Source organism: Advenella sp. S44, assembly GCF_002810445.1.
Taxonomy (GTDB): Bacteria; Pseudomonadota; Gammaproteobacteria; order Burkholderiales; family Burkholderiaceae_B; genus Advenella.
This window is the reverse complement of the sequence record NZ_NEXS01000010.1, coordinates 114537-172051: the sequence shown is the minus strand read 5'-3', so window position 1 is coordinate 172051 and position 57515 is coordinate 114537. Positions and strand designations below refer to the sequence as shown.

Here is a 57515-nt window from a genome sequence, read left to right as displayed (position 1 = left end):
CACGGACACGCTGCTGTTGTGGGGTCACAATCCAGCCCGGACCTGGCTGGCGCAGGCCTCGCGTATCGCCGAGGCGCGGCAGCGTGGTGCTAAAGTCGTAGTGGTTGATCCCCAATGCGAGGGGTCGGGTCAGCAGGCAGACCTGTGGTTGCGGATTCGTCCTGGTGCAGATGGGGCGCTTGCTCTGGGAGCCATTCGCCATCTGTTGTACACCGGTCGTTTCGATCGCCACTTTGTGGCCTGCTGGACCAATGCGCCGTGTCTGGTAGATTGCGACAGTGGCGGCCTGCTTATGGCTACGGATATCTGGCCCGACGCCGATCCCACAGCCCGCGTGGTGGTACAGGACGGAATCCTAGTGGCGAGCGGGCGCGGTTTGGATACGGCTCGGGCCGAACTATTCGGTTCTTGGTCTGTGCGCAGGCATGATGGCCGCATGTGCAAGTGCGTCACTGTCTTGCAAGATCTGCGAGAAACCGTGGACCAATACACACAGCGCGAAGTCGCTAGACTGACCTGGCTTGACGAGGCTAATCTGGAACAGTTCAACGCCATTTTCGAAGATTGCCCACGGTTGTGTTATCACGCATGGACTGGTGTTGGCCAGCATACTAACGCTACACAAACGGACCGCGCCATTGCCTCGCTGTACGCTTTGACAGGCGCGTGCGACAGGAAAGGGGGAAACTTATGGACCATCGCACCACCGTATCGAGCGGTCAACGAGTATCGAGACTTATTGCCTGCTTCGCAACGAGAGAAAGCACTCGGTCTACGTGAATTGCCTTTGGGGCCACCCAGCATGGGATGGATCACGACGCGCGATTTCTCGCAAGCAGTGCTGCGGCAAGATCCGTATCCAGTACGCACGCTGATGAGCTTCGGTACGAATCTGCTGGTCTCGCAAGCTGAAACCGCGCGCAATCGAGAGGCGCTGCAGGCCTTGGACTTTCACGTTCACGTTGATATGTATATGAACCCAACTGCCTTGAACGCGGATATTGTCCTGCCGGCCAATATGCCATGGGAGCGCGAAGCGCTGAAGCTGGGGTTCGAGATCAGTCAGGCGGCCGTGGAGCATGTGCAATTGCGACCCAAAATGGTGGAACCCGCAGGCCAGTCGCGCGCAGACTATGAGATAGTGCTGGATCTAGCACAAAGGTTGGGTCTGACCGAAGAATTCTTCGGGGCGGACATGGACGCTTGTTGGAATCACCAGCTAGCACCCTTGGGTATCTCAGTGCAGGCCTTGCGACTGCACCCCGAAGGAATACGCTTCCCGCAGGACTTCTCTTACAAAAAATATAAGACACTACGCGATGGGCGGACTACCGGGTTTCCCACGTTGAGCGGCAGGGTGCAGCTTTATTCCGAAGACTTGTACAACATAGGGCAGCCCGCGCTGCCCGTCCACGTGGAGCCAGCGGATTCGCCGATGCGGCAGGCGGGTGAGTACCCGATTGTTCTGACGACAGCTAAGAGCGGGTGGTTCGTTCATTCGTCGCATCGACATATTGCCTCGCTGCGGCGCAAGGCGCCCGATCCACAAATATATATGAGTACAGATGCAGCACGGGGACGAGAAATTGACGACGGCGATTGGGTGCTTGTGCACACACCATACGGCAACGTGAGTATGCGTGCCAAAGTAAATGGCGATTTACACGAGAACGTGGCGATCGCTGAATTCGGCTGGTGGCAGGGCTGCGACAGCCTCGGACGCACGGGTAGCGCTATCGTCGGGGCTGAATCTAGCAATATCAACGCCATCATGACGGATCGGCACCGAGATCCGGTCAGCGGTTCTGTGCCGCTGCGCGCCTCCGTATGCGATATCGTTCGTGACGACTCGCGCAATGTGGGCCGCTGGCATGGTGAACGAAAATTTTTGATAACGCAGAAGCGCACTATTGCACACGACGTGGCGGAGTTCCGGCTTGTTCCCTGTGATGGAAAGACGCTTGCCGATTTCTTGCCGGGGCAGCACGTCATCGTGTCGATACCTGGCAGTTCGATCCGACGCGCATACTCGCTCACTGGTCCCAATCGTACGCCTTCGTTTCTTTCCATCGCCGTCCGGCGCGTACGGGGCCGTCAAGGTCCCGACGGCATCATGTCCACAGCGTTGCATGAATTGGGAGAAGGCGCGCAAGTAATGCTTTCCCCGCCTGCTGGCGTGTTCACACTGCCGCTGCGTACGCGGCGTCCTGTGGTACTGATGGCCAGCGGAATTGGAATCACTCCTTTTCAAGGGTATCTGGAAGCCTTGAAGCAATGCGTCGATTCCACGCCAACCATACAACTGGTTCATGTCTGTCGCGATGGGACGTCGCATCCCTATGGGCCCGAACTTGCGCGCCTGGCCCACCTCATCGGTTCAGTGCGCCTGCTTACCGTGTACGCGAAGCCGGGTTGTGATGATGTGCAGGGCCGTGATTACCATCAAGGAGGCCATCTCGACTTCGAATGGCTCGACCCGGTGCTTGTGGCGGGTAATCCACTGATTTTTCTATGTGGCTCTCCCGCTTTTCTGACGCAATGCACGGAAGAACTGGTCAGGCGCGGGATACCACGTTTCGATATTTTCTCCGAAACGTTTAGCAGTGAAACTCGCGTGCCGCCAGCTCTTGCACCGCAATCAGTAGAGATCCAGGATGACGGTATTCACTACACCTGGGAACCAGCCGCTGGAACGCTGCTCAATGCCGCAGACCAGGCGGGCTTGTCCCTGCCGAGCGGCTGCCGGGTTGGTCAATGCGAGAGCTGCGCCATGCGTATCGTTTCCGGCAAGGTCGCTCATCTGATTGCTTTCGATGGCCCACCGGATACTTGTTTGACCTGCCAGGCAGTTCCGATTTCCCCTCTAATTCTGCGCAGATAACCCCCTCTTTCTCTGGAGTTCGTCATGCCCAATGATCATCACGTCGCCGCTGCACCAGAACAGGACCGCCAAGCTCGGGCCAGCCCCATCGAGCGGTTTTCCCTGGCTCTCGTCGCGTGGTCGGAAAAGTGGTTTCCCGACGCCTTCGTCTTCGTAGTAGTGGCATGTGTGGTAGTCGCTCTCGGTACTATCCTACATGGCGGCGACCCGCTTTCTGTCAGCCAGGCGTTCGGAGAAGGCTTCTGGAGCATTATCCCCTTCACAATGCAAATGGCCATGGTAGCTGTTACTGGCTACGTGCTGGCATTGTCGCCCCCTGTGGCGTGGCTACTCCACGCGCTGGCACGGGTACCTTCAACACCGCGCAGGGCGGTCGTGTTCATTGGTACTCTGAGCATTCTGCTGTCACTGGTCAACTGGGGGTTAAGTCTGATCTTCTCTGGATTGCTAGTGCGTGAAATGGCACGTAGAACAGATCTGCGGCTCGATTACCGGGCGGCCGGCGCCGCGGGGTACTTGGGGATGGGCTGTGGCTTCACGTTGGGAATGAGTTCGTCGGCCGCGCAGCTGCAGGCCACACCTGCCAGTATTCCGGCGACGCTCATGCCGATCACCGGCGTGATCGAGTTTTCGCAAACCATATTGACGTGGCAGAACCTAGTGGTAGTCGTCTTGGTGACCGTTGTTTCGGCTGTGGTGTGCTATTTCACGACCCCCAGCCCGGAAAGATCGATGACGGCGCAGGACTTGGGCGTGGACTTGACGCAAGACAGGGCGGAAAAGGCGCAACGCCAGCGTCCTGGAGATTACCTGGAGTTTAGCCCTTGGCTGACCGTGGCGGTTGTGATGCTCGCGGCTGGCTGGTTGTACCTGACGTTCAGTAATGGCAATCCGTTCATTACGATGTCGCAGCTGAATACCTACAATTTTGTGTTCTTGCTGCTGGGTCTGTTGCTGCACTGGCGCCCGCGCAGTTTTTTGGAAAGCTTCGGCCGTGCCATGCCCAGCATCAGCGGCGTGATGTTGCAGTTCCCGTTCTACGGCGGCATCGGATACGTGCTGACCAAGGTCGCGAATGCCCAAGGTAATACTCTGTCAGACGCGATTGCACACTGGTTCGTGAGCCTCGCACATGACAGCAGTATTTTCTCCTTACTGGTCAGCATCTACTCCGCGTTTCTAGGATTCTTCATTCCGTCAGCCGGGGGAAAGTGGGTGATCGAGGCACCGTACGTCATGGACGCGGCCAACCAGATCCAAGCACATCTCGGCTGGACAGTCATGGTCTATAACATCGCCGAAACGTTGCCCAATTTCATTAATCCCTTTTGGATGCTTCCGCTGTTGGGAATTCTACGGCTCAAGTCCAAGGATCTCGTTGGCTACACCGCCATGCAGTTTCTGGTCCATTTTCCCATCGTTATTGTTGCGGGGGCGATTCTCATGCACACATTCACTTACGTTGCGCCGGTGGTTCCTGCACACTAACCCTTCACTAAGGATCGCTCCATGAATATTTCAAATATCGCAAACGAACCTATCCTGGACTATCGTCGCTGATAGCGACGAACGCCATCAATTGGAAAAGGCGCTGGACGCGCTTCGCATTCGCGAGTCAAAAATCCCGCTCGTCATCGGCGGCCAGCGACTAAGCGGCACTGGCGCGCGCGCGTTGTACTGCCCGCATGATCACGCACGCACGCTAGGCATGGTTGAGCAGGCTGACGAAAGAATGGCTTTCACTGCGGTACAGGCAGCGGTGGGTGCACAGGCTGACTGGGCTGCCATGTCGCTCGATGAGCGAGCAGCGATCTTTCTGCGTGCGGCTGAGCTGTTGGCGGGACCGTGGCGGCAAATTCTCAATGCAGCGACGATGGTGGGCCAGAGCAAGACGGCGCATCAGGCAGAAATCGATTCGGCCTGCGAGTTGATCGATTTCTTACGTTTTAACGTGGCGTTTGCCGAACGGTTGCAACAAATGCAGCCTCTCTCTTCCAACGGCGTTCTCAACCGTCTGGACTATCGCCCGCTCGAAGGGTTTGTTTATGCTGTGACGCCATTCAATTTCACCGCGATCGGCGGCAACTTGCCCTGCGCTCCAGCGCTCATGGGCAACACAGTGGTTTGGAAACCCGCGTTCTCAGCCTCCTTGAGCAATTATCTGATCCTTGAATTGCTCGAAGCTGCGGGCTTGCCGCCGGGCGTCATCAATTTCGTGCCAGGGAACTCGGCATCTGTTTCCGCCGCAGTACTGAGCTCGCCTGACTTCGCCGGCCTGCATTTCACAGGATCCACTGCGGTGTTCGACGGATTGTGGCAGCAAGTGGCGCAGAATCTGCCAGGGTACCGTACGTACCCCCGGCTGATCGGAGAGACTGGCGGAAAGGACTTCGTGCTGGCGCATGCGTCTGCCGAACCTCAGGCCCTTAGCGTGGCGCTGTTGCGCGGCGCCTTCGAATATCAAGGCCAGAAGTGCAGCGCCGCCTCACGAGCCTATATTCCCGCTTCTCTCTGGCCGCGTGTTAAGGAAGCCTTACTGGACGATATTGCCACCGTGCGTATGGGTGATGTGGCGGATTTTCGCACATTCATGGGCGCCTTGATAGATCACAAAGCCTACGAACGCGTCATGCGCTATATCGATCACGCGCCGAACCAAGGTTCGACGGTTCTGGCCGGAGGCAGGGGGGACGACCGCATCGGGTATTTTGTCGAGCCGACGGTGATCGAGGCGTCCGACCCAAAAGCGGCCACTATGGAAGAAGAGATTTTCGGGCCAGTGCTATCCGTCTACGTGTATCCGGATGCCCGCTGGGATGAAATCCTTTCACTCGTGAATCAAACCAGTCCTTACTCCTTGACTGGAGCCGTGTTCGCGAACGATCGCCGGGCGATTAACGAGGCCGCAGCCGCGTTGAGATTCGCAGCTGGCAACTTTTACGTTAACGATAAACCTACCGGCGCCGTGGTCGGCCAGCAGCCGTTTGGCGGTGCACGCAGGAGCGGCACCAACGACAAGGCCGGCTCGATCCTGAATCTGCAACGCTGGGTCTCGCCGCGCACAGTCAAGGAAACCTGGGTGCCAGCGGGTCACTACGTCTATCCCTCCATGAGCGACGCACAATGAGGCGCCCGCGTTTGCCTCGGCAGAGGGGGGATGCCGTCGACTAACTGCGGCGCGTCACGCGCTATTATGTCGAATTTCTGTTAAAGTGAAGGGCACATTCCCTATGAATCACGATGGAGATGGACCCGTATGGCTAGATTGGTGCCGCCTACAAATTTGAGAGAATCGGTTATTGCCCAACTGCGTTCCCAGATCGTCTCTGGCGCTGCTGCGCCAGGAATGATTTACTCTGTCCCAAGCTTGGCGAACGAGCTGGGCGTGTCTACAACGCCCGTACGTGAAGCACTACTGGAATTGAGCCGATCAGGTCTTGTTGAACCCTTGCGCAATCGTGGCTTCCGGGTTCAAGCGATCACACTGCAAGACTTGGAGAATCATTTCGACGTACGTGTCATGTTGGAATCTGGAGCGCTGTCTACGCTGGCGCACAACGGTTTGACTGACACGGCACCGCTTATCGAGCTTGCCGATGTCGTCGCGCAGGCGGTAAAGGATGAAGATGTGGGTCTGTACATTGAATCGGATCGCTGTTTCCATGAAGCGCTGATCGCGCGCGCTGGCAACCCGTTACTAACGCGGATGATTATGAATCTTCGGGCCGACATGCGGCTCTATGGAATTCACTCTGCGGAAGGCAAAGAACGCCAACGAGCCTCGGTGAGTGAGCACTACGAGATGATCGAGCTGGCTGCCACGCATCAATGCGAGGCGATCACCGCTTTGATTACCCGTCATATCGAATCTTGGAAGCCGCTGTTCGCCGCCTCGCTGCAGGCAGCTTCTAGCGCCGAGTAATACGCAGCCAAGCATAGTGAGAGCGGTACATCAGCTTTGTACATAATGGCTTTGCTACATCGAAGTTGAATCTAACCGGAGACCACGAATGAACTCAATAAAAGCCCGTGTTATGTCAGTCTTGGTAGTGATTGCTGCAGCGGTTATGGTTCCCAATCCGGTTGCGGCAAAGGCGAGCCACATCGTTCTCGTCCACGGCATGAACATGGATGGCGGTGCCTGGCGCGCGGTCTACGACCAACTGACACACGACAACTATCGCGTCTCAGTCGTTCAACTGCCAATGACCTCCATGGAGGACGACATTGCCGCCGCGCGCCGTGCTATCGATGCACACGGTGATAGTGTTGTGCTTGTCGGTCATTCCTATGGTGGGATGGTTATTAGCCAGGTTGGTACTGAGTCCGATGTAAAGGCTCTGGTATACATTGCTGCCTTTCAGCCCGAGGTTGGCGAAAGCCTTGCCGACCTAAATGCCTCGATGCCAGCGAAAATGCCTCAAGAAGCAATTCAATTGATGGACGATGGCTACTACGTGGTCGAGCCCGACGCCTGGATCTCTAATGTGGCGAACGGATTATCCGAAGCCGACGCACGATATACGGCGATGTTCCAGACGCCTGCCAATACCTCGATTTTCAATGATAAAGCTAACGCTGCAGCTTGGCACGATAAACCGGTGTGGGCGGCCGTCGCCACCGCGGATCGCACCCTGGCACCAGAGCTGCAACGGAAAATGTCAAAACGTTCTGGCGCAAAGGTAATAGAAATTGCAGGCGGCCACTTACTGCTGATCTCACATCCTGGCGAGGTCGCCGCTCTCATCAAGCAAGCTGCTACATCCGTCGACTGAATTCCAGAACACAGGTACCTCGGTGTCTTTGTGGTGGTCCTTGCAGAAGAGCGAAGACCTATTGATTTTCTGAAAGCCGTGTAGCCATTTCGGCGACAAGCGATCTTAGCCACCGATGTGCCGGGTCATTGCGATAGCGGACATGCCACGCCATCTCTAGTGGAAAGGTCCCAAGATCAACCGGGGCGGGGATGACTTTAAGTCGCGGATCGCGCTCGAGTTTGCGGCAAATCAGACTGGGCAATGTTGCGCAGTAATCAGTGACTGCAATCATCTCAGGCACGGTGAGAAAATGAGTAACTGAAATGGCAACATCGCGCTTCAAATTATGTTTGTCCAGAGCCTGGAAAAGGCCCACCCGCAGGCGGCCAGGCGGTAGCACATTCACGTGTTTGAGACTTTCGTATTGCTCTCGGGAAATACTGGAGCCAATGTCTGGATGATCTTTGCGCACCACGCAGGCAAGACTTTCATCCATGAGATGCTGGACGATGAGATTGTCGGGCGGATCGACAATTCGCCCGAGAACCATTGCTGTGGTGCCGGAGATGACGCCAGTTTCAGACAGATCATTGCCGAAGGCCGTAAAGCGAAGTTTGATATCAGGTGCTAGGTCACGGAGCCTGGCGACAAGATCCGGCATCAGTGTCAGCTCCGCATAGCTATTGGGTGCGAGAGTGAATAACCGGTCGGCATCTTCCGGCTGAAATTTCTGCTGATTGACAATCAGCTCGTCCAACTGGGCGAGCGCCGCTTCGATGCGTGGGGCGATGTTTTCTGCAAGCTGCGTGGGCTTTATGCCGTAACGTTCCCGAATGAACAGCGGATCACGAAGGGTATCACGCAGACGGGTCAGAGAATTGGAGAGGGCCGGTTGTGTCATGCCTAATCGTGCGGCAGCTCTGGTTACGCTTCGCTCTTCCATAAGTGCAAGGAATACGGGCATCAGGTTCAAATCGTATTTCATACAGTTATTATCTCAAATCAATATCTAAAATAAAAGAAATAAATTTCTCCAATATGTGCAGAGATGTCATCATTTAACCATGGAGTCACAACCGTGGCTTTATCGAACAATGTATTTCGGAAGTAGCGGCTTATCCGCATATATCTCAGAAGGATTAAAGCAAATGAAAGTTCTCCTAGTACTCACCTCACACGACACTCTCGGCGATACCGGCAAGAAAACGGGCTTCTGGCTCGAGGAATTGGCCGCACCTTACTACGCATTCAAAGAGGCCGGTGCTGATATCACTCTTGCTTCTCCCAAGGGCGGTCAGCCGCCGCTTGACCCGAAAAGTGACGAGCCGGCGAACCAGACTGAAATGACGCGTCGTTTCAGCGCTGACGAGGCTGCCAAGGCTCAGCTGGCTCAAACTGTTCGCCTGGACACCGTCGACCAGAAGGACTTCGACACAGTCTTCTACCCTGGCGGCCACGGGCCAATGTGGGATCTTGCTGAGGACCCACACTCGATCAAGCTGATCGAATCCTTTATTGCCGCCGGCAAGACCATCGGCCTTGTTTGCCATGCGCCGGGTGTATTGCACCGCGTAAAAAACGCCGATGGCTCACCATTTGTACAAGGGCGGCAAGTCACCGGCTTCACCAACCGAGAGGAAGAAGCCGTGGGTCTAGCAAAGGTCGTCCCGTTCCTTGTTGAGGATGAGCTTATTGCCCTCGGTGCAATTTTTTCCAGAGTTAAGGACTGGGGTGTTCACACTGTACGCGACGGTCAGCTTCTTACCGGCCAAAATCCGGGATCATCGGCCGAAACGGCGCGGACTTTGGTCGCCATCCTAGCCGAAAGTAAAGCCGATTGAGTAAACTGAAGGTATTCACGACGCTCGCTGATTGCAAAAATCGTGTTTTCAGGCGCTCAGCTGATAATCGAAACATCCACTGCGTGTGCCTGAAACGTGCCTTGTTCGATTACAGTCATTGGCCGGGCACACCTAATGCGCTTCGTTCGTCAGCGCGCTGAACATGGCGGGTTTGGCAGCGCCTGCCTTCAATGGACCCTTCACCTCTGACTAATTCAACGCGGTTTATCCCGCACTCACTGCAAAAGGAAATCTCATCATGAGCACGATAAAGACGAAGGACGACACTAACATTTTTTTTAAGGACTGGGGACCGCGCGATGGTCAAGCCATTGTTTTCGCTCACGGCTGGCCTCTGTCATCGGATGCCTGGGACGCTCAGCTTCTCTATTTCGGTCAGGCGGGGTTTCGGGTCATCGCCCATGACCGCCGTGGCCATGGGCGATCCGACCAGCCCTGGGACGGCAATAATATGGACCAGTATGCGGATGATCTGGCCGAAGTGCTTGAAAAGCTGGACTTGAAGAACGCAGTGTTGATTGGTCATTCGACCGGTGGTGGCGAAATCGCTCATTACATCGGTCGCCATGGCACCAAGCGTGTGTCGAAGGTGGTGCTGGTCGGCGCGGTGCCTCCTCTGATGTTGAAAACGGATGATAATCCGGAAGGCACGCCGGGCGAAGCTTTCGATGACATCCGCGCCGGCGTGGCGAGCAATCGATCGCAATTCTACTACGACCTGACGCTACCTTTTTACGGCTTTAATCGTGACGGAGCTAAAATCGATGATGGCTTCCGACAAAGCTTTCGTCTGCAGGGTCTCGCCGGCGGTATCAAGGGCCAGTACGATTGTATCGGCGAATTTTCCGAGGTTGATTACACGGCGGATCTGAGGGCGATCGATAAGCCGACGCTCATTATCCATGGTTCCGACGATCAAATCGTTCCAATTGCTGCCTCTGCTCTCAAAGCAGCCAAGATCGTTAAGAACTCAGAGTTGAAGATTTACGAAGGCGGAAGCCACGGACTAGCACAGGTGCAGGCCGAACGCTTCAACGCCGATGTTCACGCCTTCATCACTGCTTGAGGGCAACTGGCAGGGCACTATGTCACATAGTGCCCTGCCGTCATATCGTTCGCAGCTGTGTATACGCACGTAATTTCAGTTGATTGCCATATTGACGGGTAAGCACGCATCAATGTTTATTGACGCATAGTATGTATACATCAATAATGCTTTGCATTCGATCTGCTGTTTTCTGCCCTGGCCATTAGCACCTGGTTCCAGCTCGTACTTATAAGAGGGCTTCACGGAACGAAAAATTTTGGCATTCTTGGCGCTCAATGGCATCGTTGTGAACCAATCCACTTTGCACCAGTTCGTAAGAGAATATGCAGATAACGAGCTACAGAAAAAGCGAACAAATTTAGGCACACGGCAGCGGCCAACAGTCCCAGCTGCTGATTCTCACAGCAACCCCCGAAAACAGTAAGGGATGGAAATGAACGAGGACTTAAACAGTATCTTAGCCAGCTTTGGAGATCCGGAATCACCAAATGTCGGCAAACTAAAGCGGAATGTTGTCCTTGGCTGGATGCGGTCGCAGGATATTAATACAATGGGGGCGATATATTCTCTGCTGTTGAAACGTGTGTACACGAATCGTATTGAGCCGCCGTTGGCGTTCGAAGATTACAAAGACCTATTCCTGAGGTTCTATGAACGATGTATTACAGAGGATTTGGCGCTGGCGTATGACCTAGATTCTTTTGTTTTGTCTCGGTACACAGCGGCGCACGATTTTACCCGTTGGTTTATTTCTGTCTTTCAGGACAATCAAATACCGCGGGATCACATTGATGAGATAAAAAACTGGTTAAGGCAGCTATATATAGACGGCTCATCGGCAGTAAAATTAAGCATAGAAACGGGGATACTTGAACATCTTTTTACTGTTGAACAAATCAAGCGAGACTTCTCTGATTGGAAATCTGACCCGTTGCTTAAGTCTGCATATCAATCAGCGCCAGTGTCTCATTAATCGATAATAACGGTTTACTTGGCCCTTATATATCTCTTGAAAAGCAGCTATTGCGGTAGCATTGAGGGAGTAGATCCCATCTGTATCGGACATAGAAATAACAGGAAAAAATCTATCTATGTCCATTACGACATGTTATTTCGATGACTCCTTCAGTGTTTATATCGTTCTATCAGTAGCAACAATATGAAGACATGGGTCCTTATTGTTGCCAAAGAGCGGCGCTTCGCTTAGCTCGGCGTGTCTTTCGGGGTTTCCAGCGTCGATAGCAACTCAGCGAGCCGTTCATCCAGAGCGGCCAGCGCATCAGGCTGAATCAGCGTCAGGATTTCCCGTTCGTTCTCAACGTGCGCCTTGACGGCACGATCAATCAGTTCAAGCCCCGCCGGGGTCAGTTGGACCAGCATACTGCGTGCATCGTTGCGGTTCGGTATGCGCTGCACCCAGCCGGCAGCCTCCAGCCGCTGAATCCTGTGGGTCATCGTACCGGATGTGATCATTAATGCTGCAAATAGCGCTGTTGGCGTTAGGCAATAGGGATCACCAGAGCGTCTTAGCGTGGCCAGTACATCGAACTCCCAATTACTCAAGCCGAATTCCGAGTATATCTTGTCCAGTTTGAGCTGTAGTAACGCAGCGCAGCGCTTGAGCCGCCCGATCGGCCCCATCGGACTGACTTCCAGGTCAGGGCGTTCCCGACGCCACTGTTCAAGGATGGTATCCACCGCGTCCGGCTGTCGCTGACTTCTCATCGCATTCTCCATTTGTCTTGACATCAAGATAAAATATCGTCAAACTTCAATTTTATCTTGAATTGAAGATTGTTTTATGTCCAGTTTATCACGCTACTCAGCTTGGGGTGACATTACCCTGACCGCCCTGGCGCCTGCCATCTGGGGTTCGACTTATATCGTTACTTCGGAGTTGCTCCCGCCAGACCGACCGTTTACCGCCGCTTTAATCAGGGCACTACCCGCTGGTTTGTTGCTCGTGTTGTTCATGCGGCATCTACCTGCCGGGCGCGAGTGGGGCCGCTTAATCTTATTGTCCGCGTTGAATATCGGGTTTTTTCAGGGGTTGTTGTTTGTGGCGGCGTATCGCCTTCCTGGAGGACTGGCAGCGGTCGTAGGCGCGATCCAGCCACTATTGGTCATGGCCTTGATATGGGCCGTAGATCATCGCAAGCCGATCAAGTTGGCAATGTGGGCCAGCATGCTGGGTGTGGTGGGCATGGCGATTCTGCTGCTGTCGCCGAGCTCCACTTGGGAGCCAATCGGCGTTGCCGCTGCGTTGGCCGGCGCCGCATGCATGGCTGCCGGGACCTATTTGACTCGTCGCTGGAGAACCGACATGCCAGTGCTTGCCCTGACCGGCTGGCAACTGCTACTGGGTGGTTTGATGTTGGCGCCCGTCGCCTTGGTGGCGGATGCGCCACTGCCTACTTTGAGCCTGACGCAAGTGCTGGCGTATGCCTACCTCTGCATTGCCGGCGCTCTGTTTGCCTATGCGCTGTGGTTTCGTGGTATCGCACGACTGTCACCGGTGGCAGTGTTATCGCTGGGGTTGTTGAGCCCATTGACGGCAGTGATTCTGGGCTGGGCCTTGCTGGGGCAATCCGTTACGGGCGTGTCTCTGGTCGGGCTCCTGATGGTGCTTGGCAGCATTTTGACGGTGCAATGGGCAACAACTGCCCGATCTGACTAAACCATCGTCATCATTTTCTTAAAACCGTTCAATCAAATCTAATGGAGAATTCTATGAGCAACCCGATTAAGCAAGCTATCGAGTCACGTGTGTCGACCAATTACTACGACCCTGGCCGACACCTGTCCGACGATGACATCATGGAGCTGGTTGGGCAAGCCACGCGTGCGCCCTCAGCGTACAACCTCCAGAACTGGAAGTTCATTGCGGTCCGTTCACCCGAGGCCAAAGCGCGTTTGAAGGCTGTTTCCTATGGGCAGCAGAAGGTCGCTGATGCCTCGGTGAGCTTCATCATCTGTGGCACACTGGCTGCTCACGAGCAATTGGGTCAGGCCCTCGCGCCGTCCGCGAAAGCAGGAATCATGGATCAATCGGTCATCGATGGATGGGTTGCCCAAGCCACCCGGACACATACCGATAACCCGGAATTACAGCGCGATGAGGCCATTCGCTCTGCATCGTTGGCGGCAATGACATTGATGCTTGCGGCAGAGGGGATGGGGTTAGCCACAGGCGCAATGATTGGTTTTGACTCTGAGGGCTTATCGCGCGAATTCAATCTGACGACGACAGAGGTACCTGCCATTATTGTCACGGTTGGTTATCCGAAGCCGGGGAACTGGCCGCAGAAGCCTCGCAAACCGTTGCATGAAGTTATCGAGTTTGCTTGAAGATAAGCGTAACAGCGGCAACATTCGTTCCGTGCAAATTTCGGCTGGACGAACCGGACAGGGTGCGACAAGCTATTTGATTCAATCATCAGAAGATCGCGCGATAATAACAGCCGAAGGTGGATTAATCCTAAAATGTGGCCAATCCCATATGGCATGCGACTGGGGGTATCAAGATGGCTGGTGCCAATATTAAGATCAACGGTACAAAAATATGTTTAAACTAAGTCCCGCAACTATCGCTTTTGTTAGTTCTCTGATTACGGTTTCCGTGAGCCAGCAAGCGCGCGCTTCCGAGGCCGTCGAAACGGTTTGCAGCGGAGGAGAAATTGATACTGGTGTGCTGCAATCACTATATAAACTTGGGGAAGAGTTAAAACAAAAGAAAAGTTCTTTGACACTTCCCAAAGATTGCTTGAGCGTATTGAAATCTTCAAGTCGGCAGTTACCTAATCCGTACGTCGGCGCATTAGAACTCGCTGCAGGCAAACTGAGCACGTCTCAGTTTGCCCACTTACTGAACGATATCCAGGAAAATTTATCTAAGCGTGACACAACGGAAAGAGCATTAACAGACAGTTCTTTGGTGTCCTACTTGCGCATAGGATGCGGGACGGACCATCTATGTGTAAAGGAAATTGTTAACTTAATAGAAAATTTTCACGCCGAACAAAGTCCAGTATTTTGCGACTTTGCACCAAAACCTGATCCTGCTGTAAACAACTATTTTAATTCTTTTAGTTATGCGCCGATGCCTGTTAACTGTCAATATAAAAGTACGCTCGGCGGGAATAAGTCTGTCACAGCATTAGACGACTGGTTTGGCGCTTTTGAAAAATTGCGAAAATAACATGAAAGACGGTTATAAAGTACCATATCGTAAAGTGTCGCTACCGGCTGGCACAGGTGATGATAATAGCGCGGGCGCTCGATGGTTGGGCTCACAGCCGACTTTATAGATTAATATTTACGCAAGGCGTCAAGCCGTTGCTTCGTACATGCTTATTGGAATGTAGTCCGTGGTTTTCTGTTTTTTGCCTTGGAGTCGGTTCAGGATCATAAGCGCAGCTTTATTGCCCAGCGCTTGGCTATTTATTCCAACGACGGACAGCGACGGCTCGGTCTTGGACATATAAGCCAGGTCACCGAAACCAATCATATGCGGACGCCTGCCCCGCAGGGTTGCGTCGCCTTTCATGTCGGCATGCAGCCCCAAAGCAAGGATGTCATTGGCGCAGAAAATGCCTTCGTCGTCGGACAGCTTTTTTTTCAATCGGATATAGATATTCTTGCTGTCGTAGAGACTTTGCACATCGTCCTGCAAGAAAATGTCCTTGACTGTCAGCCCCAGTTGCTTGGCGCCCGCTTCAAATCCCTTCAGACGCAATGCCCCACGGCCACCCTTGCGGCCGATGAAGTAGACTTGGCGACAGCCGCGCGCGTGCAGATACGTCGCCGCCATCCGGCCGCAATCGTAGTTGGAGAAACCAACCAGCATATCGATTGGATCCTTCGGATACGCCCAGGATTCCAGTATGGGAACATCAAGTTCGCGCAGGGCTTGGCGATTGCTTTCCAGTTCGATGACGCCGGTAAATAGAACCGCAGCCGGCTTTACTGCCCGCAGCATGGAAATCCCCGACACTTCTTTCAGATACGAATAGGACGTCAGACCGATAAGCAATTGGTATCCGTGCTCAGCGAGCACGTCGGAACACTTTTGCATAGCGATTGAGTATTGCGGACTAATCATCGACGAGATGAATGCGACGACGAGGCTGGAGTGGCCGGTGCGCAGGGCACGGGCGTGTGGGTGCGACACATACCCGGTTTGCCGAACAATCTCCAGGATTCGGTTGCGTGTATTTTCTGAAACGATTTCGGGATTACGCAGCGTGCGCGACACCGTGATTGCCGATACATTTGCCATCTTTGCAATGTCTACGACACCGACATTGCTTTTATGCAAAGGCTCGGACGACAGTTCTGATCGATCATGATCGTCGATCCTCAGCACGTCGTCGTGCGAGGGAGATCCGGTTTTTGCCTTGGTTCTAGACGTCATAATCGATCTTCTTTGCGTGTCAATTAATCAGGAACACCAACCTGCATGAGGCAATCGCCGAGTTCGCAATCCACATTCAGGCGCTTGGAAATGACTACGCCTGCCTGCTTGAATCGCAGCGCTTTCGGTTCAGTTTCCAGATCCGAAAAGTCATGCAGCCAGCCAGCGGTCTGGCCGGCCTGGACCTGATCGCCAATATCGACTGCAGGCTCGAACCAGCCGCGGTGGTGAGAGAAAATGGACTGATCGTGAGATGATAACCTGAGCAGTTTTAGCGGACCATGGTAACAATGATTGGACTCAGTAAATAATTTCCGGTCGGTCAGTTGCAATGCCAGCAATAGGTTGTCGATGGCAGCCTCCAGCGTGCGCAGCGTCGTCGGGGTCACAGCACCCCCGCCGCCGAATTCGCCGCTCAGGCCTAGCGCGCCTGCGCGCGCCGCGGCGCCCATCGAAGTGGGTGCGTCAATGCCGTTTTTGGCAATGAACCCGTACTCCAGGCCCATGGCGCGAAGCAATGTGTTGATTTTCTCGGTTTTTTCCACGCATTGCTGTTCTTCGGCGAGTACCGTTGGCAGGTGTCCCATTGTTGTGCCGCCCGAATGAATATCGAAAATGACGTCATGCTGGGGAAATAGCGCATGTTCCAGGAAATGGGCCAGGCGTTTGCTTGGTGAGCCAGACGCATCGCCCGGAAAACAGCGGTTCAGATTCTCGTTGTCCAGCGGAGAGCAACGCTTGGCGGCCATGACGGCGGGCATGTTCAGAAAGGGGATGATCGTGACTTCACCCTGGATGTCTGAAGCTTGCAGAAGACGGACGAGCTTATTAAGGCACAGTTCTCCTTCGTATTCGTCGCCGTGATTTCCTGCCATCAACAGCAGGCGGCTGCCCTTGCCGTTCTTGATCCGGCACACCGGGATTTTTATCTGGTAGTAAGGGGAACGATCGATGGAAAAAGGAATGCTGATGAATCCCTTGTGTTTTCCATCTTCGTTCAGTGGGACATCGAATAAAACGCCAGTATGCATTTATGAGGCCTGCTTTTTTTATTTTCCGGATTATATCAGCGCGATCGCCGCGATCTCGACCTTGATTCGGGCGTCCGCCAGGCGCGCTTCCGAGCAAACGCGCGCTGGCGGATTGGCCGGATCGATCCATTGGTCGTAGACTTCGTTGAAGGAATCGAAATCGATAATGGCCGCGAGGTAGACGTCGACCTTGAGTAATTTGCTTTTGCTGGTGCCGGCCTGTGCGAGGTAGCGGTCGATATTGGCCAGTATCGAACGAGTCTGCTCCTGCAGCGTGCCGTTGCGATCGTCGGCAACCTGGCCCGAAATGAATGCCATGCCGTTTGCCACAACCATCTGGCTCATGCGGCTGCCCGCGTCTATATGTTGAATGTCCATCTTGTTTGTCCTTGTATTAATCAGAGTGTTGGCAGGTTCTGGGCCTGTCCGAACCATTTTTTCTGCAGTTCAGCAAGATTGCCGCTCATTCGGTTGGCGAACAGGAAAGTGTTGATCCAGTTCAGCAGGTTTTGTTCGCTCTGCGCCACCATAATGTGCGCCGGTGATTGACGGATCAGGTACTTGAGTTCCGTTTTCTTACCGGGGTTGTCATCACTGACTTTCTTGGAGATCGCGCTATTTTCCGCGAACGACTGGGCCTGACCACTCAGGTAAGCCTTGATCGCCGATGGCGTATCTTCAAAACGCATGATTTTTGCGTCCTTGGCATTATTGCTGAGCCAGATGTCCAGCGTGGTGCCCTTGGAGACCGCAATGCTTTTGCCGCTCAGGTCGGCCAGGTTTTCGGTCTTGGCAAAAGCGTCCCCGCCATACACGCCCAGATCCACGGCGGCATAGGGTTGCGAGAACATGACCTGCACTGCACGTTCCGGTGTGGCACCAGCCGCGGCAATCAGAATATCGACTTTATTGGAAAGCAGGGCAGGAATACGACTGGGGCCGGTTACCTGGACCAGATTCAGCTTGACGCCGAGCTCCTTCGCAAGCAAGGTCGCCAAATCGATATCCAGGCCTTGCAATTTGCCATCCGATCCCTTAAACCCCCATGGCGCTGCGTCAGACAGGACGCCAATTTTAATTTCATTGTCGGACAGAATATCCTGTAACTTGTCATCTGCCAAGGCGGCATTGCTGGCGGCAAAAGCCAGACTGACGGCAGCGACTACTTTGAGTAATTTAATCATGGTCGTTCTCCTGATTGACACCTAGAAAATTTTTTAATTCGGCTGTTTGCGGTCTTTCGAAGATGTCTTCGGGCGTTCCCGTTTCCCAAATGCAACCGTCGTGCATAAATACGATTTTGGTCGCTACATTCCTGGCAAATTTCATTTCGTGCGTCACTAGTACCATCGTCATGCCTTGTTTGGCCATGTTGGACATGACTTTGAGAACTTCGCCGACCAGCTCCGGGTCCAGCGCCGACGTCACTTCGTCGAACAGCATGATCTCCGGGCCCATGGCCAGACACCGGGCAATGGCAACACGCTGTTGTTGTCCGCCGGACAGATTGATCGGGTAAGCGTGGACTTTTTCCTGCAGTCCGACCTGTTTCAGTACATCCTGCGCCAGCGCACCGGCGTCAGCTTTTTTGATCTTCTTGGTCAGAATCGGCGCCAGGGTAATATTGCGCTCCACAGTAAGATGCGGAAACAGGTTGTACTGCTGGAATACGATACCCATGCGTTGCCGGAATTCACGCAGTTGGGGCATATTCTGGTGCACGAGAGTGCCGTCCACCTTGATGGACCCGGCCTCTATGCTTTCCAGGGCATTGATACAGCGCAGAAGCGTAGATTTTCCCGAACCCGATTTGCCCAGGATGGCGACGATTTCACCCTTTTCGATGTCAAGTGATACCCCCTTGAGCACCTCGTTGTCGTGAAATTTCTTATGAACGTTATTGATTTCAATTTGTGCCATTTAATTTCCTTTCCAGTTTTCTTGACCAGAGCGTCAGCGGAAAGCAGAGCGCAAAGTACAGAATTGCGACGATCACATAGACTAAGGTGGCCTGGAAAGTCGCAGCGCTGAGCTGCTGGGCAGCGCGGGTAAGTTCAATGAAGCCAACCACCGAGGCCAGTGAAGTGCCTTTGATCAACTGAACCAAGAAGCTGACTGACGACGGAATGGACAGTTTGAAGGCTTGTGGGGCGATAATGTAGGCAAACTGGTGCCATTTGCTCAAGCCAAGGCAGGCACCCGCCTCCCATTGCTCCTGCTTGATGGCAGCGATGCTACCTGCCCATATCTGACCGAAGTAGACGCCTGTATAAATGACATATGCAATGCTGACTGCGGCGATAGGCGGAATGTCTATACCCAGGAACACAGGTACGCCGAAATAGAAAAACATCAGCAACGCGAGCAGAGGAATGCCCTGAATTAGCTGCAGGATAATCTCGGCGATAATATTTGCTATCACATGCCTTGAGGATTTCATCAAGGCGAGCAGCAAACCCACGGGGCCGCCTGCAATCAGGGCGATCAGAGTCAGGCCAATGGTCCATCGCAAGGCCACCAGCAGCGTCAGTATGTCTGTGAATTCAACGAATCTCATGTTTATCTTCCCGTTGGCCAGCGAAAAGCGATTTTGCCTACAAGGTACATTATGAGTTTGCATGCCAGAACCAGAGAGAAATAGATCAGGCAGAGCACGGCATAAACTTCGAAACTCAAATAGCTGCGGCTTTCGACAAACGTTGCGGCATGAAAGAGCTCATCGGCGGAGACCTGCGAGGCTAGGGATGTGCCAAGCAATAAGATGATGATTTGTGCCGTCAGGGACTGATAAACATTACGCAAGGCGGGCAGGATCACGATATTGCGATAGATCTGAAATTTGGTCAGGCCCAGGCATTCGCCGGCCTCCACCTGCGCTTTCGGGATGGAATCCAGACCAGAGCGGAATATTTCAGTCGTATAGGCGCCGAAGTACAGACTCAGCGCGATCGTGGCGGCAACGAAAGGCGAGAACGATATGCCCAGGTCCGGTAAGAGGAAGAAAACGACGAAAAGCTGAATCAGGGAAGGCGTGTTCCTGAAAAACTCGACATACGCATAGATCAGTTTTTGCACCAAGGGATGTTTGCTTCTGTACAGAAACGACAGCAACAATCCAATCAACATGCCGGCTGTCACGCACAGTGCGGTCAGCTCAAGCGTACCAATAAGACCATCGATAAATTGACTTTGATACCGTTCCAATTGGCCAAAGCGAAGGTTCATGACATTTTCCTTCTAGCCGAAGTAGGTTTGATAGGCATTGACAACGCTACCGTTCTTGATGCCGTAGATGAAACTCCATTTATCCAGACAGGTGCAAGGGTGCGAAATACCGAATTCAAGAATATCGCCTATCTGCATGGGTTCGTCTGACTGTATAAAGGCATGTTGGTCGTTCAACTGCGTTACCTGAAAGCGGTCCGCGCGAGTTGAAACGGTTCGGCCTTCGCGATACAGGCCGCAAACCCTGGGAAGGTCCAGGTCGTGCGAGACGTCCCGTTTCCCCATGGAGCAGATGTACAAACCTGGCTCTGGATTCGCTAATACTTCTGCCCATACCCGCAGAACAGGCTGAAAGCCCGTTTGTTGCTGCGCGGCCATGCTGGCCAGTGTTTCGTTGCGCTTGCAGGCGCCTATCAGCGCTTTTTCATAGACGCCATGGTCGAAAAAGAAAATGGCACCGCTGCGCAGTATGGTAGTCAGGCGGCTATCGCCATGTTGGTGGACGGCATCGCAAACCAGATCGAAATAAGAAGAGCCACCAGCGGTGAAAAAGACTTGTTCAAGATTTAACCGGTCTTTTATCGCACTAGCACTTGCCAGTCCAAAGGACAGCAGTTTCTTGATCTTCTCCACTTTTTCGCTTTCGCTATCGGCTTCGGCAGAACCCTCGTATACCGCAATGCCCTTGACGTGGATGAACGGTTCGGACTGCTGTGCGAAGGCTAACAAATCGTCCAGCTGGGCCTGATCGCGCAGGCCTGCGCGGCCAGCGCCCAATTCCAGTAGGACCGCTATTGGGCGGTCACAGACCTTGCCCGCCTCAATGAGCGAGGCCAGGCAAGCCCGGGAGTCGGCAAATACCAGGCACTCTGCCTCTGGATATTTGGCTAGCAACGTTCCCAGTCTTTGCCCGGACTTGGTGCCGCCCACCTCATTGGCGAAAATGAGTTTTCGAATACCATGCTGCAACATGACCGCAGCCTGTTGAATATTGGCGACAGACGCCCCCCAGGCTCCGGCATCGATGAGCTTTTGGGCTAGCGCTGGCGACATGGGTGTCTTTGCATGAGGCGCAATTTGCACGTGTTGCTCACGGCAATATCGCATCATCAGCTCGATATTGGTTTCGAAACCTGGTTCGTCCATCGTCAGGACAGGCAAAGGCATGTTGCCCGATTGGGGCGCAAGGCCATGAGTGGCAATTGCAGCCGGGCTGGTTTCCAGGCCTGTCGGTATGCCGCGCACGAGATCCGTTAATACTTCAGACATTTGCAATATTTCCGTTGACATAAACTCCGGAGCCCTCAAACGCGCAGGCTTCGGATAATTGTTTGAATCGAATGTTAACGTTAACATTCGATTTGGACAAATTAGGGCTTACCCTAAAAGAACGCTGTTCAGGTCGATGACTATGGTGTTTTCCCCTTGGAGAAAAGTCTTGGTTCGATCTAGCTGGGGCCAAAGAGCAACAGTTATGGCCTATTCCGGTCTCTGTAGTGTCAGCGCGTGGCAAGTAATAAACTTGTCAGTAACGAAATTTCCTTTTTACTGAGTGCATGCGATGCAGCCGCTATATTCTGTCGAACTTGCGATACACGGGATGCTCCGACAATAACAGTTGAAACACCTGAGCGAGATAATAGCCACGCTAAAGCTAAGTCAGGCACGCCACGGGCCGTCTTCTGAGCCATGCTAAATAGTGCGGCTAGCAATTTCTGATTGCTTTGGGTCCAAAATCGGTTGCGAATGACTGGATCTTTAGCTAATCTGCTTTGCGACGGCAATGGACGGCCAGGAACGATGGTTCCCGACAGCATTCCCGTAGCAAGTGGAAAATAGGGAATAATGCCCACTCCCAGTTGTTGGGCAGTTGGAATGAGAGTTTCTTCACATTCTCTTGAAAAAAAATTGTATTCCGTTTGACATGCTACAAAAGGAGATGATTTTTGGCTCCTGGCTGTCTGCATGGCTTCTATCAGCTGAGTACTGCTAAAGTTGCTGCAACCTATATAACGAACTTTACCTTGTTGGACCAAATCTTCCATGGCACGCAAGGTTTCCTCAATTGGCGTTTTTGTATCGGGATAGTGGAGCTGGTACAAATCGATCCAGCTGGTTCCTAGCCGCCGTAAGCTGCCCTCTACTTCGCGTATGATTTCTTTACGGGAGTTGTTTGGATAAGGTTTATCAGGGTACATAGGCATGCCAACTTTGGTGGCTAGTATGGCTTCACTTCGACGCCTACTCACTGTTTTACCAAGCAATATTTCTGACTGTCCGTCTGAACCGTAAATATTGGCTGTATCAAAGAAATTAATACCTGAATCTAGTGCGAAATGGACGACATCGCAAACTGAGGCTTGATCTAATTTTGTGCCGAAGCTATTACATCCCAATCCGATAGTTGATACTTCCAGATCAGATGCTCCCAAGTATCTTTTGCCCATACTCATACGCTGTTCCTGTATAAACGTGCCGCCCAGGGGTCGATTACACTAAAGTGCCGTTATTCTTTTTAACCAGCACTGAGTTGCTTCAGCAAGCTCTGCTGGTGCCTCTAAAGGTATCATGTGACCGACTCCCTGCAATTCTATCCATCTAGAATCACTAATGCCTGAGGCCAATTCCTCTTGTCGGTCCTTTGGGTTGAGCTTGTCTTCGGAACCACTTACGATTAGGGTCGGAACATCGATGTTGCTAAGTCGAGGACGGCTGTCGATTCGGTTAAGCGCTATTTCAGCCTGGTCGGCATAGACACTTGTGCCGACACGTTCAGCCATGTTGCAAACTTGCCGACGCAACGCGTGATCACTCAAACGTGATTCAGCAACGTATGATGGCCATAGATCGCGCGTCACATGAACAGTCAATCCTTCACGTATCGCAGTAGCCACACCATTGCGCCTGCTAGCAGTGTTCTCTGGAGGATCAGGCCTGGCGTTGGCGGCGATCAATGCAAGACCTAAAATTCGTTCTGGTGCTTGTGCCATGATTTCCAATGCGACTAGTCCACCCAATGAGAAACCCATAACTATAAAACGTGACGGTGCGTTTTGAAGCAACGATCTTGCCATTTCGGCAGTGCTTCTCTCTCCACTTAAAGATACAGCATGGGTATTGATGGATGGAAGATGGCTTCTGAATGGAGCCCAGACTTCAGCGTCGCATAACGTTCCGGGTAGAAGTAAAAGGGGCAGGTTATTCACTATATTCCCTTAAGCCTCTACCATCCAGCGCGCTGCACTGACGTCCAATGCCGTTTTTGGAAGCATATCCTCTCTCACAATATACCCATTCGGATCTCTTACATACCCGGATGCTTGAGCCGTTTGTATGATCTCTTGCGGCCAGATAATATGCTTTCTGTGATCCCCTGCAATAACGAGGGTGACTTCGGCCTTCTCGTTTCCATGGCTATTTATCTGTCTCCAAACGTTTGGAGGCACTGAAAATAAATCTTGTTCGTTTAACGTGAATCTTTGTTCTGAGTCAGACTCGTTTAGCACTAATTCGATAGTACCTTTCATGACGAATATCACCAATTTCTCCCGCAATTTGAAGCGTCCTGTGCTCGCATGGCTATTAAGACGCAGCCACTCCACGGAGAAACCGTGCGGATTGGAGATTTTAGGAATATGGCTGCCGTCCTCGGTCATACCGTAACCGAGCACAGGTGCTAATTCACACCTCCCATTGGAGACGCACCCAAGTAATGCCTGGTGTGACCAATTACGTTGATCGGCATGTACCACACGTTCGTTCATTTCTTCAGGTGAATAATTTCGCAAACTATTCATCTGCTCGGTGTTGAGGGGCTTAAGAAGATCATCGGAGGAGGGCATTGGGTCGCCTGCTTGCGTATCAACAAGCATGTTATCTTGTGTGAGATACATTCCATGTTCGGCAGCGGCTTCCAGTATAGAAGGATGCCATATAATGCCACCAGTGTCATCACCGCCCAATAACGTGAAAATCCATCCATTTCCATTGCCGATATTGGAGAATCCACGAAATATCCATGTCGGAATACTAAGTACATCGCCAGGGCCGGCATCGATCTCGGTGATGTTCGACCCGGTCCCCAATCGGAATCTCCAGTTGCCCTCATAAATCATGAAGACTTCTGCTGTGAAGTGGACGTGAAGATTATTTACAGTGCCTGCGGGCATGGCTGCCACCCCAACACTAAAGCCATGTTTTTCAGTTAAATTTACAACTTGGTCTTTCGACTGTGTAACACCGGGCCCGATTAAAGAATAGTTTTCTTTTAGTTCTGAGCCTGGTAGTTTGCAATCTATGAACGCGATTTTGCAGGCAACCATGTCCGATCGCCGGATTAACCGACTCACAGCTTCCTCCCTACTAAGCACTTTTTCTTGCATGACCGTATCCTTCCTTGTAAGTTGAACATACCAATTCGATAAACAATGCATTCGAATGCATAATACCGCAATATTGTTCCGTTGAGCAAGGTGTATAGGGGAACAAAAGCTTTTAAATTATCACAATGTAATGTTTGTCGAATGGTGTTCTTCATGTAAAGTATCGTATTGTCCAATACTCTTGATAAATATATGTCTAGCAAAGTTCTTCCACTGAATCGACGCGCTACATCTTACGATGTAGCCTTGGCCGCTGGCGTTTCTCAGTCGACAGTATCGCGCTGTTTTCAACCGGATAGCAATATTTCTAAGGAAACGCGAGCTCGGGTAATATCAGTAGCGAAAACACTTGGCTATACCCCCAATGCCATCGCCCGTTCGCTTATAACCCGACGTTCGCAAACGGTGGGTGTCGTTATTACCGATTACACTTTGCGTAATACTCCGAATGTCCTTTACTTGTTAAGCGAAGCGTTAGGAAATGTGCAGCAACGCCTGATATTATTTGCTATCGAAAGCGATGAATCGGAAAACGCAATCCTGGATTCAGCTGTGGAGTATCCGTTGGATGGTTTGATCAGTTGCGCCAACATGAGACCGAAACATGTCAATCGATTTCTCGAGCATCATATTCCTGTTCTTTTCTTCAATCGTCGTACTACCATGAAAAACGTTGACAGCATATTGACTGATCAAGTGCGCGGATCTGGGGAAATGGCCACTGCGTTGATAAAGGGTGGTTACCAAAAATTTCTTTGTTTGAGTGGCCCTACGAATGCAACTGTTAGCCGTGAGCGCATTCGAGGCTTCAACCAAAAGTTGCGACTTGCGGGCCTCCCTACGGCAGAAGTTATCGTGACCGATTTTTCTTATAGCCAGGGGCGTTCTATGTTCACGCAAGCTCTGCGCCAGGGGCTTCGTCCTGAATGCGTATTTTGCGCCAACGACCAATTGGCATTTGGTGTGATCGACGCATGTCGATATGACTTAGGTCTCAATGTTCCGGAAGATATTGCAGTAGCTGGCTTTGATGACATTCCTGAGTCAGACAGACCTAGTTATAGTTTGACTACTGTGCGCCAAATGACCGACGAAATGGTGCGACAAACCGTTAATCGGTTTGTTCAACGCTTAGCCAATCCGTCAAGTGCAGCACAGCATATTGTCATTCCGAGTAAACTCGTGGCTCGCTCTTCTGCACCTATCGAGGGCTAATTAGAGATAATACGATTGCCTGTTGCCGAGTCGAACATGTGTACATGATTGCTTTTGAAATCAAGACCCACAGTGGTATTTATGTCATGGCGCAGATTACGGTCGCCGCGTACGCACAACTTTTGGCCATCGATTTCCACAGTGATTAGGACGGATTCTCCCGTCAGTTCGAACATATATACTCGGCCCTTCAGAAGACCAGTTTCCGGAGCGGTCAAAGTAATATCCTCGGGTCGTATCCCAATAACAATATCTTCGTGAGCGCCGTTTGCAAATCCCGTCAGCTTTTGACCTGCGACTTCTAAAACGTTGCTCGCCAATCGTGCGGGTAATAGGTTCATGGGAGGTGAGCCCATGAAACCTGCTACAAATAGGTTTGCCGGACGATTGTAGACCTCCTCCGGTGTACCAAGCTGTTGAATCACTCCTTTATTCATGACCGCTACCCTGTGCGCCAGTGTCATCGCTTCAATTTGATCGTGTGTGACATAAATCGTAGTAATATTCAATTCCTTTTGCAATCGCCATATCTCGGCGCGCATTGTGCTTCGAAGCTTTGCATCAAGGTTGGAAAGCGGCTCATCCATTAAAAATATCTGTGGCCTTCTGACAATTGAACGCGCAAGGGCAACCCGTTGGCGTTGACCGCCGGACAATTCACGTGGATAACGTTCAAGGAGTTGGCCCAACTCTACTTTATCTGCTACATCGTTAATCTGCGTTTGGCGCTTAGCACGGGGCACACCGCGGACTTTCAAAGGGTAGCCAATATTGTCTCTGACCGTCATATGAGGATACAGACCATAATTTTGAAATACCATCGCAATGTCACGATCTTTTGGCAATGCATGTGTAACGTTCTTCTCACCGATCCAAATTTCCCCTGAAGACGGCGTTTCAAGACCCGCCACCATGCGCATGGTAGTTGTTTTGCCACAGCCTGATGGACCAAGCAGTACCATAAACTCCCCATCCTTTATCTCGAGCGACTGGCGTGCTACACCTACCACATCTCCCCATTGTTTTTCCACATCTACAATTCGTACGACTGCCATAGTTAATCCTTTTCCTCAGCGCACAGCGCCAGAAATTAAGCCCTTCACAAAGTATCTTTGCACAAAGCGAGAGATCAGCAGCATGGGAGCAATAATGAATAAACCCATGCTGGCCATAATATCCCATGCGTCTCCTTGCTCGGTCCGTGCACTCATTAAAGCTACCGGTAAGGTGACAGCATGATCACGAGTCAGCACAAGAGCATAGAAAAATTCGTTCCACGAAACCACAAAAGAAAATATTGCGGCGGCTGCGATGCCTGGTAAAGCGACCGGCACAACTACTTCCCAGATAGCGCGTAATCTAGACGCCCCATCTACCTGAGCCGCTTCTTCCATATCTGGGGGTAAAGCGTCGAAGAAACCTTTAATCATCCAGGTCGCGTACGGCACAATAAAGGACAGATTAATTATCATCAACGCGAATCTTGTATCAAGCAACTGAAGATTCTTAAAGGCGACAAATAAAGGGATGACGATAATAACCGGCGGAAGGAACTGAGTAGCCAATAATACTAACGGCCATATCTTGCCGCCAGGAAACCGGTAACGTGAAAATGAATACGCGGCTGCAGTAGAGACGGGTAGCGCGATAATCAGTGTTCCCAGGGTCACAATTATGCTATTGCACAGTCGCTCTCCCACCAAGTATGGGGGTGAAAAGGCAGCGAATAAATTTTCTAGAGTTGGTTTAAAGAAAACCGTCAGAGAAAACACATCAACACGGGGTTTGAATGCCGTTGCCACAATCCAAACCACAGGCGCGAACCAGATGATCGCTACAAACCATATCAAAAACGTATGCCAGCCTGACCGCGCCCTGGGCTTAGTTGCTTTGCTATTGATTGCTGCTGGGGCTGGTTTCATTTGCTACGCTCCAAGGCAAAACGGGAGTAAATTAAAGCGAGCACTATCATTACAATCGCAAGTAGCCAGGCCATGGCTGATGCATAGCCGATGTCATAATAGCGAAACGCCGTGTTATAAACCAAGAACGGAAGTGTTTCTGTTGATGTGCCGGGCCCCCCTGCTGTCATGGTTACCACTTGATCAAGCATTTTTAAAGAGAAAATCGTTTTGAGCAAAACTGCGATAGCCAGAACAGGTCTAATCTGAGGCAAAACAATTTCAAAGAAAATGCGACCATTACTAGCACCATCTACCTGTGCTGCATCTAGCGTTTCTTGCGGAAGCGAAGCGAGTGCACCGATAAATGTCAACATAAAATAAGGTGTCCAGTGCCAGACATCCACCAGTATCAGTGCGATCATAGCTAGCGCAGGGTTCGACAGAATTGGTTCGTTACCAAGGCCAGGCAGGACACTATTGAGAATAGCGTCGACTACTCCAAATTCAGGGTTCAGCATGAATCGCCAAGAAATTCCAATCAACGCCGGAGACATTGCAAAGGGGATCACCAATAGCATACGAGTATTGACCTCGAGTGTTCCAGACCCGGCGAGTAAGACAGCCAAACTTAATCCCACGATAATCGTCAACATTACCGACGGGACGGTAAAGACCAACGTTACCCACACGCTTCCCAGAAAATCCGGATCGTGAAGAACCAGATCCACGTAATTTGATAAACCGACAAAAGCTCCTAGCACCGTTGATCGATTCATTTGCCAGTCGTGTACTGAGTAAATCAGCGATTGCACGAGAGGATAGAAAAGCGTAACTGCACAAATCAGCAGTGCAGGGGCTAGTAGCCCATATTTAAGATAGCGTTCATTCATTGCATTAACTCAAGTTCGCCCACGACGGCGGTTCGCTCTACGTACAACCCGTTCCACTTGCGTAGCTGCGTCATCCAACGTGGATTTAACCGGCTTGCCGACGGATACAATTTCGGAAATTGAAGTTTCCAATATACTGGCAACCTCTGGCCACGTTGTTGTTTTCGGAAGTGTACGGGCGCCTCTCAGGCTTTCCAGCGCTACCTTGTGTAAACCATGATTGGCAGCATTTACCTTTTCATTTAAATAGGTTGCGGTTTGAGTGGCAACAATGTCCGCCGTTTCAGGATCTGACTTATCGCTGACAATATCTACTTCCAAGTCTGGGTTGGATACCCATTTTAGGAACTCCCATGCGGCAGCTTTGTTACGCGAATGTTGATTAATACCAAAGGGCATCAACGTTGTAAGGGTCGGAGATTTTCCATCATTGAACCGTACCATTGGAGCAAACCCAACTTGGTCAGCGTTAAGTTGAGATCGGTCTCCCGTAAGCACTGAATATGTCCACCACCAGACCATGATCATGGCTGATTTTTTTTGAGTCATGGAGTTAACCATATCATATTCGTTGAATTGGCTGGACCCCGGATTAGCAACTTTGTCTTTAAGTAGTACATCGACATATGCCTGAGTTCCGGCTACGCCGGCCGCATCATTGAAGCGCGGTTGCCCGGCGGAATCAAATATGTCTGATCCATGCCCCCAAAGACAATTAAACCAAAGCCACAGATTCTGAAAGCCACTACCCTTAACATAGTCAAGTGCTACCCCGGAAATCCCCGAATGTTGTTGTATTGCACCGGCTGTTTGCACCATATCGTCCCACGTTTCTGGGACTTCTCTGCCAGTCTGCTTGAGCAAATCCTTGCGATAGAACAACATCTGCGGATGTGCTCTGATTGGCAAACCGTATATTTTGTCCTCCATGACACAAGCATTTTTGAAAACGGTAGGATAGCGATCCAGATTCAGTTTATCGGATGCTATCGACGAATCCAGCGGAGTCAGGTGGTGAGCAAGAGATGCGATCCAGCTGTCTTGAAAACATAGCAGATCGTATTCATTACTGCCGCCTGTGGTCTCCGCCGTGATTTTGTCTAGTAGCTGTCCATACGGGACATAACTGTATGTGATCTTGATACCCGTCAAAGTTTCAAATTGATCCAACCGTTTTTGCTGCGCCCGAAATTGTGAAGATGGAGGCAATAATATTTTCAGATGTGCACCGGCGTTTGGTTTTCCAGGTGCCAATCCATAAGGCAGTTGCATTGCCGCTCGCGCTATACCTTCAAATCCACCTGCCGCAAGAATTCCTGCTGTTCCAAGAAACTGTCGTCTTTTCATTCTGTCTCCTTCGTGCATTTCCATTTTTAATGCATTCGAATGCATAATACAGATAAATAGGACAGAAAGTCTATGAGTAGCAGTTAATTTTCGATAGGTACTTTCCCTAGTGTATGGAGATTCATAAATATGTTTATAGAGGTGCTTGCCACGAAATATCACGGTTAATTTTTCAATGGCACAATAAAGAAGCAGGTTAAGAAAGTGAGTCGTAGGGTGATGCGCGTGGTGCCAATACATTCTTTACTTGTGCGTTTATCTCCAGTGTCGATGGTTTCATTCGTATTTAATATCAAATACTAATTAATAATATATTAGACGGATAAATTGGCGAGCCCTATACTTGGTTCGATATGTTTAATGGGCAACGTTCGTTGAGCCAAGAGCAAAAAACCGGAGATAGAGCAATGATATTTGCTAAGAGTGCGTCAGCCAAATATATGAAACCCGCATGCAGTATTTTAGCGATGCTGGTAATCGTTTTAGGTCCTTCGGGAAAGGTAGCGATGGCTGCAGAAGCATGGCCAACGAAACCCATCCGATATATTGTGCCGTTCTCAGCAGGTGGGTTGGCTGACTCCGTTGCGCGCTTAATCGCTCAACCCTTAAGTGAAAAGTTAGGCCAACCTGTAGTTGTAGAGAATCGACCCGGCGTTTCAGGCATTGTCGGGACACAGATGGTAGCCAACTCAGCCTCCGATGGTTATACGGTGGTAGGAGGAACAATTACCACACATGCTGTCATACCATATTTTAATAAGTCGATTGGATATGACGTAGTAAATGATTTTGAACCTGTGCGATTGGTGGGAATGGTTACCAACGTACTGATAGTAAATCCTAATAGTCCTTATCAAACACTGTCCGATTTATTATCTGCCTTGCGTTCGCGGCCTGACGAGTTGACTTTTGGTACAGCAGGGCCTGGTTCAACTCAACATTTAGCCGGAGAACTCTTTAAAAGTCTTACCAAGACTCAAATGCGTCAGATCCCGTACAAAGGTGGTACACAAGCAATGACGGATTTGGTTGGCGGCCAGATCGATATGATCTTCGAAACATCGACTGTAGCGAAAGCACTTGTCGATAGTAAACGCGTGCGGGCACTGGGCACGACTGGGCCAAAAGCAGTAAAGGGCATAGGCGTAGAGCCCATTGCAGATCAGGGTGTTAAGGGTTTTGATGTACGATCTTGGCAAGGCGTATTTGTTCCTGCTGGTACGCCAGACGTGGTTGTTAACAGGCTCTCGGATGCGATTGAGTCAGTATTAAATATGCCGGATATTCGCGCTCGCATGGACACTCTCGGTATAGAGCCCAGTGATATGGGACCTTCACAATTTGCGCAATTTCAGTCGCAGGAGATCGATCGCTGGGGAAAAGTGCTTAAATCTGCGGGAATTAAAGCTGAATAGGCTGGCGATTAACAGTACTGCTTTGAAATTGATTGGCATTTTGAGGGTTGAAAAAGTTGAAATGAGAACAGATAAATATTTTGGGCGCAAGCATCAAGAGGCGTTTAGCTCGTCTACAAAAGGCCTGGCGTTATGACAGTGATGCTCGGTTGTATAGCAGACGATTTTACCGGCGCAACAGATTTGGCCGGGATGCTGGTAGAAGCAGGGATGCGTACTGTTCAGATGATTGGCGTTCCTACGACTCCCTTGCCTGATGACGTTGATGCTATCGTTATTGCTTTGAAGTCTCGTACAAGTCCAGTTGAAACAGCAGTGGCTGATTCTGTGGCCGCGTTGAACTATCTGCGTGAAGCTGGATGCTCTCAGTTTTACTTTAAATATTGTTCTACATTCGATTCTACTGATAAGGGAAATATCGGGCCCGTTACCGACATGCTGATGGAGGAACTGGGTACAAAATTTACTATTGCTTGTCCGGCTTTTCCTGAGAATAAACGTACCATCTACAAAGGGCATTTGTTCGTTGAGGATGTTTTACTTTCCGAAAGTGGGATGCGCTATCATCCACTTACACCGATGTCGGATTCGAACCTGGTTCAAGTATTACAACGTCAGTCTAAGCATACAGTAGGCCTTATTGATTGGAATATAGTCAATGCGGGCGGACAAGCGATACGTGATCGTATGCAGCGACTGCAAGCTGATGGTATTAATATTGCCGTTGTTGACGCTATCTCAAATAAAGATCTTTTAGAAATTAGTGAGGCTTGTGTCGATCTTCCATTGATTACCGCGGGATCTGGTCTTGCGACGGGAATAACGAAAAATCTTCGGGGAGTTGGAGTACTTCCGCATCAAAGTGCCAAGCAGGACCTGCCGTTGACGACCGGAAAACGTGCAATCATTTGCGGCAGTTGCTCACAAGCAACTCAGGCTCAGTTGAACGATGCATTGGCGCGGGGTACACCTGGATATTTTATCGATCCGGTGCTTTTGGCAGATGGAAGCGCTGTCGTTGAGGATGCGCTGGCATGGGCTGCTCCCCGTTTGCTTGATGGCCCAGTGGTGATTTATGCTACTGCACCGTCAAACCGCGTCAAACGCTTTCAAGATCAATTAGGAAGAGAACGGGCTGGAGCATTGGTTGAGCAAGCCTTAGCCAGAATCGCCCAAGGGTTAGTAAAACTGGGAGTGACTCAATTAGTTGTTGCTGGGGGGGAAACATCTGGGGCTGTGGTTTCCGCTCTGGCAATCAAAGGCTTGCGCATTGGGCCTCAGATTGATCCCGGCGTGCCGTGGACGGTTAGTTTGGGAGATAACCCGATTTCGCTGGCTTTGAAATCTGGAAATTTTGGCAGTGTGGATTTTTTTTATAAGGCATGGAGTCTTCTGAATGAATGAAAATCGGCTTCGCGAAGAAATATGTCAGCTCGGTGCGTCACTGTATCAACGCGGTCTAACAGCAGGAAGCAGCGGAAACATTAGCGTTCGGACGGACAACGGTTGGCTATTGACCCCTACCAATAGCTCTTTGGGTGAGTTGGATCCAGCGCGTTTATCCAAGTTGGATTGGAACGGGACGTTATTGTCTGGTGACCGCCCTTCAAAAGAAGCTTTTTTACATCGTGCCATGTACGATGAGAGCCGCAGTGCGGGTGCTATTGTGCATTTACACGCGACACATTCTGCTGCGGTCTCATGCATGTCTGATCTTGATCCTAACAGCTGTATCCCGCCCCTTACTCCGTATTTCGTGATGAAAATTGGGCGCCTTCCCTTAATCCCATACCATCGCCCTGGTGATCCAGACTTGGCCTCTGCTATTAGAGGACTGGCCAAAAAACATAGTGCAGTCCTATTGGCTAATCATGGTCCCGTTGTGTCGGGTAAATCGTTGAAATCAGCTGCATATGCCATCGAGGAGCTAGAAGAAACGGCAAAAATTTTTCTCCTCTTGCGTGGACATAACCCGCGCGTGCTCACAGAGGAACAAATCGCTGAGCTTAAAGCCGAATTTAAGTTGTAAATTTTACCAGGATAATGATGCCGAAATTTGCTGCGAATATCAGTTTGCTATTTACGGAAGTACCATTTCTAGCGCGTATTGGCCAAGCCGCCCGTGCAGGTTTCAAGGGGATCGAGTTTTTATTTCCCTATGAGTATCAACCTGAGGAGATTGCCAGGTTATTGCAAGAACATAAAATGAAGAGCGTCTTGTTCAATATCCCTCCCGGCGATTGGGCTGCTGGGGATCGTGGAATAGCAGCTTTACCAGGAAGGGAGGAAGAATTTCGCAAAGGTGTACATATCGCTATCAAGTATGCTCTTGCACTGGGCACACCACGCATTCACGCGATGGCTGGACTTGTTCCTTCTGATGCTGATAAAACAACGTGTCTAGATACGTTTATAGAGAACCTGAAATATGCAACTCGATGCTGTGCAAAACATGATATCGAGGTGCTCATCGAGCCTATAAATACGCGGGATATGCCTTCCTACTTTCTTACCAGTCAGGATCAAGCGCATTGCATACGAGAAAGGGTAGATGCAACAAATCTGAAAATTCAAATGGATTTCTACCATAGCCAGATTATGGAAGGTGACATCTCTATGACATTCAAGAAATTTCAAACGCATATAGGTCATGTGCAAATTGCTGGGGTACCTGATCGACATGAGCCGGATAAAGGAGAGGTAAATTATCCATACCTCTTCGAATTGTTGGATCAATTGGATTATCAAGGGTGGGTCGGGTGTGAATATCGTCCAGCTCAAGGAACGCTAGAAGGACTAAGCTGGCTAACAAAATTCAATGGAAATTCCGCTTGACTCTGAACGCATCCAATACGGCTGCCGTCAATTTTTCCAAGTGTCACTAAGCAGCGTGCTATGCGTTACGAAAAGCCTATCAAATTAAATTGAAATTACAGGAAATACATCTGAATGTCTAAGAAAATCGATCCGAAATTGCTTACTCCTGAATTAATTGAAACGCTGACTGCGGTGGATACACCAACCATTTGTAATGCTCTAGAGGTGGCGACTGGGGTGCGCACAAATCAGGGATTTACGCGCGGGGCATTTCACGCCGCTCATCCCAATATGAGATCAGTCATGGGTTTTGCTCGTACAGCTACGTTACGCACAGCTCGCCCATACACTGAAGATCCTGACACAATACAGGCAAGGCGGCTCGCATGGTACGAACACGTCGAAGGTAAAGGCATTCCTACATTTTGCGTTATTCAGGATATTGATGACGAACCGGGATTAGGTGCTTTTTGGGGGGAAGTACATAGCAATGTTTTAAAAGGTCTTGGAGCGACCGGGGTTTTGACAAATGGGGCCATGCGCGACCTCGGCATGCTGGCCGAAGGGTTCCAGATTTTAGCTTCCACTATATCTCCGAGTCATGGTTTCGCACAGATTATGACGATAGGGGAACCTGTGCAGATACACGGACTGGTTATCGAGGATGGAGATCTGATTCACGCGGACCGCCATGGCGCCGTCATTATTCCACCGGACGGATTGGCCACATTAGCACATGGCATAGAGGTGGTTACGGCCAAGGAACGTCCATTGATAGAGGCAGCGCAGCGGCCGGGATTTTCTATAGAACATCTCAAAAATGCCATGGCACAAGCTGAGGACATTCATTAAGCCGATATTTCATATGGTTCACGCCAGGCAGACTGATGGATCAAATCCGTAGCCGACTTGCTTGCAGTTCGTAATCTTGATTAGTCTTGCAAATATGAGATGCTCCGATTGCTACGTATGGTGATATTCGTCGTTTTCGAGTTCGCTATTTTGTGATGGGCAGCATTTCTTCTGACACTTCTAAGGCGGTATTTATAAAGTTTGTCAGAACAGGCTGAACTCTTTCGCGACGCCAACCAAGAGCAAGTTCAGCATATATTGGCGTTGCGAAAGCAATTTCCCTAAAGATGACACCCGGAAATGACAAAGCTTTTGCGGACTCCGGTACAAAAGTCAGCCCCATGCCTGCGGCCACCGTGGCCAATACCGTGTACATTTGACTTGCAGTCTGGACTATTTTTGGTGAGGACCCAATTTGACCGAATATGCGGGTAGTAATTACATCGAAATAATTCGCTTCTTTTCTGTCAAAAGACACAAATGGCTCTTGCGCTAATTCTTCAAGCTCGATCGCTTGGCGTTGCGCATAACGATGATTGGCGGGCAGGGCCACTAACATGCGCTCTTTGAGCAAAATTCGAGTTTCGAAATTTGGTTCGTCTTGCAGTGGGCGCATGATACCAACATCAATAGAACCTGTGTGTAATGCATCTCGTTGGAACGGTGAGACAAGCTCTTTGAGATTCAAATTAACGTTGGGAAACTTTGACGTATAACGATTGATGATGGCAGGGAACAGATATGGTAATGAGCCGGTAATGAATGCAATCGTAAGATTTCCCCGCTCACCTCGACCTGCCTGTTTAGTGCTTAGAACAACATTATCCGCATGTTCTAACAAACGCTTAGATTGAACGAGCAATTCACTGCCCGCATCGGTCAATCGTAATGGGCGTCGGCCGCGAATAAAAAGAGGCGTACCCATTTGGTCCTCAAGCTGCATAATCTGTTGACTGAGAGGAGGCTGGGTCATGTGCAGGCGTCGCGCTGCTCGGGCAAAATTTAGCTCCTCCGCCAACACCACGAAATAGCGTAAATGTCGTAGTTCTAAATTCATTGAGCGACCTCTTTATTCGTAGAACATATTAAATAACAATTAATTATATATTAGACATATGAGCTGTGCCCCCATAAAATTAACAAAGAATTTGAAACCGCCTGCCACACAAGTGGTTGGCTTTGATTAAGACATTTCCATAACTAGGCAAACATGCGTCCCAATTCCGTTAAAAACCGTTTTTTATCAGGGCAACCCATTACAAATGGATGGTTGTCCATCCCAAGCAGCTATGCTGCCGAAGTTGTAGCCTCACAAGGTTTTGATGCGGTAACTGTAGATCTGCAGCATGGGATGATGGATTTTGAAACTGCAATGGCCATGCTCCAGGCGATCAGTATCACGAGTGCGACGCCAATGGTACGTTGTACTTCTATGGATGCGCCGCAAATCATGCGACTGCTGGATGCGGGTGCGTACGGCATCATTTGCCCATCCATAGATACGCCAGAACTTGCCCGTGCCTTTGTTGATGCCTGCCGCTACCCGCCTGTTGGCAAACGTTCCTTCGGGCCTGCTCGTGGGCTGTTATATGGAGGTCCCGACTACTTTGAACATGCAAATGATCATACTCTTGCATTGGCAATGATAGAGTCGAAGCAAGCGATATCCGAGCTCGAAGCCATTCTGGATACGCCCGGACTGGACGGGATATACATAGGGCCAAACGATCTCGCTCTGAGCATGGGATGCAAACCTGGTTCAGAAACAGAAGGTGTTGTCGGCGATGCTATTGCGCAAATTCTGCGAGCAGCGCGTCGTCGTAATTTGCTATGTGGAATTTTCTGCGCCTCGGCGGCCTTAGCTCGCCAGCGCCTCGATGAAGGCTTCCATTTGGTAACCCCCGGTAATGACGCCAATATACTCGGCAGCTCCTGCAAATCACGTATTGCAGAAACACTTTCCGAGAGCGAGACAACTCATCAAGCCGATATTACAGGATACTGAAACTTTAGCATCCGGCCTGGATTAATGGTCAGGGAGAAAGCAGGCTTTAATGCAAAGCTGACGGGTACATTACCACGGGTTTCACACAAGGCGATAGCGCATACTCAACTTTCCCTAATACTGCCGCACGGACAAAAAAACGCGATATAAGTCCTATGAAAATTACGGCAGAATATGTATCGAAACAACGCGGATCGTCCGCGTCTATCGTCATGTCATCCCATTTTAAATTTCAGACGTGGCGATGGTCCATCTCTTGCGAGGGTATTGTAAATAAAGAGGCCCCCGATATTCCTGGCAAACTGGATAGTATGTTGGGGCAGACATGCCACGCGCCCGTCTGTGGGGTTACTTCTGACCAGTGCTCGGCATGGGGGCGGGCACCGAGAGTTGCTCGGACCACGGGGCGAGCGCTTCCATCACATCGCAGGGTAGGGGTATGCCGTCACGAATAAGCCGTTGCTTGCGTGATGTGCTATCGTCGCCGGGCACGCTGACCTTTTCAACGCCGGGCCTTGGTGTTGATGTGCGACATGCGTTGGCGAGCCAGGTCGCCTGCTTTAAATAGGCATCGGATCCGCCGAAGGATTCCGGATTCAAAGCAAGTACGAAAACACTGGCCCCCCAGCCATCCTTCGGCTCTGCGCGTCCGTGGCCGGATAGACAACCTGATAGTACTTCGACCATCAGGCTGATGCCGTATCCTTTATGACCGGCATCCAGACCGCCCAATGGGAGGATTGTCCCCGGGGGAACGGTGCTAATAACCGCGGGATCTGTCGATGGTTGCCCTTGGTTGTCCAGTAGCCATGGTTGCTTGAATTGCCGGTGTTGAGATTGCATCTGCGCAACCATTCCATTTGTTGTCATTGAAGTAGACAAATCAATATGAATGGGTCGATCTTCGGTGGGGGCTCCAAAAGCGATTGGATTCGATGTCAGCACAGGAGTTGTACCGCCAAAGGGCGCGACGCTGGAGAAGCCGGGGTCGGTCAATGCGATATATAGCAATAGCCCTTGGTCAGTAGCCTGGTGCAAATATGCGCCCAGGCAAGCAGCGTGGTGACTGCGCTGTATCGAAACGGTGCCGATCCCAAAGCGCTGTGCTCGCGCAGACGCTTCATTGATTGCTTGCGTCATCAGCCATGGACCCGGCAGGCGACGCCCATCCCAGGTAAGGCAGGCGCCCATATCGTTGATAACTCGCGGATTTCCCCGAACTTGCATATTTCCTGACTGAATCTCACGAAGATAAGGTGCGAGCAGAGAGTAACCGTGTGTAGTTCGCCCGAGTAGTTCACCTTCGACCAGGATTTTGGCTACATCACTGGCTTTATCATCGGGCATTCCGGCATTCTGGAGCAATTCGCGGGCAAAGCCAAGAAGTGCCTCGTAGCGATACGTTTTTATCGACATTATGCGGATCCTTTCTGTGCGGTAGGTAACAGGCGATCCCAGAAGACTAGGATGAACAGTCCTGACAAAATCATGAGCCCGCCAATGACGTTCACACTGAGATAGGTGCTGTGGGTCAGGTCATTCACCCAGCCGATAAACGTCGGACTGAATATACTGCCAAGATTTCCGACCGAATTGACAAAGGCAATGCCGCTAGCGACTGCAACCCCACTGAGAAATGTCGAAGGCACCGTCCATATCACCGGAAAGATGCCTAGAATGCCCAGCGTTGCTACCGACAATGCCATGATGGCTATCGTAGGGTTCTGTGCATAAGCCGCGCTCACTATATAACCCAGTCCGCTGGCGATAGCGCAGAATACAAGGTGCCATTTGCGCTCGCCTGTACGATCCGAATTAAATCCAATGAAAACCATTCCAATACCGCCTGCGAGCCAGGGGATCGACGTGAGAAATCCAATGGTCTGGGCGTCAACGATGCCCGTATTTTTTATTAACTGTGGCATCCAAAATGTCACGCCGCCAAACCCGACTAAAACCAGGAAGTACACGAGTGCAAGGTAGAGCAATCTAGGATCAGAGAAGGACTTGAGTAACGATTTCTTGCGATGATCGCTACGTTCCTCCGCAGCCAGATCTGTTGCAATCGCTTTTTTTTCTGCATCGCTAAGCCACTTTGCTGTCGCGGGTTTGTCGGAAAGGCAGAGGTAGACGGCGACGCCCATCACGACAGCCATCAGTCCCTCCAGCAGAAAGAGCCATTGCCAGCCTTCCCATCCGTTGATCTGTGCGAAGTGTTTCATGATCCAGCCTGCCAATGGGCCGCCTGTCACGCCGGCTAAGGAAATGGCTATCATGAACAATGAATTGGCGCGAGCGCGCCGGGTTTCAGGAAACCAATAAGTAAAATACAGCACCACGCCTGGCAGGAAGCCAGCTTCCATGGCACCAATGATAAAACGACCTATATAAAAATGTAGCGGCGTTTGGACGAACATGAGCAATGCCGAGGCGATACCCCATGACACCATGATTCGTGCTATCCATATCTTCGCACCGATGCGATGCAGGATGATATTGCTCGGGATCTCGAAAATAATATAACCGACAAAGAACAGGCTGGCTCCAAGCCCGTAGACCGTGTCGCTAAAGCCCAAGTCCTCTTGCATTTGCAGTTTCGCAAAGCTGATATTGACGCGATCATAATAGGCGACGATAAAGCAGATAATCAGCAGTGGAATAAGGCGCCAGACCACCTTCCGATATATTGCCTGGTGGCTTTGGGGTAGGGCTTGTTCGCTAGGGTTCATCGTTGTAGCCATGGGGTCTCCGTCGTTATCCGGTTTTCAGAATCAGCGATGCAGCTTGCTATGTACAAACTGTGATTGCAGTCGGTCCCAATCCCAATCGATTCCCAGGCCCGGTTCGGATGATGGAATAGCGACCCCGTTTTCTACGCGCATACCTTTATTGGTCACTAAATCGAGTTGTGGGATGAACTCGAGCCATCGGCTATTTGGCACGGCGCAACATAACGCGACGTGAATCTCCATCAGGAAATGAGGGCACACGGGCACATTGAATGCCTCCGCCAGATGTGCCACCTTGAGCCAGGGGGTGATTCCGCCGATGCGTGCGACGTCAACCTGCACAATAGAACAAGCTCCCTGTTGCAAATAGTCTTTGAATTGTGAAAGACTATACATGGACTCGCCCACTGCTATCGGTATGCTGGTTGACGCGCAAAGCCGACGATGGGCACCGACATCATCGGCGTGAATGGGTTCCTCGAACCACGCGATATCCAAGGCTTCGAAACTACGTGCGCGACGAATGGCTTCGTCCAGACTGAAGCCCTGGTTGGCGTCCGTCATAATGTCCCATTCATCGCCGACAGCCTCCCGCACAGCGGTAATTCGTCGTACATCCTCGGCCACGTGCTTGCGACCGATTTTGAGTTTGGCGCCACCAAAACCTGCAGCTTTGGCACGAACTGCCTCTTCTACCAGTTCGGCCTGTTCAAGATGCAGCCATCCACCTTCAGTGTAGTAAAGCGGAATGCTGGCCTTGGCGCCTCCGGCTATCTGGTGCAAAGGCAAGTGCGCCTTACGTGCGCGCAAATCCCACAAGGCCGTGTCAATCGCTGCCAAGGCAATAGACGTCAGTGCACCAACGGTGGTCGCGTGCACGCGGTAAAAAAGTTCACGCCATAATTTTTCAACGTTGGCAGCATCGCGTCCGATTAGCATTGGCGCCAAATGGTCGTCCAATAATTTGAACACCGATGAACCTCCAGTGCCAATGGTATAGCTATACCCTGTCCCAACAACACCGTCTTCGTCCTGAATGCGGACCATTGGTGTTTCCTGGCATTCAAAGCTCTGGACTGCGTCAGTGCGAACAACCTTGGGTTGAAGATTCACAATTAACACTTCAACTGAAACAATTTTTGCCATTTAGCGATTCCGTGCCTCGGGGGCCGTTAAAAAGTGCTGCTAATATACGTCATTAATGTACTTTACATGCAACATACATTAATGAGTGGATAGAAAACACTAGGTAATTTCCCTATTTATTCGCAAATCGACGAAAGTTATATAAGATTCAGCATGCAACATACCAATATGTCTTAAGAACCACATCGTCGCCTGATAGCGAAGCCTTTAATGAAACGTATTAACGCTCCAACCCCGCCACTTCTGGCTGACACCATCTATCGCTTGTTGCATCGACACATTGAAGATCAACGTTTGCCAGAAGGACTGGTGTTGGGAGAAGTCAATTTGGCCAAGGCGCTCACAGTGAGCCGTACGCCAGTGCGCGTTGCCTTGCAGCGTCTGGCCGAGGACGGCTTCGTCCTGGCGCATGCCGGTCGCGGATGGCTGGTCAGCTACGGAGACATGTCGCCCAGGCCGTTGCGCATGGATTTGCACGATGCCGGATTAACCCTTGGCGAGACTGACCAGGAGCACCTTGAGTCATTGACGGCGGCAGATCGCATTTATCCAAGCGCCGAAAAGTCAATTTCTTCATGCATGGCCTTTGGCCGTTTCTGGGTCAGTCAGTCGGCTATGGCAATTCATTATGGTATTAGTCGTACGGTGGCACATGATGTGCTGACGCGCCTTGAGAAGAGCGGAGTCGTGTCTCGCGATCGCAATGCTCGCTGGTATGTGGAAGCGTTGACACCAGCAAAGGCCAAAGAACATTACGCATTACGCATCTTGCTAGAACCCGAGGCCTTGCTGCTTGCCTATCCGTTTATGAATATGCGGCATATCGAAGCGTGTTGGCGTCGACTGGCAGCTAGTATCCGGGCACCAGAACAGTTGACTGCATCAATTTTTGACCAGATCGAGCATGACCTGCATATGGACCTTATACATCTGTGCCCAAACCGTCAAATGGTTAAGGTGATCCAGGAAAGCCAGATGCCTCTCATTGCCACGCACTACACGATCGAGCGATATGATGATTCTGAACAAATCAGACAGTCTATGCTGCAACACCTGTCGGTTCTGACTGCTTTGAAGGAGCAAGATCCAGAACGTGCTGCGAAAGCGTTGCGCATTCACCTGCATAAAGCTGCTGAAGTGACTATTCCGCGGATCTCTAATTTGCCACCCTTGCGACGTGAACAGTACCCGGATTATTTGACTGCGGCCCATCTGCCTGCTGCAGAAGCCCCTGATATGATCCCCCCGCAGTAGGGCATTGATTCATTTTCATGCGACGCATGGGGACGGGCAGTTGGGCCACAGCCCAATAACCGCAGTCAGTAGCGATAAGCCGAACTCGTTCATTCGTGGAAGAGGGCGACGACAGCGTAGTGTCTGGCAAGTGTAAATCGACTAATGTCATTTCCGGTACGCGGGGTGCAAGAATATCAAGCACATTTGGAAACGACTCGGATACTGCCGTAAAAGTGTCAGGAATGCTGGGCTGGAACCATCGTTTTGGAGACGTTAAACCGGTCACCTCGCTCCGGTACCGGGGCAGCGACGCCCCGACAATCCAAGAGATCCCTATTGCCCGCAGCGCCGTGGTCGGCCAGCCTGGCATGCAGGCAACTAAATTTAAAACATATTTCGTTGATAATCACCGTCAAGTATGTTCGAATAACAACTGTGATCGCGTCTTTTGCTCTCCCGGGTCCGTTTGCCAAGCGATCAAAAGCGGCTATTACTTGTGAAGAACTTGTAAAGAGGAGGTGTTTATGACTGCTCCAATACAGCGGCCACAGTCAGCATTGGCTAATTCCATTTATCAGTTGCTCAATCCGGTTCCTTTCGGATTCTTCGTTGCGGCATTAATCTTTGATGCCGTGTATTTCCAGACAGCCGAAATGATGTGGAGTAAAAGCGCAGCATGGCTCATTACCCTCGGTCTGTTCTTTGCCATCATTCCACGCATCATCAACCTGGTTCATGTGTGGATCCCGCGAGGCAGACTGGTGCTGGGCGCAGAAAAGCTCGATTTCGGTCTCAATCTCATTGGAATCGTGGCGGCCATTCTCAACGCGTTTGTCCATAGCCGTGACGCGTATGCAGTCATGCCTTGGGGTTTGATTCTGTCTGTTATTACGGTCGTGTGCATTGCGCTGTCGCTCATCATCGCTTCGACGTTTTATGCGCCACGGAGGGTTAATCATGTCTAAGGTCAAATGGGGTATACCGTTAGCCGTGGCGCTCAGTGTATTGCTGACCGCCTGCGATGACAAGGCGAAGATGGGCCCGGACGATCAGCTTGGCGCCAATCCTTCACTGCCCGAACCACAAAGCTTTTTTTCGCCGCCCATGCAAGTGCCCGAAGGCGTTGGCTGGCCGGCAGACAAGAACCCTGTTGTGGCCAGCGGCTTGCAGATCGAAAAGATCGCCAGTGACCTGCTACATCCGAGGCAACTGTATACGTTGCCCAATGGTGATGTACTGGTCGTAGAGTCAAACTCACCGGGTACAGCACCTGTGACCGCCCCGAAAAAACTCTTTGCCAGCCAGATCATGGGGCGCTCGGGCAAGAGCGGTAAAGGCGGAAACCGGATTACGCTATTGCGACACAATGGCACGTCTGGCGAATGGGAGAAGCACACTTTCCTGGAAAATCTGGATTCACCATTCGGTGTACAACTGATTGGTGAGAATTTGTACGTTGCCAATACCGGCAATATCATGAAGTACCGGTATGTGCCAGGCGAGACGCGTATGTCGGATCCCGGCGCCGAGTTCACCGATTTACCCGACACGGTTAATCATCACTGGACAAAGGCGCTGCTTGCCAGCGCCGATGGCACAAAACTGTATGTTGGCGTGGGGTCTAACAGCAATATTACCGAGAACGGCCTGGCCGTAGAGTATCGTCGTGCCGCCGTCCTGGAGGTTGATGTCGATAGTGGCGCAAGCCGGATCTTCGCCTCTGGTCTGCGCAATCCCACCGGGCTGGACTGGGAACCCGAGTCGGGAGCGCTCTGGGCAATTGTCAACGAACGCGATGAGATCGGACCAGACCTGGTTCCTGATTACATCACTTCGGTAAAGGATGGGGGCTTTTACGGCTGGCCTTATAGCTACTTCGGTCAGCATATCGATACCCGTGTCAAGCCTCAGCGCCCAGACCTTGTCAGCAAAGCGATCGTTCCCGACTACTCGCTTGGCTCGCATGTGGCGCCCCTCGGCGTGCACTTTTATACTGGCCAGAACCTTCCGGACAAATACCGTGGCGGCGCCTTTGTCAGTGAACATGGCAGCTGGAACCGAAGTCCGCTAAGTGGCTATCGGATCAGCTATATTCCGTTCAGTGAAGGCAAGCCGGCAGGAAAAGCGGAGTCTGTTGTCTCCGGTTTTGTATCCGAAGACGAGGAAGAACTCTACGGTGCACCCGTGGGTTTGACTCAGGCAGATGATGGCGCACTTCTATTTGCCGACGACGTAGGCAATACCGTCTGGCGCGTCACGGCCACCAGCCAGTAGTCAGGGTTTGGTTGGCTGCTATTTGCGGTGTGCAGCTGGCCCGGGTACGCGATGCGCATCCGGGCCACGCAGAAAGGCCGAGGGCTCGGGCCGCTGCCCATTCCTGCGTTGGACTCTGCTCCCCGTCAACAACACCTCAATGCGTGACCGATTTTGAAAAAAGCTGAATGATAATAATGCCAAGTGCAATGAACAGCATACCCACAATTGCCGGCAAATCGAGCCGCTGTTTGTAAAAGAGGAATGACATGATCGATACAAGAAAGATGCCCATGCCGCCCCAGATTGCATAGGCTATGCCGATATTCATCGTTTTTACGACCTGTGACAGACCATAAAAGGAAATGGCGTAGCCGATAACCACAACCATGCTCGGACCTAATCGGGTGAATCCGTGAGATGCTTTCATCATCGTGGTGGCAAGGGTCTCGGCACAGATTGAGACGGCAAGAATAAGATAGATATTGAACATAAATTCTCGGCAAAGAGTGGGTCTGCAAATTATATCTTTTCAGAATGACAGCAAAGGACATTGCTGCGGTTTGTGTCAGGCCCGGGCCTACCTTTGCAGGAATCTGGGCGGTTTACAAAAAACGCACAATATGTTCGCGCAACCATTGATGAGACGGGTCGCGATGGACACGCTCATGCCAGAGCATGAGCATTTCGAAGCCTGGTACCTCCAGCGGAGACTCAACAACCTGCAGCGCCGTATTGTGCCTGACCAGCCGGGATGGAACCATCGCCACCAGATCGGTGTTGGCCAGCACTGCCTCAAGAAACAGAAAATGCGGTACCGACAGGGCAACGCGCCGGGCCAGGCCGCACGCAGCCAGCGCTGTATCGGTCACGCCATGAAAGCCGCCATTGTCAGGTGAAACAATGACATGGTCCAGCTTGCAGAACTGCGCTACGGTTAGTGTACTTTGTAATGCGGGATGGCCCACACGCGCTGCGAGGACATAGGTTTCAGTAAATAAGGAACGGCGTCGCAGCTGCAGCGGCGCTTCCGAGCTGATGTGAAACGCAAGATCGATTTGCGCCTGTTCTGCCTGACTGGCCAGCGCCTGGGGATTAAGCGCCACGATCGCCATGCGCGTATTGGGCGCCTTAGTACGTAACCCTTTCAACGCTGGTAGCAAAATGCTGGTTTCGCCGTAGTCCGAAGCCGCCACGCGCCAGGTTTGCTTGCTTCGGGTCGGGTCGAATGGACCCGATGGCGTCACGGCCTGCGTTAATGCTTCGAGCGCCTGTCGTAGCGGCTCCCGCAATTGATCGGCACGGGCGGTGGGCCGCATACCCCGCGGTCCCGGCAACAATAACGGATCGCCGAAGGTTTCCCGCAATCTGGCAAGTTGCAAGCTGACGGTCGGCTGGGCCAGATGCAAGCGCTCGGCTGCCCGGGTGACGTTATGCTCGGCCAGCAGAGCGTCCAGCGTGACCAGTAAATTTAGATCCAGGCGCCGCAAGGAATTGCTCATGGAAATACCTGAAATTTAAGAAATTCATTTCTATTATATCGAAGAAAACCGTATCGTATGCGTATTCATTTTCAAAAGAGGACCGCATCATGAATGTGCTTGTCGTTTATGCACACCCCGAGCCCCGTTCGTTGAATGGGTCGATAAAAAATTTTGTTGTCCAGCGGCTGGCGCTTGCAGGCCATACGGTCCAGGTCTCGGATTTGTATGCCATGCAGTGGAAGCCGGCACTGGATCCCCAGGACAATCGCTCACCGACACCGGGCGCGCGCTTTGATCCTTCTTATGATTCCAAGCAGGCGTTCGAGAACGGCACGCAAAGCATCGACATTGAACAGGAGCAAAATAAGCTGCTGTGGGCCGATGCGGTCATTTTGCAATTTCCGCTTTGGTGGTATTCAATGCCGGCGATTCTCAAAGGCTGGGTCGATCGCGTCTATGCCTACGGTTTTGCCTACGGCGTGGGGGAGCACTCGGACACCCATTGGGGCGACCGTTTCGGGCAAGGGGTGCTGGCCGGCAAACGCGCCATGCTGGTGGTAACCGCCGGTGGCTGGCCGTCGCACTATGAGCCGCGTGGCATTAATGGCCCCATCAATGACATCCTGTTTCCCATTCAGCACGGTATTCTGTTTTATCCAGGCTTTGATGTGCTGCCACCGCATGTGATCTACCGCACGGGTAAGATCGATGCTGCGGCGTTTGCCAATGTGTGCGATGAACTCGGACAGCGGCTGGATACGCTTTGGACTGCAGAGCCCATTGCGTTTCGCAAGCAGAACGCCGGGGACTATTGCATTCCGGAGTTAACGCTGCGCCCGGACCTCGCCCAGGGGGAAACCGGTTTCGGTGTTCATGTTTCACATCCCGACGAAAAGGTCTTCTTTGCAACAACGGGCACCCGTTGAGCAATAAGGTTCTTGGCACGCCAAAAAACGCGCTGAACGCTTAATGTTACGTATATTCGTTCTTAAATCGTTAAAGAGTAAGACACCGGCACTCAGGTCTCTTGCCGGCTTTTTTCGTTGCGAATCATCCATATACAAAATAAAACGGGAAAAATCGGTGCTTTCTGCGATTACAAAATCACGTATTTAATGATGCTCTGTAATGACCTGCCCTTTGAAAGTGCGAACAATGGGGACGCTAGATTTGTAAACGCATCTTCAAAGGAAAGTTATATGACGAAAAAATTGACTCGCTCACTGTTTATGGTTGCCACTGTTGCAGGCGTGATCGGACTGGCCGGTTGTGCAGGCAATGGCTATGATTCCGGTGCCACAACCGAACCAACTGCAGGAGCGACTGCGCCCATGGAGTCAACCGCTCCCACTACAACTACTGAGCCAATGCAGGGTTCAGACTCCATGCCCGCCGCACAAGCGCCTGCAACACAGCCATAATCTGATTGCGGCAGGTCCGTTGCAAATGCAGACTTCTTAAGTCAGTAGTGCAAGGCCTGTTGCAGACCGCATATGGTGAGATATGGCATCGTTGCCGTATCTCACAACGGGTTCTCGATTCCTTGCAATCGTGATCAGACCGTTCAAAATTTATTGAATTATTAAAACGGCCCGGGCGATTGACATGATGGAGTCAACGAATCACGGCCAGATTTAGCGTTACGGCGCGAGTATTCAAAATCGATATAATTTCATGGCTTGCTGCTTGCCGCTTGTCACTTGTCACTCTGATTTTGGTCAAAGACATTGACCGGGCCAGGCAGGCCGATTCTGCGAGCCAGGCCCTGCGATCGCGACGCGTGGCCGACAATGACGTAAACTTGAGTTCATCGTACGAAGCCGGGCCTGTCGCGCCGGCTTTTCATCCCCCTCATACCAAAAAGGAAGGCCATGACCTCATCCAAACGTCTGCGCTCCGCAAATATTACCCAGGGTCCGGCTCGCGCGCCGAACCGCTCCATGTATTACGCTTTGGGATACAAGGAAGAAGATTTCGACAAACCCATGGTGGGCGTGGCCAATGGCTACAGCACCATCACGCCCTGTAACAGTGGCCTGCAAAAGCTGGCCGATGCGGCGATCGAAGCCATTGAATCGTCAGGTGGCAATGCCCAGGTGTTTGGTACGCCTACCATTTCAGACGGCATGGCCATGGGCACTGAAGGCATGAAATATTCGCTGGTTTCACGCGAAGTCATTGCCGACTGCGTTGAAACCTGCGTGCAAGGACAGTGGATGGATGGGGTTGTTGTCATTGGCGGCTGTGACAAGAACATGCCCGGCGGCATGATGGGCATGCTGCGCGCCAACGTACCCTCCATCTATGTGTACGGTGGCACGATTTTGCCAGGACGCTTGAACAATAAAGACCTGAACATCGTTAGTGTGTTTGAGGCCGTTGGCGAGAACGCAGCGGGCCGTATGAGCGACGAGCAGCTCAAGCAGATCGAGTTGCATGCGATTCCCGGCCCCGGCTCTTGCGGCGGCATGTACACCGCCAATACCATGAGTTCGGCATTTGAAGCCATGGGCATGAGCCTGCCGTATTCATCCACGATGGCCAATGTGCACGATGAGAAAACGGACTCTGCCGCCGAGTCGGCGCGGGTCCTGCTCAAGGCGATCGAGCACGATCTGAAGCCGCGAGATATCGTGACCCGCCAGTCGATTGAGAATGCGGTCAGCGTCATCATGGCGACCGGGGGGTCTACCAATGCAGTGTTGCATATATTGGCGATTGCTCACGCGGCAGGCGTAGACTGGCGTATTGACGACTTCGAGCGTGTACGTCAGCGCGTCCCGGTCATTTGTGACCTGAAGCCTAGCGGGCACTATCTTGCTGTGGATTTTCACAAGGCAGGCGGCGTGCCGCAAGTGATGAAAATCCTGTTGAATGCGGGACTGATCAATGGCGACTGCATCACGATTACAGGTCAGACTATTGCCCAGGTGCTTCAAAACGTACCGGATACTCCCGCGGCAGATCAACAGGTCATTATGACAATTGATAAGGCCTTGTACCGGCAAGGCCATTTGGCCATCCTCAAGGGCAATTTGTCGCCCGACGGCGCAGTGGCAAAAATAACGGGTTTGAAAAATCCGGTCATTACCGGCCCGGCGCGCGTGTTTGACGATGAGCAATCCGCGCTCAAAGCCATCATGGACGGCAAGATTCAGGCTGGCGATGTCATGGTGTTGCGCTATCTGGGTCCCAAGGGCGGCCCGGGCATGCCGGAAATGCTGGCCCCGACGGGCGCGCTGATTGGTGCGGGGCTGGGTGACTCTGTCGGATTGATAACCGACGGGCGCTTCTCGGGCGGGACATGGGGAATGGTCGTGGGGCATGTAACGCCTGAAGCGGCCATCGGTGGAACGATCGCCCTGGTTCAGGAAGGCGATTCCATCACGATTGACGCGCACCAGCTGTTGTTGCAGGTGAATGTTGCCGACACGGAAATCGACGCGCGCAGGGCAAAGTGGACGGCGCCCAAGCCCCGCTATACGCGGGGCGTTCAAGCCAAATTTGCGTTCAATGCGTCGCCGGCAAGCACTGGCGCCGTGCTCGATAATTTCTAGGAACTGTCGCGCTGCGGGCAATGTGCATACTGGGCATGCCTGCGTCGACAGCAATCGGTCCCTTGCGAATATCAAGCGTTCTGAAGTCAACAGCAATCGGTTCCAGGTCAGCAATCAGCGCCAGACTGACATCGATCAATCGCAGGCCAACATCAATGTGGATCTGACATTGCCGTTGGCTTAAGGGTTTTTATCACCACAAGTGCGCTCACGATTGCTGCGACGCTAAGAAAGCCGAAAGCGGCCGCAAATCCCGTGGTTGCTGCGATGAGGCCGGTCAGCATTGCGCCGACCCCGGTGCCCAGATCGAACGTCACATTCCAAAGCACCGAAACCCGGGCCAGGTGAGCATTACCTGCCAGCCGATAGGCGCAAACCAGTGTGGCGCTTTGCATCCCGCCGTAGGAGACACCCAGCAGAGTACTTCCAAGATAAAGCAGCAGCAGGCCCTGGGCAATACTTGAGCTTAGCAAGGAAGCACTAAGCGCAGCCATGGCCAGGAAGCAGACCACTGCCAATCCCAGGATCAGATACTTGGTCGGATAACGATCACTCATGGAGCCGAAGGCCCAGCGGGTGGGCGTTGCAAAGCCGGTCAGGCACAGCAGCGCGATGGTCGCAGATGATGCATCGGCCGTGATTTGACTGGCGAAGGTCAATATGGCGCCGCCGCTGCTGGTCACGATGAAGAGTGATAACAAGACCGGAAGTATCAGGGTGAGCGTAGACTGGGGCGCTTTTGTATTTTCTGCGTTCGGGGCGTCTGCTGATCGTGTTCGATCATTCAACAGTCGCCCGAGCGCGCTTGTCCAGAACAGGCCAAGTACGGGCAGGGTGGCAAGCAACGTGATCAGCAGCCTTCCCAAATGCTGCTCAAGTATGGGAGCCGACGAGACAAGGACAAGCTGCGGGCCTGCCACCGCCAGGCCGTAGATGCCAACCGCCGCACCACGCTGCGCCGCCGGCACAAGCAGTGCGATGGCTGTTGCTCCGCCCACGGTCAATATGCCAAAACCGATTCCGCGCACAGCGCTCGATATTAGAAGGGCTGGCAGACCCAATGATGTCGCTTGCAATAGGGCAGGCGCACCAAGGCAGAATAGGCCGGCACCCAGTACTGCGGCCCAGCCGAAGCGCTTGAGCGCCCAGTTAACCGACAATTGGGTAAGGATGGTAAAGGCCATGAGAATTGCAGTCACGCTGCCTGCGGCCGCTTCGCTGGCGCCGCCTCTGATCGCCCAGGCCGGGGACAGGGGCAGAAGAAGGCTAAAGCTTCCGATGCCAAGCGCGATGACCCAAAGCAGTGAGACAACGCCAGGGATCTGAAGCAGCTTTACGTTTTTATCGGTCTTGGTCAAATCGTGGCTCCATGCATGATCCGGTATTATAGCCAAGGGCGTAGCCGAAACTATGATTGCAGCTGTGATCAGGACTGGTCAGGCTTGCTTTGGCATGCGCATAATCACAATCGACATAGGGTTAAGACAAGATACCAGCAGGCGTCATAAACGCTTGCCAGGTTCAGCATGGGCCAAATGGGTCGTGTACACTTGCGCAATATCATCAACTTTCGAGGTCACATAATGAGTGCCCTGGCACAGGCAATCGACGCGTTTGCGCATACCGAGGGGGATCACGCCACGGCTATCCCGTCCCTGACGTTCCATCGCCGCCAGTCACCCACCGAGCCGCTGCACTGCGTTTATGGTTTCGGGTTGGGCGTTGTCGCCCAGGGGGCCAAGCAGGTCACGCTCGTTGACCGCGTGGTCGACTATGGTCCCAGTCAATGTCTGCTGGCCACCATTGATCTGCCCGTGCTCTCGCGCGTTACACAGGCTAGTATGCAGCAGCCGTTTCTTGGTCTGATGCTGGCGCTGGATGCTCATTCCATTGTGCAGCTTGCTACTGAGATGCAATTGCTGGGACCCGGCAAGGACAGCGCCTGTCTGCCCGTGACGGTGCAAAAGATGGATAGCGCTTTATCTGACGCGTTAATGAGACTGGTCAATCTGCTGAATGAACCGGCATTGGCGCCGCGGCTGGCGCCACTGGTCCAGCAGGAAATCACGATTCGCCTGCTGACCGGCCCACACGGCCCACAGTTGCTGCATCTGGCGGCTGTCGGTTCGCCCAGTCAGAAAATCGCCAGGGCCGTGGCCTGGCTCAAACAAAATTATACGCAGCCGATGCAGGCCGACGAACTGGCGGCCAGGGCCGGCATGAGCTCGTCTACGTTCCGCCACCATTTTCGCGCCATTACCGGCATGAGTCCGTTGCAGTATCAGAAGCAGTTGCGATTGCAGCAGGCGCGGCAATTGATGCTCAATCAGAATCTGGATGCCGGCCATGTGGGCGGGCTGGTCGGTTATGAAAGCGCCTCACAGTTTAATCGCGAATACAGTCGTCTTTTTGGCGCTCCTCCGCAACGCGATATCAAGCGCATGCGAGTCATGACAGGCGAGCTTTCACAGCCCGAGATCAGTGCGCCGGCGCAATGATGACATCGATTGATCAAGTGCGCGGCAAACTTCGTCCTTCTGTGCAAGGAAAGGTAGCGCGGACGGCGTAGTCGTCCCCGGTTTTTACTATCCTCATGCAACGCCTCCAATCCTTCAAATACGACATGTGTCCAAACGGCCGGCAAGCGCTGCAAGTGCCCGCGCAGCTGGGTAGGTACACCGCCAAAATCCAGTGAAAAAGGCAATAACAGCCATAAAGGCATGCCTGACCGAAATACCGTAATGCGATGCGGTTATTGGCTGATAGTGGCGACCAGGTTCTGCGCGCAGATGGCGATGGACAGTGCGCTCGGCGAAATAGGCAAAGATTACGGAAAATTGTGCAATCGGCCGGACAGAACCGTACTTATAATAGGCTTAAATCACAGCACGCCTGCCCAATGCCGCCTTTGCTTGCTGCGAATACGAGGCACAAGGCATAAGCCGCGCAGTTCGACAACCGGCCGCACGCAGTCCGGCCCTGGTAGTGCATGTGGCCACCGGCAACATGTTCAATCCGATGTCACTTTTTTATTCCTTCGTCGATGCAAGACGTTGCGAATCCCCCGATGCAGTCTATTTATGGAGCGCAATCACACCATGAGCACCCTCAATATTAATGGCAGCGACCACACCGTTGACGTCGACCCCGGCACGCCGGTTCTTTGGGCGTTGCGCGATGCGTTGCAAATGAACGGCACGAAATTCGGTTGTGGTGCAGCGCTTTGCGGCGCCTGTACCGTGCACCTGGATGGCCAGGCTATTCGTTCCTGTGTCACGCCTGTTTCTGCAGCCAAGGACAAAAAAATCACGACCATTGAAGCGGTGACAGATGGCAGCGATCCGGTTGGCGCCGCTGTCCATGCCGCCTGGGTCAAGCATGATGTGGCGCAGTGCGGCTACTGCCAGAGCGGCCAGATCATGAGCGCGACCGCCTTTCTCAAGAGCCGGCCCAAGGGCGCACCGCCCACGGCAGACGAAATTGACACAGCCATGGCAGGCAATATCTGCCGCTGTGGCACTTATGTCCGCATTCGCGCTGCCATCGCCGATGCCGCCCAAACCCTTGCCTGATCGGAATTGCATATGTCAAATAAAACTTACCAAAACGAATTGCCCCGCGCATTGCAACACATTCTGGAGCGGGAACCAGACAACGACCACGCAACGCCTACCCGTCGCCGTTTCCTGAAGATGGTTGGCGCAGGCGGCCTAGCATTGGGCGCGTTTCCTCATTTGCTCATGGCGCAGCAGGATACCGGGACTGCAGCCCCGACGCTCAAGCCAACGCAGCAGCCGTCTGCGTTCGTGCATATTGCACCTAGCGGCGAGGTCACAGTGACCATTAATCGCCTGGAGTTCGGGCAGGGCGTTCAGACTGGCCTGCCCATGATTCTTGCCGAAGAGCTTGACGCAGACTGGAGTCTGGTGCGCAGCCGTAACGGCAGCAACGATGTCGCCTATCACGATCCGCTGTTCGGCATACACTTGACCGGAGGCTCAACAGCAATCAAGCACAGTTACACGCAGTACCGGGAGCTTGGCGCACGTGCCCGGGCTATGCTCATAGCTGCGGCAGCCGAGCGTTGGGACGTGGATGTTGCCACGCTGCGCACCGAAACCGGCATGGTGCTTGGCCCAGAGGGACGAAAGGCCGGTTACGGTGAACTGGCGCAAGCGGCCATGGCGCTACCCGTGCCGGAGACCGTGACGCTCAAGGATCCCGCGCAATTTCGGATTATCGGCAAGGCCACCACGCGCATCGATGCCGAAGCCAAAAGCAGCGGAAAGCAGGATTTCGGAATCGACATGCACCTGCCAGGACAACTGACAGCGGTGGTGGCGCGTCCGCCCGTATTTGGCGGGAAACTGACTTCGGTTGACGATTCGGCGGCGCGCGCTGTCAGGGGCGTTAAAGCCGTGTTGCGCGTGGCATTAGATGGCGGCGGTCAAGGAGTCGCAGTCGTTGCCGATGGCTACTGGCAAGCGACGCAGGGGCGTGATGCGCTCAAGCTGCAGTGGGATACGACCAGTGTCGAGAAGGTCGATAGCGAAAAGCAGTTGGCCCAGTATCGCGAACTGGCAGGGCAGCCTGGTCCCCGGCAGTTCGAAGCGGATATGTCGCCCCTGGCAACAGCGCCTCATCAACTGGAAGCGGAATTTATTTTTCCGTATCTGGCCCATGCAGCCATGGAACCGCTCAATTGTACGGTCCAGTTGGGCCAGGATGATGCCCAGCTATGGGTTGGCACACAAATTCCGGGTACTGATGGCGCGGCGGCGGCCCGGGTGTTGGGACTGCAGCCCGAGCAGGTTCAGGTGCATGTGCAGACGGCCGGCGGCGGTTTTGGCCGACGCGGGGTGGGCACCAGCGATTTTGTCGTGATGGCCTGTGAAGTGGCCAATGCCGCACGTACCGCGGGGCTCAATGGTCCGATACGCACGCTATGGAGCCGCGAGGACGACATCAAGGGCGGCTACTACCGCCCCATGCATCTTCACCGCGCGCGTATCGGCTTTGATGACCAGGGCAAGGTGCTGGCCTGGGAACACGCGCTGGTCGGCCAGTCTATCGTCGCGGGTACCTTATTTGAGGCGGGAATGATAAAAAATGGGATCGACTCGACCGCCACGGAAGGAATGCGCGATCCCTATCCGCTGCCGATGCAACTGACCGTGCATCATCCCAAAGTCAATGTGCCGGTTTTATGGTGGCGCAGTGTTGGCTCTACCCATACGGCCTTCGTGATGGAAACGCTGATCGACGATATCGCACGCGCCACCAGACAGGACCCGGTTGCTTACCGGATGGCGCTGTTCGGCGACCAGAGCCCTCGCCACAAGGCCGCGCTGCAACTGGCGGTCGAGCAAAGCGGCTATGGCAAAACGCCATTGGCAGACGGGCGCGCGTGGGGCGTGGCGGTTCACGAGTCCTTTAGTTCGGTGGTGGCGTACGTGGTGCAGGCTTCGGTGCAAGACGGCAAGCCGGTGTTGCATCGGGCGACCGTCGGCGTGCACTGCAATCTGGCGGTCAATCCGCGCAGCGTGCAAGCCCAGGTGCAGGGTGCCGCCATTATGGGTTTGTCCATGTGTTTGCCCGGGGCTGCCATTACATTGAAGGATGGGCAGGTGCAGCAGAGTAATTTCGGTGACTTCAGCGTGCCGCGTATTACCGATGCCTTCGATATTGACGTGCATATCGTGCCGAGCGCGCAGCCTCCGACCGGCATGGGAGAGCCCGGGCTTCCGCCGCTGGCGCCGGCATTTGCCAATGCCATTGCCAGTATCACGGGCAAGTCGATACGCAATCTTCCGTTCCAGCTCGATTAAACCGCTGCACCTGCAACGGTGGTCGTTTAGCCCTGCTTTTGGAGTGCCGCTCTGTGGGCGCTTTGTTGTTCCGTGCTGTTCATTAGGCTTAGAGCGCTCAGAAACTAAAAAGCGCTTGCGACCATATGCGGATCGCAGGCGCTTTATTTCATTGTGCAACAACTTTACATTTGTGATTAGCGGTTAACCAGTCTGGCTGGGAACGCTGCCATCACCAGAACGGCGTTGAACAAAAGGCAAATGGCAAAGAACCATAAGGCGGCATGCGCGGTGCCTGTCAAGTCGGTTGCCCAGCCGATCAGTGAATTGCTGACCAGACCGGCAATGTTGGCGATGGAGCAAGCCAGGGCAAAACCGGTAGCCGCGGCAGTGCCTTTAAGAAAGGTCGCAGGCAGGCTGAAGAAGACCGGCACCGCACCCAGCAATGCGCAAGAGGCAATGGTAAAGGTCACAACGGTCAGGATCAGATTGCTAGAGACAAAGGTGCTGCAGGTTAGCGCAATTGCGCCTACCGTCAGAGGGACCGACAAATGCCAGCGACGCTCACGATAGTGATCAGAACTGGCGCCGATGGCCAGCATGCCAATCACACCCGCAATACTGGGAATGGCCGTGAGCAAACCTATGTCAAAGGTATCTGCCACCCCGGCGTTACGGATAAACGACGGCATCCAGAAACCGATGGCATAGGCGCCCAGCAGAATGGAAAAATCAATACTGCCCAGCATCCATACTTTGATATTGAAAAAACCGTCTTTGAATGAATGTTTGCTGTGTTTCCCTTCGGCATTGTCGTGATCCAGATCACGCTGCAGCAGCGTTCGCTCTTCTTTGCTAAGCCACTTGGCCTTGTGATGATTGTCAGGCAGGGCCCAGAAGGTCAGGATGCCCAGCAAGACACTTGGAATGGATTCGAGCAGGAACAACCACTGCCAGCCACGCAAGCCATGCATCTGGTCAAAATGGTTCATGATCCAGCCTGAAATGGGCCCGCCAATGACGCTCGATAGCGGCAGACCGATCATGAAAAGGGCAATGATTTTCCCGCGGCGATAAGTCGGATACCACGTCGTCAGGTAATACAGCACGCCCGGTAGAAAGCCTGCCTCGGCGGCGCCAAGGATAAACCGCAACGTGTAAAACTGCGTAGGCGTTGTTACGAACATGGTCAGGCCAGACAGAATGCCCCAGGTGATCATGATGCGGGCGATCCACATGCGCGCACCCACTTTTTCCAGAATCAGATTGCTGGGCACTTCGAAAATAATGTAGCCGACAAAGAACAGACCCGCACCCAGGCCGTAGGCGGTGACGCTAAATTGCAAGTCTTCCACCATTTGCAATTTGGCAAAACCAACATTGATCCTGTCCAAGTATGCAGCAAGGTAGCAAAAACACAGAAAAGGAATAAGGCGCCAGGTAATTTTTGTATAAAGATCCCGGTTTGTTTCGCCGGTTTGGAGCAATGGTGGGTTTGAAGTGGTCGTATTCACGTCAAAAGTCTCCTGGGAGATAGGGGTCCGTATGACAGACAATAGAGCCGGATGACAGGCGTTGAACAGGCCATCCGGATCCGGGCAGTTAGTTATAGGTTTGCGCTGGCGTTTTGCGTAGTCAGGTCCTGCTCATAGAGGTCGTAGCCATAGACCCAGCCGGGATCTTCCTGTTTAAGCAGGAAAGTATTTGCGTTCGAGACCGACTGCACCTTGGAAGCGCGCTCCTTGCGATTGGCTTCATATAGCTCGAAGGCGGTTCGATAGTCGCCAAGTCCGGTTTGCTCAAGGCAGCGCGTCAGCATGGCGGCGTCTTCGATTGCCATGCAGGCGCCCTGAGCCATGTGTGGCTTCATGGGATGGCAGGCGTCGCCCAGCATGACCAGCCGGCCCCGGCTCCAGATAGGCAGTGGGTTGCGGTTAAGCAGCGGCCACTTGGTGATGTTTTCCGTGGAACGAATCAAGTTTTTCACAGTCTCGTTATAGTCGTCGAATGCGGCCAGCATCTCTTGCTGGGAGCTGTCCACGAATGAGCCCTGGAAATCCCAGGCTTCATGAGGCACGCCGGTAACAAAGTAGTACTCGTCGCGCCTGCCAGTGGTGTAATAGACCATCATGTGGCGATCTTCGGTCCACCACTTGACGCAGTCTTCGAATTGGTCTGCATATTTGACCAGATTCTCGCCACGGATAAGGGCGCGATGCGCGACCCACCCGCTGTACGTCGGGGCTTCCACGCCAAGGA

53 protein-coding genes and 1 pseudogene (2 of these 54 cut by a window edge) are annotated in these 57515 nt (G+C 52.4%); 28 read left to right on the top strand and 26 right to left on the bottom strand.

The window, feature by feature from the left end; translation table 11 throughout:
• The 5 genes and pseudogenes from CAP48_RS17290 to CAP48_RS17270 form a co-directional block, all read left to right on the top strand.
• On the top strand, nt 1-2881 hold the 3' portion of the coding sequence (locus CAP48_RS17290) for a molybdopterin-dependent oxidoreductase (protein ID WP_100699013.1). It extends 491 nt beyond the left edge of the window; the window shows 2881 of its 3372 coding nt (coding positions 492-3372); the start codon falls outside the window, past its left edge; it ends in the stop codon at nt 2879-2881.
• 24 nt (nt 2882-2905) lie between these two features.
• The gene (locus tag CAP48_RS17285; RefSeq protein ID WP_100699011.1) at nt 2906-4369 is read left to right on the top strand and encodes a short-chain fatty acid transporter; all 1464 of its coding nucleotides are present in this window, start codon (nt 2906-2908) and stop codon (nt 4367-4369) included.
• Between the two features lie 21 nt (nt 4370-4390).
• Nucleotides 4391-6008 (top strand): annotated as a pseudogene (gene pruA / locus CAP48_RS17280) (L-glutamate gamma-semialdehyde dehydrogenase).
• Nucleotides 6009-6137: 129 nt separating this feature from the next.
• On the top strand, nt 6138-6803 hold the full coding sequence (locus CAP48_RS17275) for a GntR family transcriptional regulator (RefSeq protein ID WP_192871355.1): 666 nt from the start codon (nt 6138-6140) through the stop codon (nt 6801-6803).
• An 88-nt stretch (nt 6804-6891) separates the two neighbouring features.
• Nucleotides 6892-7656, top strand: a complete 765-nt coding sequence (locus tag CAP48_RS17270) for an alpha/beta hydrolase (protein ID WP_100699009.1) — start codon at nt 6892-6894, stop codon at nt 7654-7656.
• A 58-nt stretch (nt 7657-7714) separates the two neighbouring features.
• Here the strand turns inward: CAP48_RS17270 and CAP48_RS17265 are convergent, their stop codons facing one another.
• Complete coding sequence (locus tag CAP48_RS17265) at nt 7715-8623, bottom strand: LysR substrate-binding domain-containing protein (RefSeq protein WP_100699007.1); 909 nt, start codon at nt 8621-8623, stop codon at nt 7715-7717.
• A gap of 163 nt (nt 8624-8786) precedes the next feature.
• Here CAP48_RS17265 and CAP48_RS17260 point away from each other — a divergent pair, with 163 nt between their 5' ends.
• From CAP48_RS17260 to CAP48_RS17245, 3 genes are all read left to right on the top strand, one after another.
• A complete protein-coding gene (locus CAP48_RS17260; protein ID WP_100699005.1) occupies nt 8787-9479 on the top strand; it encodes a type 1 glutamine amidotransferase domain-containing protein in 693 nt (230 codons plus the stop codon).
• Between the two features lie 259 nt (nt 9480-9738).
• The gene (locus tag CAP48_RS17255) at nt 9739-10566 is read left to right on the top strand and encodes an alpha/beta fold hydrolase (protein ID WP_100699003.1); all 828 of its coding nucleotides are present in this window, start codon (nt 9739-9741) and stop codon (nt 10564-10566) included.
• Nucleotides 10567-10981: 415 nt separating this feature from the next.
• Nucleotides 10982-11521 carry a hypothetical protein gene (locus CAP48_RS17245; protein WP_100699001.1) on the top strand — a complete coding sequence of 180 codons (540 nt, stop codon included), beginning with the start codon at nt 10982-10984 and terminating at the stop codon, nt 11519-11521.
• 230 nt (nt 11522-11751) lie between these two features.
• On the opposite strand, the gene CAP48_RS17240 is transcribed toward CAP48_RS17245, so the two are convergent.
• Nucleotides 11752-12273 carry a MarR family winged helix-turn-helix transcriptional regulator gene (locus tag CAP48_RS17240; protein ID WP_100698999.1) on the bottom strand — a complete coding sequence of 174 codons (522 nt, stop codon included), beginning with the start codon at nt 12271-12273 and terminating at the stop codon, nt 11752-11754.
• 76 nt (nt 12274-12349) lie between these two features.
• Between CAP48_RS17240 and CAP48_RS17235 the strand changes: the two genes are divergently transcribed.
• The 3 genes from CAP48_RS17235 to CAP48_RS17225 all read left to right on the top strand — a co-directional run bounded on the left by CAP48_RS17235 (nt 12350) and on the right by CAP48_RS17225 (nt 14746).
• Complete coding sequence (locus CAP48_RS17235; protein WP_100698997.1) at nt 12350-13225, top strand: EamA family transporter; 876 nt, start codon at nt 12350-12352, stop codon at nt 13223-13225.
• Nucleotides 13226-13278: 53 nt separating this feature from the next.
• Complete coding sequence (locus CAP48_RS17230; protein WP_100698995.1) at nt 13279-13896, top strand: nitroreductase family protein; 618 nt, start codon at nt 13279-13281, stop codon at nt 13894-13896.
• A gap of 214 nt (nt 13897-14110) precedes the next feature.
• Nucleotides 14111-14746, top strand: a complete 636-nt coding sequence (locus tag CAP48_RS17225; protein WP_100698993.1) for a hypothetical protein — start codon at nt 14111-14113, stop codon at nt 14744-14746.
• Nucleotides 14747-14875: 129 nt separating this feature from the next.
• Here CAP48_RS17225 and CAP48_RS17220 read toward each other — a convergent pair whose 3' ends face one another.
• The 11 genes from CAP48_RS17220 to CAP48_RS17170 all read right to left on the bottom strand — a co-directional run bounded on the left by CAP48_RS17220 (nt 14876) and on the right by CAP48_RS17170 (nt 24599).
• Nucleotides 14876-15961, bottom strand: coding sequence for a LacI family DNA-binding transcriptional regulator (locus CAP48_RS17220; RefSeq protein ID WP_100698991.1), 1086 nt, complete (start codon nt 15959-15961; stop codon nt 14876-14878).
• Nucleotides 15962-15984: 23 nt separating this feature from the next.
• On the bottom strand, nt 15985-16992 hold the full coding sequence (locus CAP48_RS17215) for a succinylglutamate desuccinylase/aspartoacylase family protein (RefSeq protein WP_100698989.1): 1008 nt from the start codon (nt 16990-16992) through the stop codon (nt 15985-15987).
• Nucleotides 16993-17022: 30 nt separating this feature from the next.
• The gene (locus tag CAP48_RS17210) at nt 17023-17370 is read right to left on the bottom strand and encodes a RidA family protein (protein WP_100698987.1); all 348 of its coding nucleotides are present in this window, start codon (nt 17368-17370) and stop codon (nt 17023-17025) included.
• A gap of 20 nt (nt 17371-17390) precedes the next feature.
• Nucleotides 17391-18176 carry a transporter substrate-binding domain-containing protein gene (locus tag CAP48_RS17205; RefSeq protein ID WP_100698985.1) on the bottom strand — a complete coding sequence of 262 codons (786 nt, stop codon included), beginning with the start codon at nt 18174-18176 and terminating at the stop codon, nt 17391-17393.
• Nucleotides 18169-18912 (bottom strand): amino acid ABC transporter ATP-binding protein, encoded by a 744-nt coding sequence (locus tag CAP48_RS17200; protein WP_100698983.1) that lies wholly within the window; start codon nt 18910-18912, stop codon nt 18169-18171. The genes CAP48_RS17205 and CAP48_RS17200 overlap by 8 nt, the downstream gene beginning before the upstream one ends.
• The gene (locus CAP48_RS17195) at nt 18899-19549 is read right to left on the bottom strand and encodes an amino acid ABC transporter permease (protein ID WP_100698981.1); all 651 of its coding nucleotides are present in this window, start codon (nt 19547-19549) and stop codon (nt 18899-18901) included. The genes CAP48_RS17200 and CAP48_RS17195 overlap by 14 nt, the downstream gene beginning before the upstream one ends.
• A gap of 2 nt (nt 19550-19551) precedes the next feature.
• Entirely contained in the window at nt 19552-20217 is a 666-nt protein-coding gene (locus CAP48_RS17190) for an amino acid ABC transporter permease (RefSeq protein ID WP_100698979.1), read from the bottom strand.
• 12 nt (nt 20218-20229) lie between these two features.
• Entirely contained in the window at nt 20230-21486 is a 1257-nt protein-coding gene (locus CAP48_RS17185) for an alanine racemase (RefSeq protein ID WP_161495296.1), read from the bottom strand.
• A gap of 230 nt (nt 21487-21716) precedes the next feature.
• Nucleotides 21717-22670: an aldo/keto reductase gene (locus CAP48_RS17180; RefSeq protein ID WP_100698974.1), complete on the bottom strand. Its 954-nt coding sequence runs from the start codon at nt 22668-22670 to the stop codon at nt 21717-21719.
• A gap of 42 nt (nt 22671-22712) precedes the next feature.
• Nucleotides 22713-23423, bottom strand: coding sequence for an alpha/beta fold hydrolase (locus CAP48_RS17175; protein WP_242444542.1), 711 nt, complete (start codon nt 23421-23423; stop codon nt 22713-22715).
• A gap of 9 nt (nt 23424-23432) precedes the next feature.
• The gene (locus CAP48_RS17170) at nt 23433-24599 is read right to left on the bottom strand and encodes a hypothetical protein (protein WP_100698970.1); all 1167 of its coding nucleotides are present in this window, start codon (nt 24597-24599) and stop codon (nt 23433-23435) included.
• 168 nt (nt 24600-24767) lie between these two features.
• On the opposite strand from CAP48_RS17170, the gene CAP48_RS17165 reads away from it, so the two are divergent.
• On the top strand, nt 24768-25814 hold the full coding sequence (locus CAP48_RS17165; protein WP_161495295.1) for a LacI family DNA-binding transcriptional regulator: 1047 nt from the start codon (nt 24768-24770) through the stop codon (nt 25812-25814).
• Here CAP48_RS17165 and CAP48_RS17160 read toward each other — a convergent pair.
• The 4 genes from CAP48_RS17160 to CAP48_RS17145 are packed head-to-tail and all read right to left on the bottom strand — an operon-like array spanning nt 25811 to nt 29955.
• Nucleotides 25811-26869 (bottom strand): ABC transporter ATP-binding protein, encoded by a 1059-nt coding sequence (locus CAP48_RS17160; protein ID WP_100698966.1) that lies wholly within the window; start codon nt 26867-26869, stop codon nt 25811-25813. The genes CAP48_RS17165 and CAP48_RS17160 overlap by 4 nt on opposite strands.
• A gap of 15 nt (nt 26870-26884) precedes the next feature.
• The gene (locus CAP48_RS17155) at nt 26885-27736 is read right to left on the bottom strand and encodes a carbohydrate ABC transporter permease (protein WP_100698964.1); all 852 of its coding nucleotides are present in this window, start codon (nt 27734-27736) and stop codon (nt 26885-26887) included.
• Entirely contained in the window at nt 27733-28608 is an 876-nt protein-coding gene (locus tag CAP48_RS17150; RefSeq protein WP_100698962.1) for a carbohydrate ABC transporter permease, read from the bottom strand. Before CAP48_RS17150 ends, CAP48_RS17155 begins: the two co-directional genes overlap by 4 nt.
• A 9-nt stretch (nt 28609-28617) precedes the next feature.
• Complete coding sequence (locus CAP48_RS17145; RefSeq protein ID WP_242444541.1) at nt 28618-29955, bottom strand: ABC transporter substrate-binding protein; 1338 nt, start codon at nt 29953-29955, stop codon at nt 28618-28620.
• Between the two features lie 407 nt (nt 29956-30362).
• Here CAP48_RS17145 and CAP48_RS17140 point away from each other — a divergent pair, with 407 nt between their 5' ends.
• From CAP48_RS17140 to CAP48_RS17120, 5 genes are all read left to right on the top strand, one after another.
• The gene (locus CAP48_RS17140) at nt 30363-31370 is read left to right on the top strand and encodes a tripartite tricarboxylate transporter substrate binding protein (protein ID WP_100698960.1); all 1008 of its coding nucleotides are present in this window, start codon (nt 30363-30365) and stop codon (nt 31368-31370) included.
• Between the two features lie 132 nt (nt 31371-31502).
• A complete protein-coding gene (gene otnK / locus CAP48_RS17135) occupies nt 31503-32774 on the top strand; it encodes a 3-oxo-tetronate kinase (protein WP_100698958.1) in 1272 nt (423 codons plus the stop codon).
• Nucleotides 32767-33399, top strand: coding sequence for a 3-oxo-tetronate 4-phosphate decarboxylase (otnC, locus tag CAP48_RS17130; protein ID WP_100698956.1), 633 nt, complete (start codon nt 32767-32769; stop codon nt 33397-33399). Before otnK ends, otnC begins: the two co-directional genes overlap by 8 nt.
• 17 nt (nt 33400-33416) lie before the next feature.
• Nucleotides 33417-34205 (top strand): 2-oxo-tetronate isomerase, encoded by a 789-nt coding sequence (gene otnI / locus CAP48_RS17125; RefSeq protein WP_100698954.1) that lies wholly within the window; start codon nt 33417-33419, stop codon nt 34203-34205.
• Between the two features lie 114 nt (nt 34206-34319).
• On the top strand, nt 34320-35039 hold the full coding sequence (locus tag CAP48_RS17120) for an RraA family protein (protein ID WP_192871354.1): 720 nt from the start codon (nt 34320-34322) through the stop codon (nt 35037-35039).
• 145 nt (nt 35040-35184) lie between these two features.
• Here the strand turns inward: CAP48_RS17120 and CAP48_RS17115 are convergent, their stop codons facing one another.
• Complete coding sequence (locus CAP48_RS17115; protein WP_100698952.1) at nt 35185-36096, bottom strand: LysR substrate-binding domain-containing protein; 912 nt, start codon at nt 36094-36096, stop codon at nt 35185-35187.
• Between the two features lie 153 nt (nt 36097-36249).
• Here CAP48_RS17115 and CAP48_RS17110 point away from each other — a divergent pair, with 153 nt between their 5' ends.
• The gene (locus CAP48_RS17110) at nt 36250-37044 is read left to right on the top strand and encodes an HpcH/HpaI aldolase/citrate lyase family protein (protein ID WP_100698950.1); all 795 of its coding nucleotides are present in this window, start codon (nt 36250-36252) and stop codon (nt 37042-37044) included.
• A gap of 348 nt (nt 37045-37392) precedes the next feature.
• Here CAP48_RS17110 and CAP48_RS17105 read toward each other — a convergent pair whose 3' ends face one another.
• Genes CAP48_RS17105 through CAP48_RS17095 form a run of 3 tightly spaced genes read right to left on the bottom strand, consistent with a single transcriptional unit; the run spans nt 37393 to nt 40919 of the window.
• Entirely contained in the window at nt 37393-38460 is a 1068-nt protein-coding gene (locus CAP48_RS17105; RefSeq protein WP_100698948.1) for an Ldh family oxidoreductase, read from the bottom strand.
• Complete coding sequence (locus CAP48_RS17100; RefSeq protein WP_100698946.1) at nt 38460-39785, bottom strand: MFS transporter; 1326 nt, start codon at nt 39783-39785, stop codon at nt 38460-38462. The genes CAP48_RS17105 and CAP48_RS17100 overlap by 1 nt, the downstream gene beginning before the upstream one ends.
• Nucleotides 39786-39815: 30 nt before the next feature.
• Nucleotides 39816-40919, bottom strand: coding sequence for a mandelate racemase/muconate lactonizing enzyme family protein (locus CAP48_RS17095; protein ID WP_100698944.1), 1104 nt, complete (start codon nt 40917-40919; stop codon nt 39816-39818).
• Nucleotides 40920-41129: 210 nt separating this feature from the next.
• On the opposite strand from CAP48_RS17095, the gene CAP48_RS17090 reads away from it, so the two are divergent.
• From CAP48_RS17090 to CAP48_RS17080, 4 genes are all read left to right on the top strand, one after another.
• On the top strand, nt 41130-42173 hold the full coding sequence (locus CAP48_RS17090) for a GntR family transcriptional regulator (RefSeq protein ID WP_100698942.1): 1044 nt from the start codon (nt 41130-41132) through the stop codon (nt 42171-42173).
• Between the two features lie 74 nt (nt 42174-42247).
• Nucleotides 42248-42655 (top strand): autotransporter domain-containing protein, encoded by a 408-nt coding sequence (locus CAP48_RS20675; RefSeq protein ID WP_153045724.1) that lies wholly within the window; start codon nt 42248-42250, stop codon nt 42653-42655.
• A gap of 24 nt (nt 42656-42679) precedes the next feature.
• Entirely contained in the window at nt 42680-43120 is a 441-nt protein-coding gene (locus tag CAP48_RS17085) for a DUF2231 domain-containing protein (RefSeq protein ID WP_100698940.1), read from the top strand.
• Nucleotides 43113-44429, top strand: coding sequence for a sorbosone dehydrogenase family protein (locus CAP48_RS17080; RefSeq protein WP_100698938.1), 1317 nt, complete (start codon nt 43113-43115; stop codon nt 44427-44429). The genes CAP48_RS17085 and CAP48_RS17080 overlap by 8 nt, the downstream gene beginning before the upstream one ends.
• Before the next feature lie 136 nt (nt 44430-44565).
• On the opposite strand, the gene CAP48_RS17075 is transcribed toward CAP48_RS17080, so the two are convergent.
• Together CAP48_RS17075 and CAP48_RS17070 are read right to left on the bottom strand one after the other, a co-directional pair.
• The gene (locus CAP48_RS17075) at nt 44566-44901 is read right to left on the bottom strand and encodes a multidrug efflux SMR transporter (protein WP_100698936.1); all 336 of its coding nucleotides are present in this window, start codon (nt 44899-44901) and stop codon (nt 44566-44568) included.
• Nucleotides 44902-45013: 112 nt separating this feature from the next.
• The gene (locus CAP48_RS17070; RefSeq protein ID WP_100698934.1) at nt 45014-45910 is read right to left on the bottom strand and encodes a LysR family transcriptional regulator; all 897 of its coding nucleotides are present in this window, start codon (nt 45908-45910) and stop codon (nt 45014-45016) included.
• A gap of 89 nt (nt 45911-45999) precedes the next feature.
• Between CAP48_RS17070 and CAP48_RS17065 the strand changes: the two genes are divergently transcribed.
• The 3 genes from CAP48_RS17065 (at nt 46000) to ilvD (ending at nt 49449) form a co-directional block, all read left to right on the top strand.
• Complete coding sequence (locus CAP48_RS17065) at nt 46000-46818, top strand: NAD(P)H-dependent oxidoreductase (protein ID WP_100698932.1); 819 nt, start codon at nt 46000-46002, stop codon at nt 46816-46818.
• A 273-nt stretch (nt 46819-47091) separates the two neighbouring features.
• Nucleotides 47092-47313 (top strand): hypothetical protein, encoded by a 222-nt coding sequence (locus tag CAP48_RS17060; RefSeq protein ID WP_100698930.1) that lies wholly within the window; start codon nt 47092-47094, stop codon nt 47311-47313.
• Nucleotides 47314-47763: 450 nt separating this feature from the next.
• A complete protein-coding gene (gene ilvD / locus CAP48_RS17055; protein ID WP_100698928.1) occupies nt 47764-49449 on the top strand; it encodes a dihydroxy-acid dehydratase in 1686 nt (561 codons plus the stop codon).
• Nucleotides 49450-49601: 152 nt separating this feature from the next.
• On the opposite strand, the gene CAP48_RS17050 is transcribed toward ilvD, so the two are convergent.
• A complete protein-coding gene (locus CAP48_RS17050) occupies nt 49602-50807 on the bottom strand; it encodes an MFS transporter (RefSeq protein WP_161495293.1) in 1206 nt (401 codons plus the stop codon).
• 225 nt (nt 50808-51032) lie between these two features.
• Here CAP48_RS17050 and CAP48_RS17045 point away from each other — a divergent pair, with 225 nt between their 5' ends.
• From CAP48_RS17045 to CAP48_RS17035, 3 genes are all read left to right on the top strand, one after another.
• Nucleotides 51033-51947: an AraC family transcriptional regulator gene (locus CAP48_RS17045; protein ID WP_100699208.1), complete on the top strand. Its 915-nt coding sequence runs from the start codon at nt 51033-51035 to the stop codon at nt 51945-51947.
• 600 nt (nt 51948-52547) lie between these two features.
• Nucleotides 52548-53021, top strand: a complete 474-nt coding sequence (locus CAP48_RS17040; RefSeq protein ID WP_100699207.1) for a (2Fe-2S)-binding protein — start codon at nt 52548-52550, stop codon at nt 53019-53021.
• Between the two features lie 12 nt (nt 53022-53033).
• Complete coding sequence (locus CAP48_RS17035; protein WP_100698924.1) at nt 53034-55277, top strand: xanthine dehydrogenase family protein molybdopterin-binding subunit; 2244 nt, start codon at nt 53034-53036, stop codon at nt 55275-55277.
• A gap of 176 nt (nt 55278-55453) precedes the next feature.
• Here the strand turns inward: CAP48_RS17035 and CAP48_RS17030 are convergent, their stop codons facing one another.
• Nucleotides 55454-56770, bottom strand: coding sequence for an MFS transporter (locus tag CAP48_RS17030; RefSeq protein ID WP_100698922.1), 1317 nt, complete (start codon nt 56768-56770; stop codon nt 55454-55456).
• Between the two features lie 92 nt (nt 56771-56862).
• Nucleotides 56863-57515, bottom strand: partial view of an FAD-dependent monooxygenase gene (locus tag CAP48_RS17025; RefSeq protein WP_100698920.1) — the 3' portion only. 505 nt of this gene lie beyond the right edge of the window; only the last 653 of its 1158 coding nucleotides appear in the window; its start codon lies beyond the right edge, outside the window; the stop codon is at nt 56863-56865.

What these genes read in the sequence shown, in the direction of transcription:
- CAP48_RS17075 (WP_100698936.1), bottom strand. Translation starts at nt 44,901, where the DNA reads ATGTTCAATATCTATCTTATTCTTGCCGTCTCAATCTGTGCCGAGACC.
- CAP48_RS17065 (WP_100698932.1), top strand. Translation starts at nt 46,000, where the DNA reads ATGAATGTGCTTGTCGTTTATGCACACCCCGAGCCCCGTTCGTTGAAT.
- CAP48_RS17095 (WP_100698944.1), bottom strand. Translation starts at nt 40,919, where the DNA reads ATGGCAAAAATTGTTTCAGTTGAAGTGTTAATTGTGAATCTTCAACCC.
- CAP48_RS17160 (WP_100698966.1), bottom strand. Translation starts at nt 26,869, where the DNA reads ATGGCAGTCGTACGAATTGTAGATGTGGAAAAACAATGGGGAGATGTG.
- otnC (WP_100698956.1), top strand. Translation starts at nt 32,767, where the DNA reads ATGAATGAAAATCGGCTTCGCGAAGAAATATGTCAGCTCGGTGCGTCA.
- CAP48_RS17220 (WP_100698991.1), bottom strand. Translation starts at nt 15,961, where the DNA reads ATGACGTCTAGAACCAAGGCAAAAACCGGATCTCCCTCGCACGACGAC.
- CAP48_RS17190 (WP_100698979.1), bottom strand. Translation starts at nt 20,217, where the DNA reads ATGAACCTTCGCTTTGGCCAATTGGAACGGTATCAAAGTCAATTTATC.
- CAP48_RS17145 (WP_242444541.1), bottom strand. Translation starts at nt 29,955, where the DNA reads ATGAAAAGACGACAGTTTCTTGGAACAGCAGGAATTCTTGCGGCAGGT.
- otnI (WP_100698954.1), top strand. Translation starts at nt 33,417, where the DNA reads ATGCCGAAATTTGCTGCGAATATCAGTTTGCTATTTACGGAAGTACCA.
- CAP48_RS17120 (WP_192871354.1), top strand. Translation starts at nt 34,320, where the DNA reads ATGTCTAAGAAAATCGATCCGAAATTGCTTACTCCTGAATTAATTGAA.
- CAP48_RS17070 (WP_100698934.1), bottom strand. Translation starts at nt 45,910, where the DNA reads ATGAGCAATTCCTTGCGGCGCCTGGATCTAAATTTACTGGTCACGCTG.
- CAP48_RS17270 (WP_100699009.1), top strand. Translation starts at nt 6,892, where the DNA reads ATGAACTCAATAAAAGCCCGTGTTATGTCAGTCTTGGTAGTGATTGCT.
- CAP48_RS17170 (WP_100698970.1), bottom strand. Translation starts at nt 24,599, where the DNA reads ATGCAAGAAAAAGTGCTTAGTAGGGAGGAAGCTGTGAGTCGGTTAATC.
- CAP48_RS17255 (WP_100699003.1), top strand. Translation starts at nt 9,739, where the DNA reads ATGAGCACGATAAAGACGAAGGACGACACTAACATTTTTTTTAAGGAC.
- CAP48_RS17200 (WP_100698983.1), bottom strand. Translation starts at nt 18,912, where the DNA reads ATGGCACAAATTGAAATCAATAACGTTCATAAGAAATTTCACGACAAC.
- CAP48_RS17090 (WP_100698942.1), top strand. Translation starts at nt 41,130, where the DNA reads ATGAAACGTATTAACGCTCCAACCCCGCCACTTCTGGCTGACACCATC.
- ilvD (WP_100698928.1), top strand. Translation starts at nt 47,764, where the DNA reads ATGACCTCATCCAAACGTCTGCGCTCCGCAAATATTACCCAGGGTCCG.
- CAP48_RS17205 (WP_100698985.1), bottom strand. Translation starts at nt 18,176, where the DNA reads ATGATTAAATTACTCAAAGTAGTCGCTGCCGTCAGTCTGGCTTTTGCC.
- otnK (WP_100698958.1), top strand. Translation starts at nt 31,503, where the DNA reads ATGACAGTGATGCTCGGTTGTATAGCAGACGATTTTACCGGCGCAACA.
- CAP48_RS17240 (WP_100698999.1), bottom strand. Translation starts at nt 12,273, where the DNA reads ATGAGAAGTCAGCGACAGCCGGACGCGGTGGATACCATCCTTGAACAG.
- CAP48_RS17180 (WP_100698974.1), bottom strand. Translation starts at nt 22,670, where the DNA reads ATGAGTATGGGCAAAAGATACTTGGGAGCATCTGATCTGGAAGTATCA.
- CAP48_RS17265 (WP_100699007.1), bottom strand. Translation starts at nt 8,623, where the DNA reads ATGAAATACGATTTGAACCTGATGCCCGTATTCCTTGCACTTATGGAA.
- CAP48_RS17215 (WP_100698989.1), bottom strand. Translation starts at nt 16,992, where the DNA reads ATGCATACTGGCGTTTTATTCGATGTCCCACTGAACGAAGATGGAAAA.
- CAP48_RS17080 (WP_100698938.1), top strand. Translation starts at nt 43,113, where the DNA reads ATGTCTAAGGTCAAATGGGGTATACCGTTAGCCGTGGCGCTCAGTGTA.
- CAP48_RS17195 (WP_100698981.1), bottom strand. Translation starts at nt 19,549, where the DNA reads ATGAGATTCGTTGAATTCACAGACATACTGACGCTGCTGGTGGCCTTG.
- CAP48_RS17100 (WP_100698946.1), bottom strand. Translation starts at nt 39,785, where the DNA reads ATGGCTACAACGATGAACCCTAGCGAACAAGCCCTACCCCAAAGCCAC.
- CAP48_RS17105 (WP_100698948.1), bottom strand. Translation starts at nt 38,460, where the DNA reads ATGTCGATAAAAACGTATCGCTACGAGGCACTTCTTGGCTTTGCCCGC.
- CAP48_RS17035 (WP_100698924.1), top strand. Translation starts at nt 53,034, where the DNA reads ATGTCAAATAAAACTTACCAAAACGAATTGCCCCGCGCATTGCAACAC.
- CAP48_RS17235 (WP_100698997.1), top strand. Translation starts at nt 12,350, where the DNA reads ATGTCCAGTTTATCACGCTACTCAGCTTGGGGTGACATTACCCTGACC.
- CAP48_RS17185 (WP_161495296.1), bottom strand. Translation starts at nt 21,486, where the DNA reads ATGTCTGAAGTATTAACGGATCTCGTGCGCGGCATACCGACAGGCCTG.
- CAP48_RS17275 (WP_192871355.1), top strand. Translation starts at nt 6,138, where the DNA reads ATGGCTAGATTGGTGCCGCCTACAAATTTGAGAGAATCGGTTATTGCC.
- CAP48_RS17150 (WP_100698962.1), bottom strand. Translation starts at nt 28,608, where the DNA reads ATGAATGAACGCTATCTTAAATATGGGCTACTAGCCCCTGCACTGCTG.
- CAP48_RS17285 (WP_100699011.1), top strand. Translation starts at nt 2,906, where the DNA reads ATGCCCAATGATCATCACGTCGCCGCTGCACCAGAACAGGACCGCCAA.
- CAP48_RS17085 (WP_100698940.1), top strand. Translation starts at nt 42,680, where the DNA reads ATGACTGCTCCAATACAGCGGCCACAGTCAGCATTGGCTAATTCCATT.
- CAP48_RS17110 (WP_100698950.1), top strand. Translation starts at nt 36,250, where the DNA reads ATGCGTCCCAATTCCGTTAAAAACCGTTTTTTATCAGGGCAACCCATT.
- CAP48_RS17225 (WP_100698993.1), top strand. Translation starts at nt 14,111, where the DNA reads ATGTTTAAACTAAGTCCCGCAACTATCGCTTTTGTTAGTTCTCTGATT.
- CAP48_RS17210 (WP_100698987.1), bottom strand. Translation starts at nt 17,370, where the DNA reads ATGGACATTCAACATATAGACGCGGGCAGCCGCATGAGCCAGATGGTT.
- CAP48_RS17040 (WP_100699207.1), top strand. Translation starts at nt 52,548, where the DNA reads ATGAGCACCCTCAATATTAATGGCAGCGACCACACCGTTGACGTCGAC.
- CAP48_RS17060 (WP_100698930.1), top strand. Translation starts at nt 47,092, where the DNA reads ATGACGAAAAAATTGACTCGCTCACTGTTTATGGTTGCCACTGTTGCA.
- CAP48_RS17155 (WP_100698964.1), bottom strand. Translation starts at nt 27,736, where the DNA reads ATGAAACCAGCCCCAGCAGCAATCAATAGCAAAGCAACTAAGCCCAGG.
- CAP48_RS17260 (WP_100699005.1), top strand. Translation starts at nt 8,787, where the DNA reads ATGAAAGTTCTCCTAGTACTCACCTCACACGACACTCTCGGCGATACC.
- CAP48_RS17245 (WP_100699001.1), top strand. Translation starts at nt 10,982, where the DNA reads ATGAACGAGGACTTAAACAGTATCTTAGCCAGCTTTGGAGATCCGGAA.
- CAP48_RS17115 (WP_100698952.1), bottom strand. Translation starts at nt 36,096, where the DNA reads ATGAATTTAGAACTACGACATTTACGCTATTTCGTGGTGTTGGCGGAG.
- CAP48_RS17230 (WP_100698995.1), top strand. Translation starts at nt 13,279, where the DNA reads ATGAGCAACCCGATTAAGCAAGCTATCGAGTCACGTGTGTCGACCAAT.
- CAP48_RS17045 (WP_100699208.1), top strand. Translation starts at nt 51,033, where the DNA reads ATGAGTGCCCTGGCACAGGCAATCGACGCGTTTGCGCATACCGAGGGG.
- CAP48_RS17140 (WP_100698960.1), top strand. Translation starts at nt 30,363, where the DNA reads ATGATATTTGCTAAGAGTGCGTCAGCCAAATATATGAAACCCGCATGC.